Source organism: Micromonospora solifontis, from assembly GCF_003725545.1.
GTDB lineage: Bacteria > Actinomycetota > Actinomycetes > Mycobacteriales > Micromonosporaceae > Micromonospora > Micromonospora solifontis.
Map to the genome: position 1 here is coordinate 1 of NZ_RJLN01000012.1, position 54,175 is coordinate 54,175.

The following is a 54,175-nucleotide window of genomic DNA, read 5'->3' on the forward strand; positions in this document are numbered from 1 at the left end:
CCGGTCGACCGCGCCGACCAGGTCGGCCAGCGGCGCCAGCCAGGCCGGCGCGGCCAGCACCAGCTCCCGGCCCGGGAAGGCGGCCCGCAGCCCGCGCAGCGCCGGCACCGCCGTCGCGAGGTCGCCGACCCCGAGTGCCCGCAGCACCAGGATCACGGGTACGAGGACTCCCGCTCGGCGCAGACCACCATCTCCCGTACCGCGCAGCCGGGCGGCTGGGAGAGGGCGAACATGATCGCGGCGGCGGTGTCGGCGGGCTCGTTGAGGGCCGCGTCCGGCCCGGGGCGGTACTGGGCGTCCCGCTCGTCGAAGAAGGCGGTCCGCATCCCGCCCGGGATGAGCAGGGTGACGCCGACCGCGCCGGCCAGCTCGGCGGCGAGCGCGCGGGTGAAGCCGACCACCCCGAACTTCGCCGCGCAGTACGCGGTGGCGTCGCTGACCGCCTTGACCCCGAGCGTGGAGGCGACGGTGACGATGCTGCCCCGGGACGCCTCCAGGTAGGGCAGCGCGGCCCGGATCACCGCCGCGGTGGCGAGCAGGTCCACCGCCACGATCCGCTCCCAGGTCTCGGCCGGTACGTCGGCCAGCTTTCCCGGCACGTCCATGCCGGCGGCGGTCACCACGGCGTCCAGGCCGCCGGAGCGTTCCGCCAGCTCGCGGGTGGCCGCCTCGGCGGCCCGGGTGTCGGCCAGGTCGCACTCGACCCAGGGCACCCCGTCGGCCGGCCGGTGCCGGTCCAGCACGAGGGGGCGGCCGCCGGCCCGGGCCACCGCGGTGACCACCGCGGCCCCGAGCCCGCTGGACCCGCCGGTGACCAGGACGGTGGGGCCGGCCCCGGGTGGTGGACTGGTGGTCATCGGGTTCCCTCCGCCGTCGGCCGGGGGACCGGTTCCCGGTGCGCCCCGGCCGCCCGGACCGCCACCGGCCAGGTGGCGGAGCCGCGACCGGACCGGGCCGCCGCGATCATGTCGGTGGTGGACCGCCCGTCCAGGTACGGCACGACCACCGTGCTCCCGCCCCAGCGGGCCAGGATCTCCGCCTCGGGCAGGGTCTCCTCGCCACCGCCGGTGGCGTAGTCGCCGCCCTTGACCCAGATGTCCGGACGCAACCAGGACAGCGCCGCGTGCGGGGTCGGCTCGTCGAAGATCAGCACCGCGTCGACGCAGCTCAGCGCGGCGAGCAGCCGGCTGCGGTCGCCCTGCGGCACGACCGGCCGTTCCGGGCCCTTGAGCCCGGCGACGCTGGCGTCGGAGTTGAGGCAGACGACCAGGCAGTCGCCGAGCTGGCGGGCCGCCTGCAGGGTCGCCACGTGCCCGGCGTGCAGCAGGTCGAAGCAGCCGCCGGTGGCGACCACCGTGCCGCCCGCCGCGCGTACCTCGGCCACCACCGCACCGGCCGCGGCCGCGCCGATCCGGTCCCCGCCCCCGCTCACCAGCACGGGCGAGGCGGCCCGCACCGGCGCGGGCAGCGCGGTGGCCACTCCCCCGCCGGCCACGTACGCGGACGCCTCGGCGACCGCCTCCTGCACCGCCTCGGAGACCAGCGCGCCCCGGGCCAGCGCGAGGGTGGCGGTGGCCGCGAAGCGGTCCCCGGCCCCGCAGGTGTCCCCCTCGGCGGCCGGCGCGGGCACCACCAGCGGGGTCGAGCCGGCGTGGCAGAGCAGCGCACCGTCGCCGCCCAGGGTCACCGCCACCGCGCCGGCCTGCCAGCGCTGCCGCAGCGCCTGGGCGCCCCGCGCGGCGGTGACCAGCCGGGACGCCCCGGGCGGCGCCTTCGCCAGCTCCCGCGCCTCGGACTCGTTGGGGGTGGCCAGCTGCACCCCGGGCACCGCCGCCGGGCCGCGCGGGTGCGGGTCCCAGACCACCGGGGCGCGGGTGGCGGCGAGCGCGGCCCGCAGCGCCGGCTGCCCGGCGACACCCCGGCCGTAGTCGCTGACCAGCACCGCGGCGGCGTCGGCGAGCAGGCGCAGCACCGCCTCGCTCGGCTCGCCCGGCTCGCCGGCCCGACCGCCCCGGTCGTGGCGCAGCAGCACCCGGCCCCGGGCCCGCAGCCGGACCTTCTCCGGCGTGGCCCCGGCCAGCGGCAGCGCGTACAACTGCACCCCGGCGGCGGCGAGCAGCGCGCCGATCCGGGCCCCGCCGGCGTCGTCGGCGAGGGCGGTGACCAGCGCGACCTCCACGCCCGCGGCGGCCGCGGCGAAGACCGCGGCCAGGCCGGCGCCGCCGGGCCGGTCGACGTACGTGGTCTCGTCGAGCACCGGCACCGGGGAGTCCGGGCAGAGCCGGTTCACCGTCCCCTCGACGTCCCGGTCCAGCAGGGTGTCACCGACCACCACCACGGGTCCCGTCATGCTCGACCTCCTCATCGGGCCTGCACCTCCCGGTCGGGGGCGTCCCCGAGCAGCACCTCGACCCCGGCACGTACCGGGGCGGCCCCGGTCCGCGCGGCCAGCGCCGCCGGCAGCGCCCGGTCGACGTACTCGCAGAGCACGTGCGTGGCGACCAGGTGCAGCTCCTGCACCACCTGGCTCTCCGGCGAGTCGATGGCGAGCACGTCGTCGCAGAGTTCGGCCAGCGGGTTGGGGGCGGGGCCGGTGAAGGCCCAGCAGCGCAGGCCGGTGTCCCGGCCGGCGCGGGCGGCGGTGAGCAGGTTGGTGCTGGTGCCGCTGGTGGACATGAGCAGGAGGATGTCGTCGGGGCGGCCGTGGGCGCGCACGCCGCGGGCGTAGACCTCGTCGTAGCCGTAGTCGTTGCCGATGGCGGTCAGCGCGGAGGTTTCGGCGTGCAGGGCGATCGCGGACAGTGGTTCGCGGTCGTCGCGGAGCTTGCCGACCAGTTCGGCGGTGAGGTGCTGGGCCTCGGCGGCGCTGCCGCCGTTGCCGGCCACCAGCAACCGGCCGCCACCGGCCAGCCGCTGCGCCACCTCCCCGCCCCAGCGGGCCAGTAGCTGCTCGGACTGCCGGAACGGCAGCAGCGCGGCGGCCAGGTGGGTGAGGTGGTCCTCGAGCACCGTGCCGCCGACGGCGGGACCCGGCGCCGCCATCAGGCGACCACCCGGGTGGGCCGACGCACGGTGGACACCTCGGCGTACAGCTCCGCCAGCCGTTCCGCCGTGGTGGTCCAGGAGTAGCGGTTGCGGGCCCGCTCCAGTGCCGCGGTGGCGTACGCGAAGCGGCGGATCCGGTCGCCCAGCAGCCCGCGGATCGCCGCCCCGAGCGCCGCCGGGTCGCGGGCCGGCACCAGATCGCCGGTGCGACCCGCGACCACCGTGTCGATCAGGCCGCCGACCGCGGTGCCGATCACCGGCACCCCGCACGCCATCGCCTCCAGCGGGGTGAGGCCGAAGGGCTCGTACCAGGGGGCGGCGACCAGCACGTCCGCCGACCGGTACCAGCGGCCCATCTCCTCGCGGGGCACCGCGCCGATCAGCCTCACCCGGTCGGCGACGCCGCACGACTCGGCGAGGGCCCGCAGCCGCAGCGCGTACGGGTCGGTCTCCAGCAGCCCGGCCGGCGGGCCGCCGACCACCACGCACTCCGCGTCGGGCACCAGCGCGGTGGCCCGGATGACGTCCTGGAAGCCCTTGCGCTCGACCAGCCGGCCCACGGTGAGGATGCGCGGACGGTCCCCGTCCCGCTCGGCGACCGGGCCGAGCGGGGCGAAGGTGGACAGGTTCACCCCGGACGGGACGACCGTCATCCGGGACCGGGGCACGCCCATCCGGACCAGCTCGGCGACCTCGTCCTGGCACTGGGCCACCACCCGGTCGACCGAGCGGCCCAGTTCCCGCTCGTGGGTCAGCCGGCCCGGCGGGCTGGTGTCCTGCGCGCCCTGGTGGCGTCGCTTCACCGTGCCGAGGGCGTGGTACGTCTGCACCACCGGCACCCCGGTGCGCCGGCCGGCGGCGAGGCCGGCGAGACCGCTCATCCAGAAGTGCGCGTGCACCACCTCGGGTTGCCAGTCGCCGGTGCGCCACCGCTCGGCCAGCCACTCCCCGAACGCCGGCATGTACGGCAGCAGGTCGTCCTTGGCCACCGGCTCGGCCGGCCCGGCGGGGACGTGCACCACGTCGTACCCGTCGGGGGTGCGGACCGTCACGGGCAGGTCCACGGCGTCGAGCCGGGTGTAGACCCGCACCTCGTGGCCGGCGGCGGAGAGCGCGGCGGAGAGCTCCGCGACATGCGTGTTCTGGCCACCGGCGTCCTCCCCGCCGAGGACGGCGAGCGGACTGGCGTGCTCCGAGATCATCGCGATGCGCATACTTCCTCCTCCAGCAGCCGGTCCCAATCGGCGAGAAAACGCTCCAGGCCGTAGCGGTTCCGTGCGGCGGCCCGGGCCTCGGCACCCGCCCGGCGGGCGGCGGACGGGTCGTCGACGAAGCCCCGGGCCGCCGCCAGCAGCACGTCGACCCGGGTGGAGAGGGCGCCGGCGGACGGGGGCACCGCCTCCACGGCCTCGGTGGTGGCCAGCGCCACCACGGGCATGCCCATGGTCATCGCCTCGATCAGGCTCAGCCCGAGGGAGGTCCACCGGCACAGGTGCAGGTACGCCCGCCGCCGGGCCAACTCGGCGTGCATGGCGTGCTGCGGCACGTCGTCGTGGCTGGTCAGCCGCTCCAGGGGCAGGCCGAGGTGGTCGGCGAGCCCGGCCACCTTCATGCCGTAGACGTCCAGCGGGGCGATCTCGGCGAACCGGGCCAGCAGGTCGGTGCCGGTGACCCGCCAGCGGCGGACCGGCTCGTTGATGACCACCGCGAGCCGGTCCAGCTCGCCGGTCCACTCGACGGCCGGGGCGACCACCCCGTGCTCGACCACCGCCGTGCGGGTGCCGCCGTTGTCCCAGAACAGCTCGTTGAAGTGGGTGACGTGGGTGAGCAGCAGGTCGTCCCGGTCGGCCATCGGGTGCCGGGTGTTCGGCACGTCGCCCTTCGGCGTGTTGTGCTCCACATAGATCGCCGGCACGTCGCGGCCCACCCGCCGGCCCAGCCAGTCGCAGGCCAGGTCGAACTCCTCGGGACGTTGCAGGATCACCAGGTCGACCTCCGCCCGGCGCAGCTCCTGCGGGGTCACCTCGACGGCCGTGTCCGGCCACGGGTACGTGCGCGCCCGGCCCAGCCCGTACGGGCCCCGGTCCGGGGTGACCGGCACCAGGTAGCGGTGCTTGCCGTGCACGAACGATGTCGTCCACGACCCGTGCACGTGCCAGACCAGGACGTTCATCGCGTCACCCCACCGGTGGCCGGCACCGTCCCGACCGGCTCCGGTGGCCCGGCGGGTACGCCGAGCAGCCGCAGCGCCTCCAGCACCCGGCCCGGTTCCACGTCGGTGAGGCAGGGGTGGCCGGGTACCGGGCAGCGGGTGGCCCGGGTGTCCCGGCAGGCGGCCCCGGCGTCGCCGAGCCGCACGGTCGGCACCCGGTAGGGCCCCCACTGTCCGAACGGGACGGTCGGGGCGAAGAGGCTGACCACCGGTACGCCGAGCGCGGCCGCCAGGTGCGCCGGGCCGGTGTTGCCGACGACCAGCGCGCCGGCCCGGGCGACGACCGCGGCCAGCTCGGCGAGTCCGGTGCGGCCACCCAGGTCGGCGCCCCCGGCGGCGGCGACCCGGGCGGTCAGCTCCCGCTCGTCGGGGCCGCCGGTGACCACCACCCGGTAGCCGGCGGCCGCGAGCACCCGGACGATCCGGGTGGCCAGCTCGGACGGGCAGGCCCGGGTCTCCGCCGAGGAGCCGGGGTGCAGCACGACGTACCCCGGGGTGCCGAGCGCGGCCGGGGCCGGCGGCAGCCGGTCCATCCGCAACCGCAGTTCCGGCTCGTCGTCGGCGGGCAGCGCGAAGCCGGCCGCCGCGGCGAGGGAGAGTGCCCGTTCCGGTTCGGGCACCCCGACGGGTACGCGGTGCCGCACGTCCAGCAGGGAGCCGGGGTAGTCGTCGCTGATCGCGCTGATCCGGGGCACCCCGGCCAGCCGGAGCAGCAGGGCCAGGGGCAGTGCGGACTGGTGGAACGAGGTGAAGATCACGGCTTCGTCCGCGCCGACGGCGGCCAGCCGGTCGGTGAGGCCGCGCAGCCCGGCCGGGTCGACCGGCGGCGCCGGGGCGTCGATCCAGGGCAGCGGCCATTCGATGATCTCGTCGACGCCGGGCAGCAGCTCCGCTGCGGCCCGGCCGCGTGGCCCGCAGAGCAGCACCACCCGCTCCGCGCCGGCTGCCACGGCCCGGATGCCCGGGCCGGTGACCAGCACGTCCCCGGCCGCGTCGCTGCGCACCACCAGGACGGTGCCCCGGCGGGACGGCGGGTCGGGCGCGGCCACCAGCCGCATCCGGCGGAGGATCTCGGCGACCGCGTCGGGCAGGTCCACCGCCACGGTCGGCGCGGCGGCCACCTCCGCCGATCGGGTGGCCGGGGTGGGTACCAGGATCCCGGCGGCACCGGCCGCGGCGGCGGCGGTCATGTCCGCGCCGATGTCCCCGACCATCACGCAGCGGGCCGGGGTGGTGCCGAGCGCCCGGGCGGCGGCGTGCACCAGGCCCGGGGCGGGTTTGCGGCAGCCGCAGCCGTCCGGCTCCCCGTGCGGGCAGATCTGCCAGGTGTGGAACGGCCCGAGCAGCTCCTCCACCCGGGCGTTGACCCGACGCAGGTCCTCGCCGGAGAAGCAGCCCCGGGCCAGGCCGGACTGGTTGCTCACCACCGCCAGGCGCAGGCCCGCCGCGCGCAGCCGGTCCACGGCCTCCCGCGCGCCGGGCATCGGGCGGACCTTCTCCGGGTCGCCGTTGTAGGGCACGTCCTCGATCAGCGTGCCGTCCCGGTCCAGCAGGACCGCGTCGTACAGGCCGGACGGGAGCCGGCCAGCACCCGGGTCAACCCGGGCTGACCTGCACTGATCCCGCTCGTGGTCCCGTCGCACGGGCGGCGGGTTCCCGACCCCCCGAGGAGTAAACATCAACTTCGGCGGAGCCGCCTCCGCCGCCCGGTCCGGCGATACCCGCCGCCGCCGAGAAGCTAACCCGGGTGGCCCGTTAACCGGGGACCCACCGGGGGTACGGGACACCGGTGGCGATTGTGGAGAAAGTGATCGACGCGCCCCCGCAGCAGGTCTTCGACGTGCTCGCCGACGGGTGGACGTACAGCGACTGGGTGGTGGGCACGGCGCACGTGCGCGACGTGGACGACACCTGGCCCCGGGTGGGCAGCCGGCTGCACCACCGGGCCGGGCCCTGGCCGTTGTCGTTGCAGGACGCCTCGACCGTGCTGGCCTGCGAGGCGCCGCACCGGCTGGTGCTCCGGGCCGGGCTCTGGCCGGCGGGCGAGGCGACCGTGTCCTTCGCGCTGGAGCCGCTGCCGGACGGCCGGACCCGGGTCACCATCGACGAGGACTTCGCGGCGGGGCCGCTGCGCTGGATCCGGACGAAACTCAACGACCTGGTGCTGCACCTGCGCAACAAGGAGACGTTGAACCGGCTCTCCGACATCGCCACCCGGCAGAAGGCGGACCGCTGAGCGCCACGACGCTCCGGACGGGCGTCTGTGCGGAGCGCACCGGACCGACTGGCTACCCTCTCAGGTGAACCTGTCGGCCGACCGAGGAAGTCCGTGATGATCGAACCCGTGCAGTTGCCCTCCCCGTGGCGCGACGCACGTCTGACCGTCGTCGTTCCCACCTACAACGAGGCGGGCAACCTCCCGGCGCTGATCGAGCGGCTTCTCGCCCTGCCGCTGCCGGGTCTGAAGGTGCTCGTGGCGGACGACAACTCCCCGGACGGGACCGGTGAGGTCGCCGACAAGCTGGCCGCCGAGCACCCGGAGCAGGTGACGGTGGTGCACCGTCCCGGCAAGGAGGGCCTGGGCCGGGCGTACGTGGACGGGATCGGTCGGGCGCTGGCGGACGGCGCGGACTTCGTCGCGCAGATGGACGCCGACCTGTCGCACCCGCCGGAGGCGCTGCCCGGCATGCTCGGCGCGCTGCTCTCCACCCAGGCCGGCGTGGTCATCGGCTCCCGGTACGTGCCGGGCGGCGAGCTCGACGAGAACTGGCCGCTGTACCGGCGCGCGCTCAGCGGCTGGGCCAACCTCTACGTGCACACCCTGCTCCAGGTGCGGATCCGGGACCTGACCGCCGGCTTCAAGATCTGGCGCGCGGACGCGCTGCGCGACATCGGCCTGGACCGGGTGCAGTCCAACGGCTACAGCTTCCAGGTGGAGATGCACTACCTGGCCACCAAGCTGGGCCACACCATCCTGGAGGTGCCGATCCGCTTCGAGGAGCGGCGCGAGGGCCTGTCGAAGATGACCACCGCCACCAAGATCGAGAGTGCGCTGATGCCGTTCCGGCTGCGCGCCAAGCACCGCAAGCTGGAGCGCTGACTCCCGCTCGAACGGCCCGCCCGGTTCTTCACCAACAGTGACGGAGCCGGGCGGGCTGTTGCCATCGCCTGCTGCCTTTGCTCTGCTTCAGCGGACGCAACACCGCGCCGGCCTGGCGATTCCCGCCCACGCACGGCGCGTCGACCGATCACCTATCATCGCCATCTGTAACTGTTGCGCGGGTTGAAGCAGAGCAAAGGCGCGCACGAGGTCTCTGTTGGGGTCCGCCGACAGGGTCGGCACGACGTCGATGCCGCCCGCCAGGTGGTGCCCCGGCCGGCAGGGGTCCGCTCCGCCGGCGGGCGATCGACGCGCCGGCCGTCGCTCGGCGCCGCCGGCGCTCAGCGGTAGACCGCCCGGTGCGCCACCTCGATGACGCCCGCGTACAGGTCGCCGGTCAGGGCGCGGTCCCGGGCCAGGGCGGCCCGCGCGGCGTTCGCGCCGGGCGCGCCGTGCACCCCGCCGCCGGGATGCGCCGACGAACTGGCCAGGAAGAGCCGGTCCACCGGGGTGTCCGCCCGCCCGAGCCCGGGGATCGGCCGCAGGAAGATCTGCTGGTACGCGGCCGCGGTGCCGCCGCCGAGCGCCCCGCCGACCAGGCTCGGGTCGCCGGCCTCGAGGTCGGCCGGGCCGGCCACGTGCCGCCCGACGATCAGCGAGCGGAACCCCGGGGCGGCCTCCTCCAGCACGTCCTCCATCCGCGCCACGTGCGCGCCGACCTCCTCCGCCCGCCAGTGGCGCCGGAACGGCAGGTGGGTGTAGGACCAGAGCGACTCGGTGCCCGGCGGGGAGTGGCTCGGGTCGGCCACCGACATCTGCCCCACCAGCAGGAACGGATCCCGCGGCAGTTCGCCCCGGGCCAGCTCCGCCGAGTACGTGGTCAGCCCGTTCAGGTCCGCCCCCAGGTGCACGGTGCCCGCGCCGGCCACCGCCCGGTTCCGCCACGGCACCGGCGCCGACAGCGCCCAGTCCACCTTCAGCGTGGAGCCGTCCCACTTGAAATGGGCCAGGTCCTCGACCAGCCGGGGCGGCAGCGCCGCCGCGCCGACCAGATCCAGGTAGAGCGCGGGGGCCGGGACGTCCGCGACGACCGCCCGGCGGGCGTGCCAGCTGGCGCCGCCGACGGTGCGGACGCCCATCGCCCGACCCCGGGCGGTGAGCACGCGGTCCACCCGGGCGCCGTAGTCGATCCGGCCGCCCCGCTCGACCAGCCGGGCCACCAGGGCATCGGTGATCTGCTGGGCGCCACCGACCGGTACCGGCCAGCCGACCTGCTGGCCGAGCATGGCGAGCAGCCAGCCGTACACCCCGGAGCCGGCCTCCTCCGGGGACAGGTCGGTGTGCAGCGCGCAACCGGCGAGCAGCACCGGCCCGCCCTCGCCCCGGAAGAGTTCCGCGCCGAGCTTGCGGACCGGCACCACGAGCCGGCGGGCCAGCCGCAGCGCGCCGGACACCCGGAGCCGGCGCAGCAGCCCCAACCCGCCCCGGACCGGCGGGAAGGGCGTGGTGATGGTCTGCAGCATCGGCTCGGCCACCTCGCGCCAGTCGGCGTACGCCCGACGCCAGCGGTCCCCGTCGCCGGGGGCGAACGCCTCCAGCGACGCGGCGGTCGCGCCGAGGTCCCGGTTGAGCACGGCGGCCCGGCCGTCGGGGAGCAGGTGGGCCAGCACGTCCGGGGCGTGCGTCCAGCGCAGCCCGTACCGGTCGAGGTCCAGCCCTCGCAGCACCGGCGAGGCGTACCCGAGGGGGTAGAAGGAGCTGTAGAGGTCGCTCAGGTAGCCGGGGGCGGTGACCTCGGCCGACCGGACCGCCCCGCCGGGGGCCTGGGTCGCCTCCAGCACCAGGACGTCCCAGCCCGCGTCGGCCAGCAGATTGGCGGCGACGAGGCCGTTGTGGCCGGCCCCGATGACGACGGCGTCCGCGCTCGACGTGCCGGTCGAAATCATCCGACCCGCCTACCCGGCCCGTTACCGGGCGAAACGCGTTTGCCTCGGGCCGGTCGGGGCACTCCCCGACGCATGTACACGGTTGCACAGCTCATAGGTGGAGTGTGGGGCGCGGGTGGCGAGGGAGGCGAACTGGTCGTACACGATCCGGCCGACGGCTCCCCGGTGAGCACCGTGCCGGTGGCGACGGCGGACGAGGTGGGCAAGGCGGTCGAGGCCGCCCGGGGCGTCGCGACGGAGTGGGCGGCGACCGACCCGGCGGAGCGGGCGGCGGCGCTGCACCGGGCGGCGGACGCGGTGGCGGAGGCCGCGGAGGAACTGGCCCAGGCCACCACGGCGGAGATGGGCAAACCACTCGACGACGCCCGCGGCGGCGTCGCGGCCGGCATCGGCACGCTGCGGCAGTACGCGGAGCTGGGCCCGCTGCGCGGCGGCCGGACCCTGCACGGCGGCCGGTCCTCGATGGACTTCATGGCCCCCGAGCCGCGCGGGGTGGTCGCCGCGATCACCCCGTGGAACGATCCGGTGGCGGTCTCCTGCGGGCTGCTCGGCGCCGCCCTGGTCACCGGCAACGTGGTGCTCTACAAGCCGAGCGAGCGCACCCCGGCCACCGGCTGGCTGTTGGCCAAGGCGCTGGACCGGGCCCTGCCCGCCGGGGTGCTCTCCCTGCTCACCGGCGGGGCGGAGGTGGGCGCGGCGCTGGCCGGCCAGGACGTGGACGTGGTGGCCCACGTCGGTTCGACCGCCACCGGCCGGGCGATCGCCGCGGCCGGCGCCCGCACCGGCGCGAAGGTCCTGCTGGAGAACGGCGGCAGTGACCCGTTGGTCGTCGACGCGAGCGTCGACCCGGTCTGGGCCGCGGAGCAGGCCGCGCTCGGCTGCTTCGCCAACGCCGGGCAGATCTGCGTCGCGGTGGAGCGGATCTACGTGCACCGGGACATCGCCGAGGATTTCGTCGACACGCTGGTCGAGCGCGCCGAGGCGCTCACCACGGGACCCGGCCGGGACCCGAAGACCCAGCTCGGGCCGCTGGTCGACCGGCGGCATCGGGACCACGTGCACGGGCAGGTCACCGCGGCGGTGGCCGAGGGGGCGCGGCTGCGCGCCGGCGGGACGGTCCCGGACGGGCCGGGGGCCTTCTACCCGGCCACCGTGGTCAGTGACTGCCGGCACGACATGACCCTGGTCCGGGAGGAGACGTTCGGGCCGGTCGCCCCGGTCGTCGTGGTCGATTCGTTCAGCGAGGCGTTGCGCTGCGCCGCCGACTCGCCGTACGGGCTGGCGGCCACCGTGCTGACCGGGTCGATGAGCCACGCCCAGCGCGCCTGGCGGGAGCTGCCGGTGGGCACCGTGAAGATCAACGCCGTGTTCGGGGGCGCGCCGGGCGGCGCCGCGCAGCCACGCCGCGGCAGCGGCCAGGGCTTCGGGTACGGCCCGGAACTGCTGGACGAGTTCAGCACGGTGAAGGCGGTGCACATCGAGGCGCCCGGCGGCGGCCACTGGTGACGCGTACGACGGGAGCCCGGGACCTGCGCGGTCCCGGGCTCCCATCGCGGTCGTCGCTGTCGTCGGCCGTCACCGGCCGCCCCGCGCCTCGCGGGTGGCCTTGTTGTTCGCCTTCTGGATCGCCTTGACCAGTTCCGGCTTGGTCATTCGGGACCGGCCCGGCACGTCCAACTTCTTGGCGACCTCCATCAGGTGTTCCTTCGGCGCGTTGGCGTCCACCCCGGTGGCCGTGGGGGCTCGCCGTTCGGGGCCGCCGCCAGCCGCCTGCCGGTCGCTCGGGCCCTTGCGGCCCTTCGGCTCCCAGTGGTCACCGACCTTCTCGAACTCGTGCTTGACCGCGGCGAACGCGGTACGGTGCGCCCGCTCGCCCTCGCCGTACGTCTCGACCGCCGAGTCGTGCGTCTTCTCCCAGGTCCGCTGCGCCTTCGCCGGGGAGCGCCGCAGCGTGCTGGGCAGTACCTCGCGCCCGGGCATCTCGTCCTCCTCCGTCTCGCTGGTGTTCCTATGACCGTTCCCCCGCGCCCGGACGGCAAACCGGCACCCGGTTTGTCGATTTTCGCCACGGGGTACCGCCGGGCCACGCGCGGGAGGTGCGCCCGGGCGGCGGAGGGAGCGGATCATGGCGGCGACGACGGAGCCGGTGGCCACCGGCCGGCAACGGGCCCGCCTTCCCCGGCGGATGCGCCAGCTGAGCTGGGCGACCTGGCGCGGGGCGCTGGTCCGCAGCGGGCGGAACTTCGTCAAGGACAACTGCGCGGACTGGGCCGCCGCGCTCACCTACTACGGGGTGCTCGCGCTCTTTCCCGCCACCATCGTGGTGGTCGCCCTGGTCGGGCTGGTCTCCGACGGCGAGCGGACCGTGGACACGGTGATCGGCCTGGCCCGCGAGATCGGGGCCGGCTCGGTGGTCGGCAACGACGCCTTCGTCGGCGTGGTACGCGGCGTGGTGACCCAGCGGGGACCGGTGAAGGTGCTGCTCAGCTTCGGTCTGCTCGGCGCGCTCTGGTCGGCGTCCGGGTTCATCGGCGCGTTCACCCGGGCCTCCAACGCCATCTACGGCGTCGCCGAGGGCCGGCCCTTCTACCGGCTGCGCCCGCTGCAGATCGGGCTGGCCGCGGTGTCGCTGCTGCTGCTCGCGGTGGTGGCCACCGGCCTGATCGTCAGCGGCCCGGTCACCGACGCGGTGGGCGACCGGCTGCACGCCGGCGGGTTGGCCCGCCAGGTGTGGACGGTGGCGAAGTGGCCGGTGCTGGCGGTGGTGGCGATGACGCTGCTGTCGCTGCTGTTCTGGATCGCCCCGAACGTCCGGCAGCCCCGGTTCCGCTGGCTCACCCCGGGCGGCGCGCTGGCCCTGGTGGCCTGGGTCCTCGCCTCCTTCGGCTTCGGCCTCTACGTCGCCAACTTCGGCTCGTACGACGTCACGTACGGCAGCCTCGGCGCGGTGATCGCGTTCCTGGTGTGGCTCTACCTGTCCAACTGCGCGCTGATGCTGGGCGTGCAGCTCAACGCCGAACTCCAGCGGGGCCGGGTGCTGCAGGCCGGCGTCGGCGACCCGGCGGAGCCGGTCCTGCCGCCGCGCGCCTCGGCCGATTCGTGACCGGTTGCCCCTCGGTTTACCGGCGGCCCTCCCGGGCATGTCTGTCGGCATGGAACGTGGCAACAGCAAGCACTCGCCGAGGGTCGACGACAACATGCGCCAGGATGTCAGCGGCCTGATCCAGGGGCCGGGGGCCGGCGGTTCGCGCGTCGAGGAGTCCCGCCAGCCGGAGCCGGCGGGCGAGGACCAGCCGGAGCCGAAGACGCTGACGGCCGGCGCGAGTCGCGGTGGCAACCCGCAGGGCATGAGCATGGACGACGTCGAGGGGCGCAGCCGCCTCGGCCGGTTCATCACGATGACCGCCCTGCCCGGGGACCGCGAGACGCTGCTCGCCAACGCGCGGGAGAACCAGGCGCCAGCCGACATCGTCGCCGCCCTGGAGGGCCTGCCCGACGGCTCCCGTTACCAGACGATTTCCGAGGTGTGGGCCGCACTCGGGCACAAGAACGAGACGACGCGCTGGTGAGCGGACCGGCCCACGGTCCGCGAGACGACACCGGCGGAACAGGAGGATCCCCGACATGAGCGGCGTCATGGAGCATGTGGACGTGTCCGTCCCGATCCGCACCGCCTACGACCAGTGGACCCAGTTCGAGGAGTTCCCGCACTTCATGGAGGGCGTCCAGGAGGTCCGCCAGCTCTCCGAGACGATGACCCACTGGACCGTGGAGATCGCCGGCGTGAAGCGGGAGTTCGACGCCGAGATCACCGAGCAGTTGCCGGACGAGCGGGTGGCCTGGCGCTCCACCGGGGGCACCCAGCAGGCCGGCGTGGTGACCTTCCACCGCCTCGACGAGGGGCACACCCGGGTCACCCTGCAGATGGAGTTCGAACCGCACGGCGTGGTCGAGCAGGCCGGCGACAAGCTCGGCGTGGTGGACCGGCGGGCCAAGGGCGACCTGGAGCGGTTCAAGCAGTTCATCGAGCGACGCGGCCAGGAGACCGGGGCCTGGCGTGGCTCGGTCGACCGGCCGACCCCCTGATCCGATCCCCCGACAGAGTTCGCGATGGCCGCCGGAGCGCCGGCGGCCATCGCCGTGCCCGGCGGCGGCCATGATTCGGCCCTCGCGCCGCTGGGCGGCGCTCCGGACCGATACGAAGGCCGGCCGTTTGCGGTCATCCGCCCCGGGTACCGCTGGGGAATGACCGACAACGACCGCCACGTGTGGCGCGACGAGGAACGCACTCCCCTGCACGAGCTGGACCGGGCGATCGCCCGGTCGACCCTCGACGGGCAGGCCGACGACGCCACCGGCAACGACGCCGGCGAGGAGTCCGCGTTCGGCCACGGACCCGAGGCGGTGGACCGGGGCGCCGGCGCGGAGGCCGAACGCCGGGAGATGACCGACGCGGACCGGGCGTACCGGCCGTCGACGACCGGACGGACCGGCCCGGACAGCATGTGAGCCGTCGCCCGGGCGTCACCCGGACGCGTGGGTCCGGCCCTGCGTCAGCCGGGAACTGGCGGAGTGCAGGGCGACCAGCGCCACGGTGAGCACCAGCAGGGTCGCCCCGAGCACCACCACCGTGGTGCGCGCGAGCAGTACCCCGACGGCGGCCGGCACCAGCGCGGCCCCCACCCCGGCCCCGCCCATCTGGAGGCCGATGGCCCGGTCCGCGTGGGCCGCGCCGACCCGTTCGGCCGTGGTGAGGGTGAGCAACGGGAACACCGGCGCCGCGGCGAAGCCGAGCACCAGCAGGCCCGCCACCGTCACCCAGGCCGGGGCGGGCAGGGCGATCAGCGCCGCCCCCGCGACCAGCCCGAGCAGGCTGCCCCGCAGCACCCGGGGGGTGCCCAGCCGTTCCGCGACCAGCCCCTGCACCACCCGCCCCACGAACAGGCTGCCCCAGTAGCCGGAGACGCACAGCCCGGCGACCGGCCGGTCGAGCCCTCGCCCCTCGGTGAGCAGCAGGAACGCCCAGAGGCCGGTGGTCACCTCGACCGCCACGTAGATCGCGAACGCGGCCCCGCCCAGCCAGACGGCCGGTAGCCGCAGCGTCTCGCCGATCCGGGGTGGCACCGGGCGGCCCCCCTCCCCCGCGGGCGCGGCCACCGGCTCGGCCGGATTCCCCGGCACCATGGCGGGCGCGACCGGGTCGGCGGGCACCGGGACCGGCGCGCGGTCCCGCCAGGCCCGTACGGTGAGCGCGAACGCGGCGGCCAGGGCGAGCTGGGCGGTGGCGACCAGCCCGTACCCCCAGCGCCAGCTCAGACCGGCGCCCAGCACCCCGGTCATGATCAGCGGGCCGATCGCCACCCCGAGGCCGAAGAACGCGTGCATCCAGTTCATGTGCCGGGGCCCGAACGCGCCGGCGGCGTACGCGTTGAGGCCGGCGTCGATCGCGCCGGAGCCGAGCCCGAGCAGCAGGGCGAAGCCCACCATGAGCGCGAGGGCGGGGGTCAGCGCGTACCCGGTGAGGGCGAGACTGGCCAGCAGCGTGCTGCCGGCCAGCAGCCAGCCCACGCCGAGCCGGGCGAGGGTGAACCCGGCCAGCACGCTGGAGGTCAGGTAGGCGATGGTGCCGGCGGTGAGCACCACGCCGACAGCCTCGGTGGGGACGCCCAGGTCGACCCGGATCGAGGGCCAGCCGACCCCGATCAGGCCATCGGGCAGGCCGAGGCTGACGAAGGCCAGGTAGGCGAGGAGGAGCAGGGACGGTCGGGGGGTGGGGGTGCGGGGCACAGTGCGACATCCTGCCCCACCGGCACACGGCGCGAATGCCGCCGGCCGGCCCGCGCTCGCGGCGGCCCGCCCGGAACGACAAGAAATGCGGTACGAACGGTCGGGATAACGGACAGCCCATCCAGAATCGGCCGAACGGAGGACGGCGATGGGCCGGTCCCGCGTAAGACTTTCGGGATGCAACAGGGCACCGGCTTCCTCACCCCTCGTCAGCGCCGCCTGGCTTGGCTCGGCTTCCTGCTCGCCGCCGTCCAGGCGCCCGTCGCCGCCAAGCTCGTCTCCGACAGCTCCTGGCTGTTCAGCCTGGTGGTGGCGCTGATGATCGCGACGGTCATCATCGCCGACGACACGATGCGGCGCCAGCCGGCGGACGTTCGCTCCTCCGACTAGCCGCCCGCGCCGGGGCGCGCCTCGTGCCCGGGATGCCCCGGGCTGCGCCGCCGTTCCTTCATCTCCGCCTCGTAGAGGTGCCGGCGGCCGCCGACCAGTTGGTCGCGGGCTTGCCGGTCCAGCTCGCGGAAGAGCGTGTAGTAGCCGTCGTCGAAGTCCTCGACGATCTGGAACGTCCAGCGTCCCGCGATGACGTTGCGGCCGAGCAGCTCGCGACCGACCCCGTCGGCGAGGTCGTGGTGGCCCGCGGCACGGAACAGCGCCACCGCGTCGTCCAGCATAAGGTCCGCGTGCCCGATCAACTGGTGCAGCGAGTAGAGGTGGCCCCGGGCCCGTTCCACCGTCTCCAGGGCCTCGCCGAGCTTGCCGAGCGCCTCGACCGTGGCGTCACTCACGCCGGCCGGCCGGCGGTGCGCCTCGTCCGGTCCGTCCACCTGCCCGCCCCCTTCCGTACCCGCCTGGGCCCGCTCGCGTCGAACGGGTGGTTTCCCTTTGCCCCGGCACGGGCGGGTCAATCCCCGTGACGGAGCCCGGACGTCAGCCGGACGACCGGGGCATCGGCCGGTCGGGCGAGGCCGGCCCCGAGGCGGCGGCGCTAGCCTCGGTCACCATGCGCGTGCCTGACAACCGGGTGCTGACCCGCTCCGCGGCGGTGTCCGCGCGGACCACCCTGACCACGCTCACCGCCTCCGTCGGCACCGCCGGGCTCGCCGCGGCCGCGGCCAACCCCGGCCTGCTCGCCGTGGTCGACCAGCACGCCGCCGCCGTACGGGACAGCCTGCACGGCGATCACCGGCCGCTGACCGTGGCCGCCCTCGCCGGGTACGCCGAGGGGGTGCGCGCCGCGGCCGTGGAGCACGGCTGGCAGCCGCCGGCCGCCCCGGTCGACTGGTCGGAGCCGGACTGGCTGCTCACCCGCCTGCTCGCGGTCTGCGCCCTGGCCCGCTCGCTGGACCCGCGCCACCTGGCCTGAGCACGGCGAAAGGGTGCCCGCGATCGCCCCGCGGACACCCTCCCTGGCCCTGCTCCGGCTCAGCCGTTCGGCCGCCGGAACTGCTGGGTCTCGTCGCCGGTGTTCCCGGACCGGTACTGCCCACCGGCGCCGGACATCGACGACTGCGGCATGGCCGGGCTGGGCTGCCCGCCCCGGTCGGCCATCTGCCGCTCGTAGTCGCTGCGGCCGGCACCCTGGGCCTGCCGCTGCTCGCGGATCGCGCGGGACTCCTCGGCCATCCGGTCGAGCCACCCGCCCCAGCGGTCCTGCATCGGCTTCACCAGGCCACCGCCGACGCCGACGATCAGGATGCCGGCCACCGTGGCGAGCACCGCGATCAGCACCGGCGTGGTGACGGTCGTGGCGATGCCCACCTGGTTCAGCGCGGCGATGATGCCCAGCGCCAGGATGAAGACGGCCGTCAGGTCGGCCAGCACCCGGCCGTACGACAGGCCGCCCAGGAACCCGGTGATCAGGTCCCGCACCGCGTTGGCGATGGCGGCGGCGATGACCACGATGACGATCGCCACGAACGCCCGCGGCAGCCAGGCGACGACTCCCCGGATCAGGTCACTGATCGCGTTGGGTCCCCAGACGCCGAAGGCGAACTGCAGGGTGAACAGCAGGACGGCGTAATAGGCCAACTTGGCCAGGATGTCGCTCGCGTCGTACTTCGTTCTCTCGAGGGCCCGTTTGACGCCGCCGCGTTCGACGGCCTTGTCGAAGCCCACCCGTTCCAGTGCCGCGTCCACGATCTTGAGGACGGCTCGGGCGATGAGCCAACCCACCACGAGGATCACGATGAATGCGATGGCCCTCGGGATGAAGAGCAGCACCGACCTCCAGAAGTCGGTCAGCGCGGAACTAATGTCCACCTGCCCGACCGCGAGGGTTTTCTGCATGATGTCCCTCCTGTCGCGTGAACTGCGTCGCCCGCATACCCGGTGCTTCCGGCAGCACGCCGCGCCGACCCGGGCAATTTCCCGACATGTCCCGTCGAACCGGCTCTGACCTGCCCGGATGGCGGTGCCCACCCGACCCGGTACGGCACCCGGACACATGATCGGAACGTCTTCGCCACGCTCCGGATAGGCTGCGGTCATGCCAGGCACCGTCGGGCGGATCCCCACGCCGTCAGCCCCCACCCCGGGAGCTGCTCCGCAGCGTGGCCCTGCCACGCCCGGGGCGGCCGTGCTGGCCCATCCGTGGGCGGCCACTCCCCTCGGCGCCCCCGAGGGCTGGGACCCGGCCGTCCGGGCGGTGATCGACCTGGTGCTCGCCTCGCCCGTGCCGATGGCCCTGCTCTACGGCGAGGACCTGGTCCTGCTCTACAACGACGGGTACGCCGAGCTGATCGGCTCCCGGCACCCGGACGCGCTCGGCCGGCCGGCGGCGGAGGTGTACGCCGACGTCTGGCACGAGACGGGCGGCGGGGAGGTGCTGGAGCGGGCGTACCGGCGGGGCGAGCCCTTCCTGGAGCGGGAGGCCGTGCTGCCGGTCGACCGGCACCGGGGCGGCGCCGAGCCGGCCGTGTTCACCCGGGGCTACTCGCCGGTGCGGGACAGCTCCGGCCGGATCGTCGGGGTGCTCACCGTCGCCGCGCAGACCACCCAGGTCACCCAGCAGCTGCAGAGCCTGAGCGACTTCGCCGCCGCGCTCTCCGGCACGCTCACCCTCGACGACGTGGCCCGGGTGACGCTGCGCTTCTGCCTGCAGGCCTTCGACGCCGACCGGGTCGCCTTCCTGGTCGACGAGGGGCCGGCCTGGCGGATGGTCCGCCGGGTCCGGGGCGAGCTGCTGGACGAGGCCGACGAGCGGCTCCCGCCGCTGTGGCGCCGGCTGCCGGCCGACTCGGCCGTCCCGACCGTGGTGCCGGCCCGCAGCGGGGTGCCCTCGTTCGTCACCGACGGCTATCCGTTGCGGGAGACCGCGGCGGACCGGCACGACCAGAAGATCCGGGCGCTGGCCTCGCTGCCGCTGCGCTCGACCGTGGTGCGGGGCGCGCTGAGCGTCGGCTACCAGGCGAAGCATCCCTGGTCCCCGGCGGAGCGGGCGCTGCTGGCCGCGTCCGGGGAGCTGGTCGGCCAGGCCGCCGAGCGGGCCCGCCGGTTCGAGACCCAGCACGGCACCGCCCAGCTGCTGCAGCGCAGCATGCTGCCGGAACGGCTGCCCGACCTGCCCCGGCTGCGGATCGCCGCCCGGTACGACCCGGGCGTGGACGGCAACGCCGCCGGCGGCGACTTCTACGACGCGTTCGTGCTGCCCACCGGCGCGCTCGGCGTGGTCCTCGGCGACGTGGCCGGCCACGACGTGCAGGCCGCGGCCCGGATGGGCCAGGTACGCGCGGCGCTGCGCGCGCTGGCGCTCGCCGACCCGCGGCCGGACGCGGTGCTGGCCGGTCTGGACCGGCTGGTCGCCAGCCTGGGCGTCGAGGGTGGGACGCAGGAGCTGTTCGTCACTGTGGTGTTCGGGGTGATCGAGGCCGACCGGGAGCGCGTCACGCTGGCCAGCGCCGGCCATCCCGCGCCGCTGATCCGGCGCTGTCCCCCCGGCACCGAGCCCGCCGCCGAGTACGTCGAGCTGCTGCCCGGCCCGCCGCTGGGTCTGGACTGCCGGCCCCGGACCACCACCGTGCCGTTCCGCCCGGGCGACACCCTGCTGCTGTACAGCGACGGCGTGGTGGAGCGGCGCTGGCAGGACCTGGCCGCCGGCCTGGCCGGGCTGGCCACCGCGGTGACCGCCGCGGGCAGCGGCGACCCGCGGGCCCTCTGCGCGGTGGCCAGCGCCGCCGTGCCCGGCGCCACCGAGGACGACGTCGCGGTGCTGGCGGTGGAGCACGCGGTGAAGCCGAGCCGTTCGGCGAGCATGGAGGTGCCGGCCGAACCGACCGCGCCGAGCCGGGTCCGGCACTGGTTGACCGCGCAGCTCACCGATTGGCAGGTGCCGGAGGGGGTGGTCGGCGCGGCCGTGCTGTGCACCAGCGAGCTGACCACCAACGCGCTGCTGCACGCGGGCACCGCCGCCCGGGTGGAGATCGACCTGAGCGCGGAGCGGCTGCTGGTCTCGGTGGCCGACTCCGGCACCCGGGGTCAGGTGACCCGGGCCCGGACCGACACCCTGAGCAGCCGGGGGCGCGGCCTGGGCCTGATCGAGGAGCTCAGCGACGCCTGGGGGACGGACCCGACGGTGCGCGGTTCGACGGTCTGGTTCGAGATCCTCGTTCCACCCGCCGAGCGGCGCGTCGGCGACGACCGGGCGGGGTAGGAGGAGCGGCATGCCTGACGACAACCGCTGCGGCGTCCTCTTCGACGTGGACGGCACCCTGATCGACACCACCTACCTGCACACGGTCAGCTGGTGGGAGGCGCTGCGCCAGGCGGACCACCAGGTGCCGATGGCGAGCATCCACCGGGCCATCGGGATGGGCTCCGACAAGCTCCTCGACCACCTGCTCGGGCCGGAGCGCGACCGCGACGGCGACGGCCGGCTGCGCGATTCGCACGACGCCCTCTACGCCGAGTACTGGGAGCGGTTGACGCCGCTGCCCCGCGCGGTGGACCTGCTGCGCGCGTGCGCCGCGCGGGGGCTGCGGGTGGTGCTCGCCACCTCGGCGGCCGAGCACGAGGTGGCCGCCCTGCGCGCCGCGCTCGCCGCCGACGACGTGATCGACACCGTCACCTCCTCGGCGGACGCCCGGGAGAGCAAGCCGGCGCCGGACATCCTGGTCGCCGCGCTGGACCAGTCCGGGCTGACCGCCGAGCGGGTGGTGTTCGTCGGCGACTCGGTCTGGGACGTGGCGGCGGCCGGCAAGCTCGACATCCCCTGCGTCGGCCTCGCCTGCGGCGGCACCAGCCGGGCGGAGCTGGCCGGGGCCGGCGCGGTGGCCGTCTACGACGACCCGGCCGCGCTGCTCGACGGGCTGGGCGACAGCGCCATCGCCACTCTCGGCTGACCCCCCCCGTGACCGGGCCCACCCGGTCGAACCCGGACACCGAGGCATGGCGAGCGGCGGTACGGGGCACAGGTGACCACCTGCCCGGGTGCGCGGGCGGGTGAAGGGGTGGTGCCGTGGAACCGGTCGATGTCACGTTCGCGCTGCTGGGCGTCGGTGCGCTGCTGGCGGGGATCCTGCCGCGCGTGCTGGAACGCCGGCCGCTGTCCATGCCGATCGCGTTCCTCGGGCTCGGGATGCTGGTCTTCCTGCTCCCCACCGGGCTGCCCTCGCCGGACCCGCTGCGCTGGCCGGAGCTCACCACCCATCTCACCGAGGTCGGCGTGATCGTCGCGCTGATGAGCGCCGGACTCAAGATCGACCGGCCGCTGAGCTGGGCCCGCTGGTCGTCGACCTGGCGGCTGCTGGCCGTCGCCATGCCGCTGTGCATCGCGGCGGTGGCGCTGCTCGGCTGGTGGTGGGCCGGGCTGGTGCCGGCGGCCGCACTGCTGCTGGGCGCGGCGCTCGCCCCGACCGACCCGGTGCTCGCCTCCGACGTGCAGGTGGGCGAGCCGACGGACGTCGAGGACTCCGAGGACGAGGTGCGCTTCGCCCTCACCTCGGAGGCCGGGCTGAACGACGGCCTGGCGTTCCCCTTCGTGTACGCGGCCATCGCGATCGCCACCACCAGCCTCGCCCCGGCGGACTGGCTGGCCCGCTGGGTCACCGTCGACGTGCTCTACAAACTCGCCGTGGGGGTGGGCGGCGGCCTGCTCATCGGCTGGCTGCTCGGCAAGCTGTTCTTCCGGGCGCCGAGCGAACTGCGGCTGGCCCGGCACGCCGAGGGCTTCCTCGCCCTCGCCGCGACCTTCCTGGCGTACGGGCTGGTGGAGGTGGTCGGCGGGTACGGCTTCCTGGCCGTCTTCGTGGCCGCCCGGGCGATCCGATCCGCGGAACGGACCCACGAGTTCCACTCCGTGCTGCACGACTTCGCCGAGCAGGTGGAGCGGCTGCTCACCGTGTTGTTGCTGCTGCTGCTCGGGGGCGCGGTGATCGGCGGCCTGCTCGCGCCGCTGACCTGGCCGGCGGCGCTGGTGGGGCTGGCCCTGATCTTCGTGATCCGCCCGCTGGCCGGCTGGCTGTCGCTGCGCGGCGCCCCGGGCCGGCCGGCGGAGCACTGGGTGATCTCGCTGTTCGGCATCCGCGGCGTCGGCTCGTTCTACTACCTGGCGTACGCCACCAGCAGCACGGACTTCCCGCAGGCCGAGCTGCTCTGGGCCACGGTCGGCCTGGTGGTGGTCGTCTCGGTGGTGGTGCACGGGATCGCGGCGACCCCGGTGATGCAGCTGCTCGACCGGGCGGGCGAACGGACCGGCGAGGCCCCGGAGACGAACCGGACGGACGAGCCCGCCCTGGGCGGCGTCCGCAGCTGACCGGGGCGATCGGGCCGCCCGGACCGGCGGGCGGCCGGCGGGGCACCGGTCAGCGGCCGCCCAGCCGGGCGGCCAGGGCCCGACCGAGGTCCCGGCCCGACCGCCACGCGCTCTGCACCCGGGGCCGCCCGAACGCGTCGCCGGCCAGCCCGATCCCGTCGTCGTCCAGGTGGTACGTCCCGTCGCCGCCAGCGACCGGCTTGGCGTACGTCCAGCGGTGCACGTGGGTCAGCTCGGCCGGCTCGGGCAGGCCGAGCAGGTCGCGGACCGCCTCCTCGATGACCGGGGCAGCGGCGGTGGGCTGGAGCAGGTGACCGGCGGCGAACTCCGGGGTGGTGTGCGCGACCAGCACGGGTGCCCGGTCGCCGCGCCGGTCGCCGTCGTCGCAGACCAGGCCGAGCACCGGGTGACCGTTGACGAACGCGCCCGCGAAGTCGGGCCAGCGGCGGGCCGGGAAGCGCAGCACCCCGGCCAGCGCCGACGACCAGCGCTGCCCCGCCACCGCCCGGGTCGCCGCCGCGAGCGCCGGGTCGAGCAGCAACGCCGCCTGCGGGCCCGGCATGGCGAGCACCACCGCCTCGGCGGTCCGGCCGTCGACCCGGGGTCCCGGCTCGACCGTCATGACCAGCCGGTTGTGTGCCACGGTGAGATCCCGGGCCAGCTGCTCGACCAGTGAGCGCAGACCGCGCGGCGCCGCCCACCGGCACGGGCCGGGCACCGTCCGCCGCCCGTCCGGCCCGTACGCCACGAGGGTGTCGGTCCACTCCCGCACCAGCCCGGCGGCCTGCCACTCGGCGACCACCTGGGCGAAGTCGGGGTCGTCGACGGTGAGGTAGGCCGCGCCGAGGTCGGCGGGGCGGCCGTCGAAGCGTTTGCTGGCCATCCGTCCGCCGGTCACCCGGGCCCGTTCCCGCACCTCGACGGGGATGCCGGCCCGGGCCAGCTCGTTGGCGCACGCCACCCCGGCGATGCCCGCGCCGACCACCACCACACCCGTCCGGTCCGCCGTCACCCGATGATCGTATTCGGCCGCCGGCATGAAGAGCGGGAGACCCGGGTAGTGGTACACCTGTTCGAGGAAGAGGTGATCGTCATGGCCGACCGCGGCAACGGCGGCGCCGACCGGGTCAACCCGGAGGCCGCCATCAAGGATCCGGACGAGTGGGTCACCGGCGACGAGCCGCCGACCGCCGCCCAGGAGTCGTACCTGCACACCCTGGCCCGGGAGGCGGGCGAGGAGGTGCCCGACGGGCTGACCAAGGCGGAGGCGTCCCGCCGGATCGACGAGCTGCAGGCGGAGACCGGCCGGGGCCGGTGAGTCAGCGCGGGGGCAGGCGGTGCAGCTCGACCCGGTCGAGCCGGCCCGCCGCCACCCGCGCGGTGAGGTAGGTGGCGAACGGCTGGGCGCGCCGGTCGGTGGGCGAGCCGGGGTTGAGCAGCCGTAGGCCGCCCGGGGCCACGCTGTCCCACGGGATGTGCGAGTGACCGAAGACCAGCAGGTCGCGGTCCGGGAAGCGGGCCGCGCAGCGCTGCTCGCGCCCGGTCTTCGGCCCGGTCTCGTGCACCACCGCCACCCGCAGCCCGGCCAGCTCGACCTCGGCCACCTCGGGCAGCCGGGCGCGCAGCTCCGGCCCGTCGTTGTTGCCGTGGACGCCGACCAGCCGGCGGGCCCGCCGTTCCAGCGCGTCGAGCAGCGACACGTCCACCCAGTCGCCCGCGTGCAGCACCACGTCGGCGGCGTCGATCGCCGCCCAGACCGGGGCGGGGAGCTCCCGGGCGCGCTTCGGCAGGTGCGTGTCGGCGATGATGACCAGCTCCACCCGCCGATTCTCCCCCGGCGCGCCCCGGCCGGCCGGCTCAGGCGCCCTGGCCCTGGTTCTGCATCAGGCCACCGTCCATGAAGTACGTGGACCCGGTCACGTAGTCGGCGTCGTCGCTGGCCAGGAAGACCGCCACCTTGGCGATCTCCTCGGGCTTCGCGGCCCGCTTCCAGGGGATGCTCTGCACCTGCTCCTCCAGGTACTTCGGGTCGTCGATGGCCCGCTGGTTGAACGGGGTGAGCACCATGCCCGGTCCGATGTTGTTGACGTTCATGTGCATCGGCGCGACCTCCAGCGCGAGGCTCTTGGCGAACTCGAGCATCGCGCCCTTGCTGGTGTCGTAGTCGGCGCCGCCGGCCCGGGCCACCTCCTGGTGGATGGAGGTGATGTTGATGATCTTCCCGCCGCCGCCCTGGTCGCGCCGGTGGCGGACGAAGCGGCGGGAGCAGAAGAACGTGCCGTAGACGTTGGTGCGGATGCACCGGTCCCAGGTCTCGGTGTCCAGGTCGGCCACGGGGATGCCGGAGGCGTCCACCCCGGCGTCGTTCATCAGGATGTCCAACCGGTCGAACTCCGCCAGGGCCTCGTCGAACATCGCCTCGACCTGGTGTTCCACGCTGATGTCGCCCTGCACCACCACGGCCCGCCGGCCGGCCTTCTCGATCTCGGCCCGGGTGTGGTTCGCCCCGGCGTGGTCGTGCAGGTAGTGCACCACCACGTCGGCGCCCTCGCGGCCGAACTCGATGGCGGTGGCCTGGCCGATGCCCGAGTCGGATCCGGTGATCAGGGCGGTCCTGCCCGCCAGTCGTCCGGTCATCCGGGTGCTCCCTCCGTGATCGCCGTACCGGCCGGCACGGTCTGCCGGGCGGCGCCGCCGAGCCGTTCGGCGGCCTCGGTGAGGTGCCCGGCGGCGTTGATCAGGCCGATGTGCGAGAAGGCCTGCGGGAAGTTGCCGAGCTGCTCGCCGGTGGCCTGGTCGATCTGCTCGGCGTAGAGGCCGAGGTCGTTGGCCCGGGCGGCGAGCCGGGTGAAGAGCCGCTGGGCCCGATCCAGCTCGCCCGCCCGGGCCAGGCAGCCCACCAGCCAGAACGAGCAGATCACGAAGCCCGCCGGGTCGCCGTCCCAGCGCCGCAGCAGACCGTCGCGGGAGAGCCGGCGCTCCACCACGTCGACCGTCGCGCGCATCCGGGGGTCGTCGGCCGGCAGGAAACCGACCAGCGGCATGATCAGCACCGAGGCGTCCAGGTCGTCGGAGCCCAGGGCCCCGGTGTACGCCCCGACCCGCTCGTTCCAGCCCTGGGTCAGCACCAGCTCGCGCACCTCGTCCCGGGCCGCGGCCCAGCGAGCCACGTCCCCCGCGTCGCCGATCCGCGGTCCGAACCGGACGGCCCGGTCCAGCGCGGTCCAGCACTGCACCTTGGACGAGAGGTAGTGCCGCTCGGCGTCCCGGGCCTCCCACATGCCGGCGTCCGGCCGGCGCCAGTCGCGCACCGCCTGGTCGGCCAGGGCGTGCAGCAGGTGCCGGACGTCCGGCGACATCGGGTCGAGGTAGTGCCGCATCAGCCAGGCGGCGTCCAGGATCTCGCCGAGAACGTCGGTCTGCCGCTGCCGCCAGGCGTCGTTGCCGACGAGGACCGGCCGGCTGCCGGCGTACCCGGCGAGGTGGTCGAGGCGGTGCTCGGTGAGGTCCCGCTCGCCCTCGACGCCGTACATGATCGGTACTGGTTCGTCCTCGATCCGGCCCATCGCCCGGGAGACCCAGGCGAACTGCCGGTTCGCCTCGTCGGGGCAGGCGGCCAGCCAGAGCGCCTGCAGGGTCAGGCTGAAGTCGCGTACCCACACGTAGCGGTAGTCGTAGTTGCGGTCCCCGCCCGGCTCCTCGGGCAGCGAGGTGGTGGCGGCCGCGACGACCGCCCCGCTCGGCCCGTACGTCATGCCCTGCACCACCAGGGCGCTGCGGCGCACCTGGTCGCGGTAGAGCCCGTGGTATTCGTGCAGCCCGGCCCAGGACCGCCAGCCGGCCGCCGTCTCCGCCACCACCTGGTCGGCGTCGGGCAGCGCGGGCGGGCGTTCGTCGTAGGTCGGCGCGTATCCGAGGGTGAAGTGGTGGGCGCTGCCGGCACGGGCGGTGAACCGACCGGCGGCCATGCCGTCGCCGCAGGTCATCGGCACGTTCGCGCGCAGCTCCAGGTGGCAGGCGCCGGCGGTCGCCTCGATCACCCCGTCGGTCTGGGTCAGGTAGGCGCAGACCCGGCCGTACTCGAAGCGGGGCCGGTACTCCACCCGCATCGGCACCTCGCCGGAGAGCCCCTCGACGACCCGGGCGAGGACGCGCGGCGACCGTAGACCGATGTCGTGGCCGCGCGCGCCGGGCTCCAGGGCCAGCGCGTCGGTGACGGCCACGGCGCCGGTCGCGGTGGTGAAGACGGTACGCAGCACCAGCGAGTCGTCCAGGTAGGACCGTTCGCTGGTGTACCGCCCCTCGGGCCGGATGCTCCAGTGTCCGGCGCCGTCGTCGAGCAGCCGCCCGAAGACCGAGGGGCCGTCGAAGCGGGCCGGGCACCACCAGTTCACCGCGCCGTCGCGGTCGACCAGCGCCGCGCTGCGCCCGTCCGCGAGGAACCCGTGGTCGTTGATCCGTGGCACGGCGGTGTCTACCCGGCCCGCACCGCCCGCATGCGCCACGCGCGGCCCGTGATCGGTGGTGCGGGGGGCGTTACCGCTCGACGGCGGCGGGAACGCGACGGGCTGACGAAGGAGGATGCTCATGACCAGACCCTCGACTCCGACCGCGGCCTGGCGACCCGGCATGCCGGGCGGCGACAACCTCCCGTCCGGCCCGGGCGGTCGTCCGGCCGCGCCGAGCGGGGACGGACACGGGCCGCAGGCGGGTCCGCCGACCGTCACGATCGGCTCGTACCCGGACTATCCGTCCGCGCAGCGCGTGGTGGACTACCTGGCCGACAACCGGTTCCCGGTGGAACGGACGGCGATCGTCGGCACGAACCTGACCCTGGTCGAGACGGTGATGGGCCGGATGACCACGGGCCGGGCCGCCCTGGTGGGCGCGGGTACCGGCGCGTGGTTCGGCCTGTTCATCGGGTTGCTCTTCGGCATCTTCACCGTCGGCAACTGGGTCGCCGTGATCGTGGCCGGCCTGGTGATCGGCGCCATCTGGGGTGCCGTGTTCGGGGCGGTGGCGCACGCGATGAGCGGTGGCCAGCGCGACTTCACCTCGGCCAGTTCGCTGCGGGCCAGCCAGTACGCGGTCACCGTGGAGGCGGACGTGGCGGAGCAGGCCCGCCAGTTGCTGGGCCGGATGCACCTGACCCCGACCGGCGCGACGGCCCGCTGACCGGTCCCTGCTCGACGCCCCGGCGCCCGTCGCGCCGGGGCGTCGCCGCTTCAGTGGTACGCCAGCTCGCCGGCCCGGATCGGCACGTCCACCCGGTTCTCCGGCGGGGCCAGCGGGCAGGCCCAGCGGTCGTCGTACGCGCAGCTGGGGTTGTAGAGGTAGTTGGCGTCGAGCCGGACCCGGCGGCCGGGCAGCACGGTCAGCCCTCGCCCGAACGTGCCCTTCACGGTGTCGGTGAGGTAGCGCCCCCCGCCGTAGCTGCCGGCGCCGCAGGTGGCGTCGCGCACCGGCAGGAAGAGCCCGCCGCCGTACGCCTCGATCCACCAGAGCGCGAGCGGGCCCCAGGGAGTCTCCGCCACCGCCACCCGGCGGTACCCGACGACCCCGTCGGGGCCGCCGGTGTCGATGCTCTCGGTGCCGGAGGCGGGGCGCAGCGGCGCCTCGACCACGGCCGCCGGGTCCGGCGGGTACCAGCGCAGCCCGGTGAACCCGGGCCGGTCGGCGGCCGGCAGCGGGCTGGCGGGGTGGGTGCGGAACAGGTCGTCCCGCGCCGCCCGGAACCCGGCCAGGTCGAGATCCGACAGGTACAGCCGGGCGACCTGTTCCCGCCAGTCGAGGACGTCGAGATCATCCATTCCCCGACCCTAGCCACCGCCGTCCCCGGGCCGCGCCCCGGCAGCCGGCCCGGCCGGCAATTGGCGGCTCGCCGACGAACGGAGCAGGGGCCCGACCGGCAACAGTCCCTCGCTCCCTTTGCTCTGCTTCAACCCGCGCAACAGTCAGCGGCCATTGGTGTTGCGTGCGTTGAAGCAGAGCAAAGGCGACTGGGACAGGTCCGGCTCCCGACGAGAGGGGGTGCAACCGGGCCCGACGACAAACGGCGCCGGGCCGGCGCGGCGCGGGGCCGGCGCGGCGCGGCAGCCTGCCGCGGCGAAGCTGGCACGAGAGGCGAAAGCGGGACGGGAGCGGTGCGGGCCGGCTGTCAGGGGTCGGTGGCGAGCCGGGCGTGCAGGTGCTCGTCGTGTCGGCGCCCGTCGCCGTAGCGGTGGGATTCCCGCAGGACACCCTCCAGCCGGTACCCGGAGCGCTCGGCGACGCGGCAGGACGCCTCGTTGTCCACCGCGTGCCACAGCTGGACCCGGTGCAGGCCCAGCTCGCCGAAGCCCCAGGCGGTGAGCGCGGTGACCGCCCGGGATGCGACGCCCCGCCCCCGGGCTGCGGCGGCCGTCCAGTAGCCGATCGCGGCGTCGCCGTCCTGGATCTGGTGCAGCGACGCACCGCCCAGCAGCCTGCCGTCGGCGGCGTCGGTGAGGGCGAGGGAGACGTGGGTGCCGGAGCTCCAGTCGGCGCGGCGGCGCACCCAGGCCCGGGCCTGCGGCAGGTCGGTCACCCCCTGCGCGTTCCAGCGGGCGATCTCGGGGTCGGCCAGCTCCACCAGCACGACCGCGGCATCCTCGTCCCGCCAGGGACGCAGCACCAGGCCAGGCGCCGTCAGCTCGAGGTTGTCCACGCGCCGCAGTCTGCCACGCTCACAGCTTCAGATTTCAAAATCCCCGCCAGCAACCACGGATGTCGCCCCGCTCACATGGGTGGAAGGAGGCTTGTTTAAATTTTAAGTAGTGCTAGTCTTCTGGGCATGACGGAGAGCCTGGACAGCGAGCGGATGGCCTGCTGGCGCGCGTACATCGAGTCCAGCCAGCGGCTCTTCACGCAGCTGGAGGACGACCTGCGCACGGACAGCGAGCTGAGCTTCGCCGACTACCACGTGCTGGTGCTGCTCTCCGAGGCACCGGGGCAGCGGCTGCGAATGGGCGAGCTGGCCGGGCGGCTGGTCTTCTCGCCGAGCCGGCTGACGTACCAGATCTCCTCGATGCAGAAGCGGGGTCTGGTCGCCCGCCAGTCCTGCCCGGACGACCGCCGCGGCAGCGAGGCCGTGCTGACCGCCGCCGGCCTGCTGGCGCTGCGCGAGGCCGCGCCGCACCACCTGCGCTCCGTGCGCACCCACCTGATGGACGACCTCGACGACGTCGAGGTCGCCTGCCTCACCCGGGTCTTCGAGCGGCTCGGCCGGCGCCTGCGCGCCGACCCCGACGCGTCGTCCACCCCGGCCGACAAGTAAGGAGCCCGAGATGCCCGCGATCACCGTTGACGACGTCCTCGTCCTGCCCCGCCTGCCGCGGCTGGACGAGTCCACCACCACGTTCCGGCCGGTCCGCCGGCTGACCACCGCGCCGAGCGGCTACGAGGGTGAGGGGTTCCCGGTCCGCCGGGCCTTCGCCGGCGTGCCGCTGACCGAGCTGGACCCGTTCATCCACCTCGACCAGATGGGCGAGGTCGACTACGCCCCGGGCGAGCCGAAGGGCACCCCGTGGCACCCGCACCGCGGCTTCGAGACGGTGACCTACATGATCGACGGGATCATGGACCACCAGGACTCGCAGGGCGGCGGCGGCACCATCACCGACGGCGACACGCAGTGGATGACGGCCGGCAGCGGCCTGCTGCACATCGAGGCGCCGCCGGAGCACCTGGTGATGAGCGGCGGCCTCTTCCACGGCCTCCAGCTCTGGGTCAACCTGCCGAAGGTGGCGAAGATGATCGCGCCGCGCTACCAGGACATCCGGGGCCGTGAGTCCGCGCTGCTCACCACGCCCGACGGCGGCGCGCTGGTCCGCGTGATCGCCGGGGAGATCGCCGGGCACCGTGGCCCGGGCTCGACCCACACCCCCATCACGATCGCGCACGTCACGCTGCAGCCGGGGGCGGAGCTGAGCCTGCCCTGGCGGCCGGACTTCAACGCGCTGGTCTACGTGCTGGCCGGACGGGGCACCGTGGGCACCGACCGCCGGCCGATCAAGCTCGGCCAGCTCGCCGTGCACGGCCCCGGCGACGCGCTGCGGGTGACCGCCGACCCGAAGCAGGACGGCAACACCCCGGCGCTGGAGCTGTACCTGATGGGCGGGCAGCCGATCCGGGAGCCGGTGGCGCACTACGGCCCGTTCGTGATGAACACCCGGGCCGAGCTGATCCAGGCGGTCGAGGACTACCAGGCCGGCCGGCTGGGCGTGATCCCGGCCGAGCGCCTGCCGCACACCGGCGGCGAGGGCGCGCACCCCTGAGCACGCGGAGCGCGGGCGTCCCGGCACCGGCCGGGGCGCCCGCCGGCGGTTCAGGAGACGGCGAAGATGCCGGCCACGCCGAGAATCACCATCACCAAGACCGCGACCAGCGCCCCCCGCTCGCTCTCGACCGCCTGCTCGCGGTACTCGGTCATGGTGTCTGTCGTCTCGGCGGGCATGGTGCGGCCTCCTCGGCTCTCGTACTCCAGGGGTGCGGTGGGGCCCTCGTCCGAGCTGCGCCGGCCTGGGGCGGTCGGCGTGCGGCTGCGTGCAGGGGGTCCTACCGTGAGGACGGTGTCGACCTCGGGAGGCTGGAACGTGACGATGCGGGACTGGTTCCTCACCGCACAGGAACGTGCCAACCCGGGCTCTGAATTACCCGTCTGGACGACGGGAAACCTCGCCGAGCCGTTGATTCACGGCGCCGCGTACTTCGACCGGCTGGTCGAGGAGGTGGCGGCGCTCAAGGCCGGCGACCATCTCTTCTTCACCGACTGGCGGGGCGACCCCGACCAGCGGATGCGCCCCGACGGCCCGACCGTGGTGCAGCTGTTCGCCCAGGCCGCCCAGCGCGGGGTGATCGTCAAGGGCCTGATCTGGCGCTCCCACCTCGACGCGCTCTCCTACAGCGAGGCGGAGAACCGCAGCCTCAGCGAGGCGCTCTGCGCGGCCGGCGCGGAGGTGCTGCTGGACCAGCGGGTCCGGCGCGGCGGCTCGCACCACCAGAAGCTGGTGGTGCTGCGCCACCCGGACGACCCGTCCCGCGACGTGGCGTTCGCCGGCGGGATCGACCTCTGCCACAGCCGCCGGGACGATGCCAGCCACCGCGGCGACCGGCAGGCGGTGGCCATGTCGCCGAAGTACGGACCGCACCCGCCGTGGCACGACGTCCAGCTCGCCCTGCGCGGCCCGGTGGTCGGCGCGCTGGACACCACGTTCCGGGAACGGTGGACCGACCCGATGCCGCTGGACTCGGAGAACCCGCTGGCCTACCTGCGGGACCGGCTGCGCGGCGCGGACCTGCACCCGGACCCGCTGCCGGACCAGCCGGCCGATCCCCCACCGTGCGGCCCGCACCAGGTCCAGGTGCTGCGCACCTACCCCGCGGTCCGGCCGCGCTACTCGTTCGCCCCGGACGGGGAACGGACGGTCGCCCGCGGCTACACCAAGGCGGTCCGCCGGGCCCGCCGGCTGATCTACCTGGAGGACCAGTACCTCTGGTCGACGGAGGTGGCCGACCTCTTCGCCCGGGCGCTGCGCGAGCATCCGGAGCTGCACCTCGTCGCGGTGGTGCCGCGCCACCCGGACGTGGACGGCCGGCTCGCGCTGCCGCCGAACCTGGTGGGCCGGGAGCAGGCCATCTCGCTGTGCCACCGGGCCGCCCCGGACCGGGTGCACGTCTTCGACGTGGAGAACCACGAGGGCACCCCGGTGTACGTGCATGCCAAGGTCTGCGTGGTCGACGACGTCTGGGCCAGCGTGGGCAGCGACAACTTCAACCGCCGCTCCTGGACGCACGACAGCGAGCTGTCCTGCGCGGTGCTGGACGAGACGCGGGACGAACGGGCGCCCGGTGACCCGGCCGGGCTCGGCGACGGCGCCCGGCGGTTCGCCCGGGAGCTGCGGCTACGGCTGTGGCGGGAGCACCTGGACCGCGATCCGGACGGCGGGGAGGACCACGACCTGCTCGACCCGACGGACGCGGTCGCGGCGGTCACCGGGGCGGCCGAGGCGCTGGAGCGCTGGCACGCGTCGGGGCGTACCGGGCCCCGGCCGCCGGGACGGTTGCGGCCGCACCGGCCGGAGCGGCTGCCCTGGCTGACCCGGCTCTGGGCGCTGCCGGCGTACCGGCTGGTCTACGACCCGGACGGCAGGCCGCTGCGGGCGCGGCGGGCGGGCACCTGGTGAACCGGCGCGGGCAGGTCGTCGACCGGCACCGGCTCGTCCAGCCGGTTCGGTCGGGCCGGATACGCGAACGACACCCGGGGCGAGTAGAAGCCCCAGCAGACGTGCAGCGGGTTGGCCGGGCGTAGCGCGTAGACCGGGTGGTCCGGGGCGAGGAACTCCACCGACTCGATCTCGAACGGCGACACCGGCTCGGCGACGTACGGATAGTCGGTGATCACGAGTTCGCCGTCGCGGGCGGTCAGGTAGCGGTGGTGCCCGTTGTGCGCCTCGGTGCCGGTGTGCCCGACCCGGCCCAGGACCCGGATGAGCGCGCGGCCGTCCGCCCGGGTCTCCGTGCTGAGCCGCCCGCCCCGCACCGCCACGACGGTCTCCCCCGGGGTCGCCGGGGCGCCGCGGGCGGCGGCGTACTGCCGGACGCGCAGGCTGGAGGCGAGGTAGTGGGTCCACCAGCCGCCCGGGGTCTCCCCGTCGGGCGCGTCCATGTCCTGCAGCGAGACCCCGAGGAAGGTGAGCGAGTACGGGCCGAAGCCGGAGGTCTGGCTCTCGTCGTCCACCACGTACTGGCAGAGGAAGACCTGACGGTCCGGGCGGGCGCGGAGGCCGGCCGGGACGAGCGCCGCGACCGCGTCGGGATCCGCCGGCAGCCAACTGAGCAGCAACGTCGGGGCGTTGACGACGAGTTGCGGGGCGGCGGGATCCAGCACGGTGCCTCCGTAGACGTTTACCCCAGGGACGCTACGGGCGGTCCTGTCAGCGGGACAACGACGGAAAGCCGACACTGCGCGCCGATTGTCGGGTTTCTCGTTGACCGGTCGGCCGCCCGTGGGGGCCGACCGGACGGCCGGGATGGACCCATCGGTGCGCCAACCCGGCATGACTTTTATGGCAGGTTGGCGGGCTTGATGCCTGAACGCGGCTTAAGTACATCGTACTTTCGGCTAGATTTCCCAGAGCCGATCGGGTTAAGGTGACTTCCGAACGGACCACGCGAAGCTACACCGAAGCGTCACGTCTTTTTCCGCGGACGAGGTGCAGGGAGGACCACCCATGACCGCGAAGACCTTGATCGAGCAGGCGGCCGACGCGCCGTCCACCTCCGCGAAGCTCGACCCGCGGGCGCTCACCGACAGCGCCGCCGACCTGCTCCACGCGATGGCCGCCCTGCCCGCCAACCACCCGTCGCGCGCCGCGCTGCGGGACAAGGCGATCGAGGCCTGGCTGCCGCTCGCCAACCACCTCGCCCACCGCTACAGCGGCCGGGGCGAGCCCACCGACGACCTGGCCCAGACGGCCGCGGTCGGCCTCATCAAGGCGATCGACAAGTTCGACCCCTCCCGGGGGGTGGACTTCGCCGGGTACGCCATCCCGACCATCATCGGCGAGCTCAAGCGGCACTTCCGCGACCGCACCTGGGACATCCGGGTGCCGCGTCGCCTCCAGGAGCTGCGGCTGGCGATCTCCGACGCCAACAGCACCCTGCTGCAGACCCTCGGCCGGTCGCCGACGGTCGCCGACATCGCCGCCCACCTGAACCTCACCGAGGAAGAGGTCCTGGAAGGGCTGGAGGGCGCCCGCGCCTACAACGCGGTGTCGCTGTCCACGCCGACCGGGGACGGCGAGCGGGCGACCGAGCTGGGCGACATGCTCGGCGGCGAGGACGCCGAGTTCGAGCTGGCCGAGCTGCGGGTGGCGCTGGGCCCCGCGCTCGCCACGCTGGACGAGCGCGAGCAGCGGATCCTCACGCTGCGCTTCTACGGCAACCTGACCCAGTCGCAGATCGCCGAGCAGATCGGCGTCTCGCAGATGCACGTGTCCCGGCTGCTGGCCCGGGCCCTGACGAAGCTGCGCGGGCAGCTCGACGGAACGTACTAGGGGGTGGAGGCGGTGGCCGGGTCGGCGGGCCCGGCCACCGTCGTGTCCACGCGGGCCCGGCCGGTGGTTCACCGGCCGGGCCGTTCCGGCTCAGCGCGGCACCTTCGGGTTCAGCGCAGCACCAGCAGATCCAGCACGTCGACCACCGGGACGCCGGGCGTCCGCCGCGCCGCGGCCCGCAGCCGGCGTACGCCCCGGTCGTAGTCGGCGTCGTCGAGCAGCGTGAGCGGGGTGTGCGCCGCCCGGCGCAGCCCGTCCGCCGCGTCCCGCAGCGACCGGGCGCTGACCTGCGGCACCGGCGTCAGCGCCACGGGGGCGAAACCGGCCGGCTCAAACGCCGCGCAGACCTCGGCCACCGAGGGGTAGCCGTCGAGCACCCGCACCGCCTCGGGGAACCAGCGGAACAGCGTGACGCCGGCGCTCCGCCCGGCGAAGACCGACCGGATCAGCACCGGCGCGCCGGGCCGCAGCACGCGCCGCAGCTCGGCGGCGACCGACGGCAGGTCCGGCAGGTGGTGCACCACCGTGGAGAGCCAGGCGCCGTCCACCGTGGCCGCCGCGAGGGGCAGGGCCTCCGCCCGGCCGGCCACCATCCCCGGGTACGCCGAGCGGGCCCGCATGGCCGCCGCCGGCTCCACCGCCACCACCCGCACGTCGTACCAGGACCGGAAGGCGGCCGCCCAGGCGCCCGTGCCGGCCCCGAGGTCGAGCACCCGGGCACCGGGCCGGACCGGCAGGTGCCGGGCCACGGCGGCCCGCCAGCTCGCCAGCCCCTCGGCGGGCAGGTGCCGGGTCGCCACGAAGGCGGCGGCGGCCGGGTCGTCGTACGCCATCATCGCCATTGCGTCACTCTCCGCCACCCAATGGTCACGGTCAATGTGAGAAGCGGAACAGGGGCTCGCCGGCCGCGCCGGGGCGCGGGTGCGAGAGTGGGTCCGTGCTCTCCGACGTACCCCTCGACCTGCCGGTCCGGCCGGTGCTGCCGGCGCTGGTCGGGGCGCTGCGCACCGCCGGCACGGCGGTCCTGGTGGCGCCGCCCGGCACCGGCAAGACCACCCTCGCCCCGCTCGCGGTGGCCGACGAGGTGGGCGGCCGGGTGGTGATCGCGCAGCCCCGGCGGGTGGCCGCCCGGGCCGCCGCCCGCCGGATGGCCACCCTGCTCGGCGAGCGGGTCGGGGGCCGGGTGGGTTACGCCGTGCGCGGCGAGCGGCGGATCGGCCCGGACACCCGGGTCGAGGTGGTCACCACCGGGCTGCTGGTCCGGCGGCTGCACCACGACCCGGAGCTGCCCGGGGTGGGCGCGGTGCTGCTGGACGAGTGCCACGAGCGGCAGCTCGACGCCGACCTGGCGCTCGCCTTCGCCGTGGAGGCCCGCGGCGCGCTGCGGCCGGACCTCTGGCTGCTGGCCATGTCGGCCACCCCGCAGGCGGACCGGTTCGCCGCGCTGCTCGGCGGGGCGGCCGGACCCGCGCCGGTGGTCCGCGCGGAGGCGGCCCTGCACCCGGTGACCCGGATCTGGACGCCACCGCCCCGGCCGGTCGCCGCGCCCGGTCCCGGCCGGGTCGACCCGGCGCTGCTCGACCACGTGGCGGCCACCGTCCGGCGGGCGCTGCGCGAGCGGGACGGGGACGTGCTGGTCTTCCTGCCCGGGGCCGGCGAGATCGGCGCGGTCGCCGGCCGGCTGGCCGACCTGTCCGGCGCCGTCGCCGTGCTGCCGCTGCACGGCCGGCTGCCCGGCGCGGCCCAGGACGCCGCCCTGCGCCCGCAGGCCGACCGCCGGCGGGTGGTGCTGGCGACCTCGGTGGCGGAGAGCAGCCTGACCGTGCCCGGGGTCCGGGTGGTGGTCGACGCCGGGCTGAGCCGGGTGGCCCGGACCGACCTGGCCCGAGGGCTCGGCGCGCTGGTCACCGTGCCGGTGTCCCGGGCGGCGGCCACCCAGCGCGCGGGCCGGGCCGGCCGGGAGGCCCCCGGCGCGGTCTACCGGTGCTGGTCGGAGGCGACCCACGCCCGGCTCGCCCCGCAGCCGGAGCCGGAGATCGCCACCGCCGACCTGACCGGGTTCGCCCTGGAGCTGGCCGCCTGGGGCGACCCGGACGGCAGCGGGCTGGCGCTGCCCGATCCACCGCCGCCGGCCGCCCTCGCGGTCGCCCGGGAGACCCTCACCACGCTCGGCGCGGTGGACCGGGACGGGCGGATCACCACACGCGGTCGGGCCGTCGCGGCCGCCGGCACCCACCCCCGGCTGGCCCGGGCGCTGCTGGACGGCGCGCGGCGGGTCGGCGCCGACCGGGCCGCCGAGGTGGTCGCCCTGCTCGCCGAGGAGACGCTCGGCGGGGCCGGCGACGACCTCACCGCCCTCTGGCGCCGCCTCCGCACCGCCACCGACCCGGCCGCCACGGCCCGCTGGCGCGCCGAGGTCCGCCGCCTCCGCGCCGCCCTCCCCACCACCCGCCCCGGTGCCCGCGATCTTGCCGTTGCTGCCCCCGCACAAGGGACGGATGCCGCAGAACGTGGACCCGAAGCGCGAGATCGCGGGACGGACCTGCCGGACGATCTCGCCGCGGGGTTGCTGGTGGGGTTGGCGTACCCGGAAAGGCTGGCGCGGGCGCGGCGGGCGGGTGGGTCCGCGTACCTGATGGCTGGTGGAACCGCGGCGGAGGTGGCGGCGGGGTCGGGGCTGGCCGGGTCGGCGTGGCTGGCGGTCGCGGTGGCCGACCGGTCTCCCGGCGCGCCGGCCGCCCGGGTGCGGCTGGCCACGCCGGTGGACGAGGCGACCGCGCGGGAGGCCGGCGGGCCGCTGCTGCGCACCGACCGCGAGGTCGGCTGGTCCGGCGACGACGTGGTGGCCCGGGAGGTGGTCCGGCTCGGCGCGATCGTGCTGGTCGACCGGCCGCTCGCCGCACCGGACCCGGCCCGGCTCGCCGAGGCCGTGCTGGCCGGCTTGCGCCGGGGTGGGCTGGAGCTGCTGACCTGGACGCCGGCGGCGATCGCAGTGCGCCAGCGGCTGGCCTTCTGCCGGCAGGCGCTCGGCGACGACTGGCCGGACGTCGCCGATCCCGCGCTGCTCGACGCCGCGCCCACCTGGCTGGGCCCGGAGCTGGGCCGCGCCCGCCGGCGCGCCGACCTGGCCCGGATCGACGTGGCGGCGGCGCTGCGCCGGCTGCTCGACTGGCGGCAGGCGGCCCGGCTGGACGAGCTGGCGCCGGAGCGGCTGCCGGTGCCCAGCGGCTCCCGGGTCCGGGTGGACTACGCCGACCCGGCCGCCCCGGTGCTGGCGGTCAAACTCCAGGAGACCTTCGGCTGGCGGGACGCCCCGCGGATCGCCGACGGCCGGGTGCCGGTGCTGCTGCACCTGCTCTCCCCCGCCGGCCGGCCGGTGGCGGTCACCGCCGACCTGGCCTCGTTCTGGCGTACGGGCTATCCGCAGGTGCGGGCCGAGCTGCGGGGACGCTATCCCCGGCATCCCTGGCCGGAGGACCCGACCACCGCCGAGCCCACCCGGCACGCCACCCCGCGCCGGCGCTGACTCACCCTTCGTCCACCACGTCGGCGATCAGCACGGTCACGTTGTCCGGGCCGCCGGCCCGCAGCGCCAGGTCGATGAGCTTGGCCGCGCACGCCTCCCGGTCGGGGTACTCGCCGAGCACCTCGGCCAGGGTGTCCGCGCGGACCACGTTGGAGAGGCCGTCGCTGCACAGCAGCCAGCGGTCGCCCGCCCGGGGCACCATCGTCGCGTACGCCGGGGAGACCTCGTCGCCCTGCAACGCCTGGGTGACCACCGCGCGGCGGGGGTGGCTGCTCGCCTGCTCGGCGGTGATCACACCCTGGTCGACCAGCATCTGCACGAACGTGTCGTCGCGGGTGACCTGCTTCAGCACGCCCTCCCGGAACAGGTAGGCCCGGGAGTCGCCGACGTGGGCCAGGGCCAGGCAGCTGCCGGTGCGGGCGAACAGCAGCCCGGTCAGGGTGGTGCCCATGCCCTGGCGTTCCGGGTCCTCCTCGACGGCCCGCCGGATCCGCGCGGTGGCCAGCTCGATGCCGCTCTGCAGGGCGGCCACCAGCGCGTCCTCGGGGGTCTCCACGTCGAGTGGGGCCACCGCGTCGATGGCGATCCGGCTGGCCAGATCACCGGCCGCCATGCCGCCCATGCCGTCGGCGACGGCGACGAGCCAGCTGCCGGCGTGGAGCGCGTCCTGGTTCCCGCTGCGGATCAGCCCTCGGTCGCTCGCCCCCACGGAACGAAGCTTCAGGGTCATGGGAGGCAGCCTGCCAGGCGAAGGCATCAGTTGTCTCTAGGAGATCAGGACGATGCCGCGTGGCGCGGCGAATCTCACTGTCGAGCCGGGGCGCGGCGGATCGGACCGGATCGATTGACAGCCGGGGAACGCGCTGGAAACATCTGGCTGGAATTGGGAGCGCTCCCAGCCCCCGAGCACGCCGCCACCACACCCCCACACGGAAGGACCCTCCGTGACCCCATCCCGACGCCGCCTCACGGCGCTCGCCGCGGCCACCACCCTGGTGCTGACCGGCGCCAGCACCGGCGTGGCGCACGCCGAGGTGCCCCCGGACGCCCCGGAGCAGCTGCGCAACGGCGACTTCAGCGACGGCACCGCCCCCTGGTTCTCCTACGGCACCGGGGCGCTCGGCGTCACCGACGGCCAACTCTGCACCACCGTCCCCGGCGGCCTGGCCAACCCGTGGGACGCCGGCATCGGCCAGGACGCGGTGCCGCTGATCGCCGGCGCCGAGTACGAACTGGCCTTCGACGTCTCCGCCACCCCCGGGGCGGCCGTCAAGGCGGTGCTCCAGCTCGGCAGCGCCCCCTACACCACGTACGCCAGCGTCGACGCCACCGCCACCGGCACCGCCGCGCACGTCACGAAGACGTTCACCGCCCCGGCCGACAACCCGGGCGCGCAGCTGATCTTCCAGGTCGGCGGCAGCCCCGAGGCGCAGACCTTCTGCCTGGACAACGTCTCGCTGCGCGGCGGCGAGGCGGCCCCGCCGTACGAGCCGGACACCGGGCCCCGGGTGCGGGTCAACCAGGTCGGCTACCTGCCCGGCGGCCCGAAGAACGGCACCGTGGTCACCGCGGCCACCGACCCGCTGCCCTGGCAGCTGAAGTCGGCCGCCGGCACGGTGGTGGCCGACGGCGAGACCACCCCGCGCGGGGTCGACCCCGCCTCGGGGCAAAACGTGCAGACCGTGGACTTCTCCGCCTGGCGCACCCCGGGCACCGGCTACACCCTGACCGTCGACGGCGAGACCAGCCACCCGTTCGACATCTCCGGCACCCTCTACCAGCGGCTGCGCGCCGACTCGCTGCAGTTCTTCTACGCCCAGCGCAGCGGCACGGCGATCGACGGCGACCTGCTCGGCGCGGCGTACGCCCGCCCGGCCGGCCACCTCGGCGTGGCACCCAACCAGGGCGACACCGACGTGCCGTGCCAGCCGGACGTCTGCGACTACCGGCTGGACGTGCGCGGCGGCTGGTACGACGCCGGCGACCACGGCAAGTACGTGGTCAACGGCGGCATCGCCACCTACCAGCTGCTGAACGCGTTCGAGCGGACCAAGACCGCGGAGACCGCCGGTGGCGGGGCGGCGCTCGGCGACGCCACCCTGCGGGTGCCCGAGCGGGGCAACAAGGTCCCGGACATCCTCGACGAGGCCCGCTGGGAGCTGGAGTTCCTGCTGCGCATGCAGGTGCCGGCCGGCCAGCCCCTCGCCGGGATGGCCCACCACAAGATCCACGACAAGAACTGGACCGGCCTGCCGCTGGCCCCGCAGGACGACCCGCAGCCGCGCGAGCTGCACCCGCCGTCCACCGCCGCCACCCTCAACCTGGCCGCCGTCGCGGCCCAGTGCGCCCGCCTGTTCGCCCCCTACGACGCCGCTTTCGCGGCCCGCTGCGGAGCCGCCGCGAAGACCGCGTACGCGGCGGCCAAGGCGCACCCGGCGGTCTACGCCAGCGCGGCCGACGGCAACGGCGGTGGCGCGTACGAGGACTCGAACGTCACCGACGAGTTCTACTGGGCGGCGGTCGAGTTGTGGCTGACCACCGGGGACCAGGCGTACCTGACCGACCTGACCGCCTCGCCGCTGCACACCGCCGACGTCTTCGACGCGGGGGGCGCGTTCGGCTGGCAGAGCGTGGCCGCGCTGGGCCGGCTCGACCTGGCCACCGTGCCCAACGCCCTGCCGGCCGCCGAGCGGACCCGGATCCGGGCCTCGGTGACCGCCGCCGCCGACCGCTACCTGGCCACCCTGCGCGACCAGGCTTACGGGCTGCCGCTGCCCGGCATCGCCGGCGCGTACGTCTGGGGCAGCAACAGCAACATCGTCAACAACGCGGTCGTGCTGGCCACCGCGTTCGACCTCACCCGGGACGCGAAGTACCGGAACGGGGCGGTGCAGACCGCCGACTACCTGCTCGGCCGCAACGCGCTGAACATGTCGTACGTGACCGGCTGGGGCGAGCAGCACGCGCGCAACCAGCACAGCCGGATCTTCGCCCACCAGCTGAACCCGGACCTGCCGAACCCGCCGGCCGGCTCCCTGGCGGGCGGTGCGAACGCCGGCATCCAGGACCCGTTCGCGGCCAACCTGCTCGCCGGCTGCGCGCCGATGTTCTGCTACGTCGACGACATCAACTCGTACTCGACCAACGAGATCGCGATCAACTGGAACTCGGCGCTGGCCTGGCTGGCGTCCTTCCTCGCCGACCAGGGTGCGGCGGCGGCGGTGCCGGCCCCGACCTGCGCCGTCACGTACACCACCCACGGCAGCTGGTCGGGTGGCTTCACCACCCAGGTCACCGTGCGCAACACCGGTACGGCGGCGGTCAACGGCTGGAACGTGCGCTGGGCGTTCACCGGTGACCAGAAGGTGGACACCTACTGGCTGGCGAAGATCAGCCAGTCCGGGGCGACGGTCACCGCGAAGAACGAGTCGTACAACGCGACGATCGCGCCGGGCGCGTCGATCACCTTCGGCCTGAACGGGTTGACGGCCGGTGGCCCCAACCCCAACCCGACCCTCGTCACCCTCAACGGAACCCCCTGCACCGTCTCCTGACGCCTCCCGCGAGCGGCGCTGGGATCGGCGCAGTTTCCCGGAAATAGTGGCCTTCCGGTCTTGGAAGGCCACTATTTCCGTGGAAGAGGCCCCTCGAGTACGTCAGCGGGCGCGGCGCACCCCGGTACGGTCCCGGGGTGGCGTACCTCTTCCTGCTGGGGGCGATCACCGCCGAGGTGATCGGGACCAGCCTGCTCAAGGCGACCGACGGCTTCACCCGGCTCTGGCCCACGCTCGGCGTGGCGGTCGCCTACCTGTCGTCGTTCGGGCTGCTCTCCCTGACCGTCAAGGACATCCCGGTCGGGGTGGCGTACGCGATCTGGTCCGGGCTGGGCACCGCCGCGATCATGGCGATCGGCGCGGCCTTCCTCGGCGAACCGATCAGCGTCGCCAAGGTGGTCGGCGCCGGCCTGGTGATCGCCGGGGTGGTGGTGCTCAACCTCGGCGGCGCCCACTGATCCCGACGAAACCCGGTGGACGCACGCCGGGCGCGTGGGCGATGGTGGCGGCCATGGACGGCGGCGGACTGTCCGGCGCGGAGCGCCGGGTGTGGGCGGCCTTACCGGCGGGCACCCGCGCCGCGCTGGCCGGCCTGCCTGCGGCGGACCTGCGCACGCTGCTGCTGACGGTGGCCCGGGACCGCGCCGCGACCGTCCAGCCGGCGGACGTGCTGCGGCGCTGGCGCGAGGACCGTTTCGTCCGTCCGTCCGACGTCGACCCCCGCGCGCTGGCCCGGGTGGAGGCGCGGCTGTGGGAGCTGCTGCCCGCCGACGTGGCGGGCGTGGAGCTGTCCCCCGTCGCCCCGCTCGGCACGTGTACCGCGGTCGCGCCGGTCAGCCAGCACCGGATCGTCACCACGATGCGCGGCACCGAGGTGGTGAGCGACCCGACGAACACCCTGGCCGTCGAGGCGGCGGTGCGCCGGCGGCGCGGCGACGAGGTGCACCTGGCCGCCGTGCACCGGGTGCTGCGGGCGCAGGACTTCGGGCCGGGCACGTCGGCGCACTTCCGCCTCTTCACGCTGGTCTCCAGCGCCCGGGACGCCGGGTCGGGACGGACCGAGGCACGCCTGCTCGTCCGGCACCTGGCCTGGTGGCACCGGGTGCTCGCCGACCTGGCGGCGTCGGCCTGGCCCCGGCTGCACGTCACGGTCCTCGACCGGGTCGTGGGTGAACGGCTCGCGGACACGGTCCGGCCGGCCCTCACCGCCGAGGGGATCACGGTGCACGACGAGCCGGAGCGGCAACGCGGGCGCGGCTACTACACGGGGGCGGCAGTGCGCCTCACCCTTCACGCCGGCAGCCTGGAGATCGGCGACGGCGGCGGCACCGACTGGACGGCCCGGCTGCTGGGTGACGCGAAGGAACGCTGCCTGGTCTCCTGTCTGGCGACCGAACGCCTGGTCACCGGGGTGAACGGATGAGCCTCCACGCCGCCGCGCGACGGGGTGCTCGATCCGGGAAGTAGTGGCCTCCTCATCCGGCGGAGGCCACTACCGCCACGATCGAGCGTGATCTTCGCCGCCGACCGGGTCCGCTGCGCCACGGGTGCCGAGCGGCGTTCCGGGCGTACCCTGCACCGGTGGTCCTCACCCTGCCGCCCGGCGACTTCCGCGCGTACCTGTTCGACTGCGACGGCACCATCGTCGACTCGATGCCCCTGCACCACCGCGCCTGGTGCGCGGTGCTGGACGAGTGGGGCTGCGAGTTCCCCGAGGAGCTGTTCTACGCCTGGGGCGGGCGGCCCGTCGCCGACATCGTCGCCGACCTCAACGAACGCCAGGGGCTGGCCATGCCCGTGGAACTGGTGATGCGCCGCCAGGAGGAGCACTACCAGCGCGGGCTGCCCGAGGTGACCGCCGTGCCGGAGGTGCTCGCGCACATCGAGGACGCCCACGGTCGGCTGCCGTTCGCGGTCGTCTCCGGCGGCAGCCGCGAATCGGTCACCGTCTCGCTCAGCGCGCTCGGCCTGCTCGACCGGTTCGAGACGCTGGTCTGCGCCGGGGACTACACCCGGCCCAAGCCCGACCCGGAGGGCTACCTGCTCGCCGCCCGGCGCCTCGGCGTCGCCCCGGCCGACTGCCTCGTCTTCGAGGACACCGACCTCGGCGTGCAGGCGGCGACGGCGGCGGGCATGGCGGCGGTACGCGTACCGCAACCCTGGCAGCGGGCCGAAGTGTGACGGGGGTCGCCGCCATCGGGTGACCCGCCCGGCCCGCGCCTGCCTAGGGTCGGTGGCATGGCCGTCGACGGGGACGCCGCGACCCGGCGCGGGTGGCGCCGGCTGCTCGACGCGTCGCCGATCCCGCCGCCCGGCCGGCTGCGCACCCTGTCGCTGGCCACCCTGGCCAACACGGTCGGCTCCGGGCTCTGGCTGGCCGGCGCGGCGCTCTACCTGACCCGGGACGTCGGCCTCTCCCCCGCCTCGGTCGGCGCGGGGCTCACCGTCGCCGGGCTGGTCGGGCTCACCGCGAGCGTGCCGCTCGGCGCGCTGGCCGACCGGCGGGACCCGCGTACGCTGCGCGCCGCCCTTCAGGTGGGCCAGGCGGCCGTGGCGGCGGCGTACCTGCTGGTCGGCTCGTTCCCGGTGTTCCTCGCGGTGGCGGTGCTGGACGCGCTGCTCACCTCCGGCAACCTGGCGGTCCGCGCCGCGCTGGTCGCCGCCGTGGCGGGCCCGCGGGGCCGGGTGCACGCCTTCGCCACGCTGCGGGCGGTGGCCAACCTGGGCATCGCGGTCGGCGCGGCGCTGGCCGGGATCGCGCTGGCCGTGGACACCCACCTCGCGTACCAGGTGCTGGTGGTCGGGAACGCCGCCACCTACCTGCTCTCGGCGGCGCTGCTGCTGCGGCTGCCGGCCGGTCCGCCGGCGCGGCGCGACCCGGCCGCCCGGCCACGACGGGCGGGCGCGCTGCGCGACGGACGCTTCCTCGCGGTCAGCGGGGCGTCCGCGGTGCTGACCCTGCACCTGACGACCCTCACCCTCGTGGTGCCGCTGTGGACGGTGACCCGGGCCGGCGCGCCGCCGCCGGTGGTCTCGGCGGTGCTGCTGACCAACACGGTGCTCACCGTGCTGCTGGCGGTACGGCTCAGCCGGGGCGCGGACACCGCCGCCCCGGCCGCCCGGAAGCTGCGCCGGGCCGGTCTGGTGCTGGCGGCGGCGACCCCGCTCTACGCGGTCACCGCCGGCCTGCCCACCGTCGCGGCGGTCACGCTGCTGCTGCTCGCCACGGCGGTCTGGACACTCGGCGACCTGTGGCACGGCGCCGCCGCGGCGGGCCTCGCCTACGACCTGGCCCCACCGGCGGCGCTCGGCGCGTACCAGGGGGCGGACGGCCTGCTCGCCGGCCTGGCCCGCGCGGTCGGACCGGCGCTGCTCACCCTGCTGGTGCTGGACGGCGGGGTGCCCGGCTGGCTGGTGCTCGGCGCGCTGTTCGCGGTGGTCGGCCTGGCCGCCCCGGCGCTGACCCGGTGGGCGCTGGCCAACCGCTCGGTCGACGAGCCGGCGGTGGCCGGCGACCGGCCGGCCGCCGCCGTGTAGCAGCATGACGGCATGACCGACCAGCAGACCCTCACCATCCGCCGGGGCGGCCCGGACGACGCCGGCACCGTGTTGCGGCTGCTCGACAGCGCCACCGCCTGGCTGGTGGCGCGGGGCCGGAGCTGTACGTGAACCTGCTGGTCACCGACCGGGCGTACGCCGGCCGCGGGATCGGCGCGCGGCTGCTGGCGTACGCGGCGGAGCTGGCCCGGGAGCGCGGCGTGGGGCTGCTGCGGGTGGACTGCTACCGCGGCGACGACCGGGCGCTGGTCCGCTTCTACGAGGGCTGCGGCTTCACCGCCACCGACCCGTTCACCGTCGAGCGGCCCGGGCGGGAGCCGTGGCCCGGCCAGGTCCTCGCCCGGCGGCTCATCTGACCGGTCAGCCGATCTCCTCGTCGACGAAGCACCAGCGCCAGGACTCCCCCGGCTGGATCGACCGCATCACCGCGTGCCCGGTGTTCTCGAAGTGCTTGCTGGCGTGCTGGTACGGCGACGAGTCGCAGCAGCCGACGTGCCCGCAGGTCAGGCACGAGCGCAGGTGCACCCAGTCGTCGTTGCCGACGGCGACGCAGTCCGGGCACTCGGTCGTGGTCACCGGCGTGACGTCGCCGGCCTCGGCCAGGTGCTGGCAGCTCATCCCTTGTCCTCCTGTCGCAGCAACGACTCCTCCAGGTCCAGGTCACGATAGGCGCGGACCAGCACCTCCTCCGGGATCCGCCCGGAGTCGCGGGCGGCCCGGAAGACCTCCCGCTCGGCGTCGATCATCTCCCGCCGCAGCCGACCGTACGCCTGGGAGGGGGTTTCCCGCTCGGCGCCACCGAGCCGTTCCCAGGCCAGGTTGGTGCGGCTCTGCACCAGGCCGCGCAGCCGCTCGACGACCGCGTCCGGCGCCCCCTCGGCCAGCTCCTCCAGGCGTTCCCGGGCCGCCCGGCTGGCCTGCTGCTGCACGGCGGCGGCGGAGAGCGCGTCCTGCACCGGGTCGTCCGGGGGCAGCTTGAGCGCGCGGGCCACCGCCGGCAGGGTGGCGCCCTGCGCGACGAGGGTCACCACGATCACCGCGAACGCCAGCCAGATGAACAGTTGCCGCGGGTACGCCCGGCCGTCGGCGAGGGTGAGCGGCAGGGCGAGCGCGGCGGCCAGGGTGACCACGCCGCGCATCCCGGCCCAGCCGATGACGAGCGGCGCCCGCACCGACGGCGCCGGGTCCCGCTGGCGGACGCGCGGCACCAGCCGGGCCAGGTAGGTGGCCGGGAAGAGCCAGACGAACCGGGTCAGCACGACGGCGGCCAGCACCGCGACGGTGATCCCGACCAGCCGGCCGAGCGGCTCGTCCAGGTCGCGGAGGACCTCGCGCAGTTGCAACCCGACCAGCAGGAAGACCAGCCCTTCCAGGAGGAACTGGATCAGCTTCCAGAAGGCGCTGGTCTGGAGCCGGGAGGCGGCGGACATCAGCAGCGGCTGCTTGTGGCCGATGCCCAGCCCGGTCACCACCACCGCGACCACCCCGGAGGCGTGGATCTCCTCGGCGGCGAACACCACCGCGAACGGCACGATCAGCGACAGCGCGTTGTCCAGCACCGCGTCGGTGGTCCGCTTGTGCAGGTAGCCGAAGACGACCACGCCGAGCAGGCCGACGAGGATGCCGCCGCCGGCGGCGACCACCACCTCGCGGGCCACGTCGCCGAACCCGACGTGCCCGCCGGTCGCGGTGGCCGCGGCGATCGCCACCCGCAGCAGCACCAGCGCGGTGGCGTCGTTGACCAGGCTCTCGCCCTCCAGGATGGTCACGATCCGCCGGGGCAGGCCGACCTTGCGGGCCACCGCGGTGGCGGCGACCGCGTCGGGCGGCGCCACCACCGCGCCCAGGGCCAGGCAGATCGCGTACGGCACGCCGGGCAGGAGCAGGTACAGCACGGTGCCGACCACGAACGCGGTGAAGATCACCAGCCCGACGGCGAGCAGCAGGATCGGCCGCAGGTTCAGCCGGAACGCCGGCACCGACGTCTTCAGGGCCGCCACGTAGAGCAGCGGGGGCAGGATGCCCACCAGCACCAGGTTCGGGTCCAGCCGCACGTGCGGGACGAACGGCAGGAAGGACAGGCCGAGGCCGAGCACCACCAGCAGGATCGGGGCGAGCAGGCCGAGCCGGCGGGCCAGGGCCGCGCCGAACGTGGCGATCGCGAGAAAGACCACGACCTCGAACAGAGCTTCCATGGGGTACGAGCCTAAGCGGCTCGCGTTTCCGGCGTGATCACCCCGCGCTGCGCAGCTTCGGCAGCACCTCCGCGCCGAACGTGTCGATGAAGGCCCGCTGCTCCTGCCCGACGTGGTGCAGCGCGATCTGGTCGAAGCCCAGCCCGACGTACTCCTCCAGCCAGCCGACGTGCCGGCCCGGATCGGCGGAGATGTTCACCACGGAGGCCACCTTCGCCATCGGCACGTCCGCGCTGACCCCGTCGAAGTGGTCGGTCAGCTCCAGGTCCCAGCACACCGGCGGGGCGAAGACGTTGCTGCGCCACTGGTCGTACGCGATCGCCTCGGCCTCGGCCTGCTCGGGCGCCCAACTGACGTGCACCTGCAGGTGCAGCGGCCCGCGACCGCCGGCGTCCCGGTACGCGTCGATCATCCGGCGCAGGTGCTCGACCGGCGCGTTGACGGTGATCAGCCCGTCGGCCCACTCGGCGCACCAGCGCGCGGTGGCCTCGCTGACCGCCGCCCCGATGAGGGCGGGCGGCTGCTCGGGCCGGGTCCAGAGCTTCGCCCGGTCCACGGTGACCAGGCCGTCGTGGCTGACCTCCTCCCCGGCGAGGAGCGCCCGGATCACGTCGACGCACTCCCGCAGCCGGGCGGCGCGGACGTCCTTGCGGGGCCAGGGCTCCCCGGTGATGTGCTCGTTGCTGGCCTCGCCGGTGCCCAGGGCGGCCCAGAACCGGCCCGGGTACATGGCGGCGAGGGTGCCGATGGCCTGCGCGACGATCGCCGGGTGGTACCGCTGACCGGGCGCGTTGACCACGCCGAACGGCAGGTTGGTGGCCTGGAGCGCGGCACCCAGCCAGGACCAGGCGAACCCGGAGTGGCCCTGCCGGGCGCTCCACGGCGAGAAGTGGTCGGAGGACGTCGCGGCGCCGAAACCGGCGCGTTCGGCGTGCACGACCGCCTCCAGCAGCCGGGCCGGATGGATCTGCTCGTGGGAGGCGTGGAAGCCGAACACCGTCATGGGCGCACCTCCTACCCAAGCCGGTGGAAATGTAAGCAGGGGCCCCCTCTTAACGCCTCCGGTAGAGCAGGGGGCCCCTGTTAACGCCCGCTACTCGGCGTGCGCGCCGGCGCCGGCGCCGGCCTGACCCTCGCCGATCCAGACGGTCTTGGTGTTGCAGAACTCCCGCATGCCGACGGCGGACAGCTCGCGGCCGTAGCCGGAGTTCTTCACCCCGCCGAACGGCAGGTCCGGATAGGACGTGGTCATGCCGTTGATGAAGACGTTGCCGGCGTCCAGGTCGGTGGCGAAGCGCTCCTGCTCGGCCGGGTCGGTGGTCCAGGCGTTCGAGCCGAGGCCGAAGCTGGTGCCGTTGGCGACCTCGATCGCCTCCTCGTAGGAGGACACCCGGTAGAGGCCGGCGACCGGGCCGAAGACCTCCTCGGCCCACATCCGCATGCCGGGTCGCAGGTCGGTGACCACGGTCGGCGGGTAGTACCAGCCGTCGCCGGTGGGCTTCTCGCCGCCGCAGAGGATCGTGGCACCGTTGTCGACGGCGTCCTGCACCTGCTCGTGCACCTCGTCCCGGCCCCGATCGGTGGCCAGCGGGCCGACGTCGGTGTTCTCGTCCATCGGGTCGCCCACCCGCAGCGCCGACATCCGGGCGGCGAACTTCTCGGCGAAGGCGTCGAAGACGTCGGTGTGCACGATGAACCGCTTGGCGGCGATGCAGGACTGCCCATTGTTCTGGCAGCGGGCGGTGGTGGCCACTTCGGCGGCCTGGTCCAGGTCGGCCGAGGGCATCACCACGAACGGGTCGCTGCCGCCGAGTTCCAGCACGGTCTTCTTCAGTTCCCGCCCGGCGCTCTGCGCGATGGAACGGCCGGCGCCCTCGCTGCCGGTCAGGGTGGCGGCCCGGACCCGGGGGTCGGCGAGGATCCGGTCGACCGCGTCCGAGCCGACCAGCAGGGTGCTGAACGCGCCCTCGGGGAAGCCCGCGCGGCGGAACAGGTCCTCCAGGTAGAGGGCGGTCTGCGGCACGTTGGAGGCGTGCTTGAGCAGGCCGACGTTGCCGGCCATCAGGGCCGGCGCGGCGAACCGCATGACCTGCCAGAGGGGGAAGTTCCACGGCATCACCGCGAGCACCGGGCCGAGCGGCTGGTAGCGGACGAAGGCCCGCTTCGCGCTGACGGCGGCGGCGTCGGCGGGCTCGTCGGCGAGCATCCGTTCGGCGTTGGCGGCGTAGAAGCGGCAGGCGGTGGCGCACTTGGTCACCTCGGCCTTCGCCGCCGCGTACGTCTTGCCCATCTCGGTGGTCATCAGCCGGGCGGTCTCGTCCCGCTCGGCCTCCAGCAGGTCGGCGGCGGCGGTGAGCCACTGTCCGCGCTGGGCGACGGTGGTGCCGCGCAACTGCCCGAAGGCCAGGTCGGCCCGCTCGATGGCGGCGTCCACCTGCTCGTCCGACATCGGGTCGTACGTCTTGAGCACCTGTCCGGTGGCGGGATTGATGGTGGCGATGGGCATCTCGTACTCCTGTCACTCGAACAGTGAGTGCCGCACGCCCGGCTCCTCCCGATGGCGCGCGGCGCGGCGGCGCTGGATGACGACCAGGTCGACCACGGCCACCACGGCGAGGACCGCGCAGACGACACCGAGCCAGGCGATCCCGGCCCAGAAGGCCAGCACCGCGAAGACGGTCATGGTGACCAGGCCGAAGGTGGCGAGCACGAGCCGCAGGTTCAGCGCGCTGTACGCGGCGTTGACCCGGCGGCGGGGCTGTGATCGGGTCATTCCTTCCGGCTACCCCCGCTCGGGCGGGCCTAACCGGCTGCCGCCCGCCCGCACCGGGCCGCCGGTGATCCGGGACACGGACCGGGTACTCGCCGGATGCGGCCGGCGCACCGTTGCGTTGGATCCGGTCTGCCACGACCGGACCGATCCCGGCGACGGCGGAGAGGATGAGGCATGACCACGACGCAGGCGGCACCCGTCACCGTCGCCGTCGCGCGGCGCGCCGACCCGGCGCGGACCGACGAGATGGTGGCGTGGATGCGGGCCGGTACGGCGCTGGCCGAGTCGTTCCCGGGCTTCCTCGGTGCCGGGTTCGTGCAGAGCGCCCCCGGGTCGCCGGAGTGGCACGTGATGTACCGCTTCGCCGACGCCGAGACGCTGCGCCGCTGGGAGGAGTCGCCGCAGCGCACCTGGTGGCTGAGTTCGGCGCAGGGCATCGTCGAGCACACCCGGGTCGAGCGGCGGACCGGGATCGAGGGCTGGTTCGATCCCCCGGTGGACCACGTGGTCGAGACGTTCGTCGCGGACGACGCCGCGTCGGCCGGCCCGGTCGCCCCGCCCCGCTGGAAGCAGGCGGTGACGATCTGGCTGGCGTTCTTCCCGCTGAGCCTGACCGCGACCCTGCTCACCGCCCGGTTCATCGCCGGTGTGCCGCTGGCGGTGCGGACGCTGCTCATGACGCTCTGCCTGACCCCGCTGATGACCTACCTGGTGCTGCCGTGGATCACCCGGGCGCTGCAGTGGTGGCTGCACGGCCAGCCGGCGCCGTGGCGACGGTAGGCCTAACACCCGAATGTGAACGACGATTGTCGATGCCGGAAAGCCGACAGAAGTCCCGGCGTCACGGTCGGTGTGCGTAGGGTCGACGCGCTGCTGCACGCCGCCGGACGGGGGACGGGATGTCTCGACGTTGGGTCACCGCGCTGGCCTGCCTGGCGGCGCTGGTCGCGCTCGCCTGCGACGGCGCCGGTTCCGCGTCGCCCCGGCCGTCGGGCACCGCCCGCCCCGGCGGATCCGCCGTGCTGGCCGCGCTCGGCGACTCGATCACCACCGGGTTCGGCTCCTGCCTGGTGCTCGTGAGCTGCGAACGGAACTCCTGGTCCACCGGCACCAGCGTCCGGGTGGACAGCCACTACCGGCGGCTGCGCGAACGCGACCCGGCGCTGCGGGCGGTCGACCGGGCGGCGCCGGGAGCCCGGGCGCAGGCGCTGGCCGGACAGGCCGCCGCCGCGGTGCGGGACCGGGCCGACCGCGTGACGGTGCTGATCGGCGCGAACGACGCCTGTCACGGCGGCGTGGACGCGATGACCGCGGTGGCCACCTTCCGCAGCCAGGTCGACGCCGGGCTGCGCACGCTGCGCAAGGGCCGGCCGAAGGCCCGCGTCCTGGTGGTCAGCATCCCCGACCTGTACCGGCTCTGGCAGGTGGGCCACACCGACGAGCGGGCGGTCCGGGCCTGGGCGCACGGGGTCTGCCCGGCACTGCTGGCCGACGCGACCGTCACCACCCCGGCGGCGGCGGCCCGCCGGGCCCGCTTCCGGGAGCGGATCGACGACTACAACGACCAACTCCGGGCGGCCTGCCGGGCGTACGGGTCGCGGTGCCGGTGGGACGGCGGCGCGGCCCACCGGGCCCGGTTCGACCTGGACCAGGTGAACAGCCTGGACTGGTTCCACCCGAACGCCTCCGGGCAGGCCCGGCTCGCCGAGGTGACCTGGGGCGTCGCCCGCTGGGTGGACGACTGACCGGACGCGTTCAGGGCCGGCGCTGGTGGGGCAGGTTGGCCGGGCCGCCCCGGTAGAGGGCCCGGGCCCGCTCGGCGAGGTCCTTGGTGGCCGAGGAGTTGGCCCAGGTGCCGAGAATGATCGCGGCGCCGGGCACCACCTTGGCGAAGATCCGCTTCGCCGCGCGTACCCCGGCCATCTGGGCCAGCCGGATGCCGAGCTGCACCATGGCCCGGCCCAGCGGGCGCTCCCCGGCCATGCCGAAGAGCGCGCCGGCGCGCTCCCGCCCGGCGGCCACCCCGAGGGCGAGGCGCGCGCTCTCGGCGACCTTGTGCACCTTCTGCAGCACCAGCAGGTCGGTGGCCCGGTCGGGGTGGACGGGATCGACCCCGTACGCCGCGGCCACGTGCAGCACCAACCGGGCCTGGGTCCACGCCAGCACCCCGACGTCGAGCACCGCGCCGGGCAGCCCGGCCGCGCCGGAGACCGCCCCGGAGAGCCGGGCGTGGTTGACGAACTTGCGGACCGCCTGGTCGGCCAGTTCCTCGCCCGGGGCCTCGGGCCGCTGCCCCCGCTCCCGGGCGGCCCACTGCGCCGCCTCCGGTCCGAGCCGGCGCACCGCCTCCAACGCCAGGTGCTCCGGGGCGTACTGAGGGTCGTCCCGCATCCGGTCCCAGAGGGTGGCGGGTGGCGCCTCGGGAGCGTCCTGGGGCGCGGCCGGCTGCGGGGGGACGGCGTTGCCGCCGTCGACGGGGGCGGGGTCGGTCACGAGGGGCTCCCGGGGCTCGGACTGCGGGGGCGTACGGGTCAGCGCCGGCGGCTGGACAGCCGGGTGGCCAGCTGCTTGAGCCGTTGCTGGTTCTCCGGCTTGGCCAGCTCCCGCCGGCCGCGTTCGACCAGCTGCTGACCGCGCGGCGACCGCAGGAAGGTGCTGATCCGGTGCATCAGTGACATGTCGTCCTCCCGTTCGCGGTCCCCCTCATGTGTACCCGGGACCGGCAATCCCCCGGTACCCGGACCGGACCGCCGACAACCGTCCACACCGGCCGCCCCGGGGCCGCTCAGGCGAGGATCGCGCTCACGACCTCGGTGGCCCGCCACTCGTGCTGCGCGTACGCCCAGGGGAACGCGGAGACCTGCACGGCCTGGGCGGCGTCGGTGAGCGCCATGTCCTGCCAGCCGGGGATCTCCTCCAGGGCGCTGAGGAACGCCTTGGTCGCGTACTCCGGGTCCATCAGCTCTCCGACCGTGCCCCAGCCGCTGCTCGGCCGCTGCTGGAACAGCCCGACCGAGTCGTGGTCCCAGCCGATGGCCTGGTGCGGGTAGTTCTGCGACTCGGGCAGCACCCCGCTGGCGTAGTTGTAGAGGTTGCTCTCCTGCATCGCGGTGGCCACCGCGATCACCAGGCCGCGCCGCGGCACGCCCATCTCCCGGCCGGCCTGCACGATCTTCTTGGCGTTGTCCATCTGGTCCTGGTCCAGCCCGGCCACCGGGACGATCCGCTTCGGCCGGGGCTTCGCCTTCGGCTTCGGCTTCTTGGTCGCGGCCGGGGTGGCGGTGGGGGTGGGGCTGACGGTCGGGCTGGCCGGGGCGGGCGCCTGCCGCGCCATGCCGCGGGAGGCGGCGTCGAGGGCCGCCCGCTGGGCGACCTCCTGCTGCGACGGCGCCGGGCTCGTCGAGTCGCCGACCCCGCCGACGCCCACCTGGCTGAATCCGACCAGGCCGAGGCAGCAGACCGCGCCGGTGGCCACCGCCAGCTTCGTCCGGCCGGGCCGGGCCGCGAACGGGTTAGCGATGCCGCTCAGGCGGGTACGCAGGGAACGTCGAGGAGTGGAGGTCTCCACGGAGTCGGTCGACCGGACGGTGGAGGGGATATCGTCCGAACGGTCAATCGCGCCGTCGAGGCCGTACTGGTCGTCGAGGGTGCCGTCGT

At 75.0% G+C, this 54,175-nt stretch carries 56 protein-coding genes and 1 pseudogene (1 of these 57 cut by a window edge); 27 read left to right on the forward strand and 30 right to left on the reverse strand.

Going from position 1 to position 54,175, the window contains the following annotated elements; translation table 11 throughout:
- The 7 genes and pseudogenes from EFE23_RS06275 to EFE23_RS06305 all read right to left on the reverse strand — a co-directional run.
- A pseudogene (locus EFE23_RS06275) lies at positions 1 to 156 on the reverse strand (glycosyltransferase family 9 protein); the annotation flags it as partial.
- Positions 153 to 857: an SDR family oxidoreductase gene (locus EFE23_RS06280; RefSeq protein ID WP_123239940.1), complete on the reverse strand. Its 705-nt coding sequence runs from the start codon at positions 855 to 857 to the stop codon at positions 153 to 155. The gene EFE23_RS06280 and the pseudogene EFE23_RS06275, both read right to left, overlap by 4 nt.
- Positions 854 to 2,350 carry a PfkB family carbohydrate kinase gene (locus EFE23_RS06285; RefSeq protein WP_123239941.1) on the reverse strand — a complete coding sequence of 499 codons (1,497 nt, stop codon included), beginning with the start codon at positions 2,348 to 2,350 and terminating at the stop codon, positions 854 to 856. Before EFE23_RS06285 ends, EFE23_RS06280 begins: the two co-directional genes overlap by 4 nt.
- An 11-nt stretch (positions 2,351 to 2,361) precedes the next feature.
- Positions 2,362 to 3,042 (reverse strand): D-sedoheptulose-7-phosphate isomerase, encoded by a 681-nt coding sequence (locus tag EFE23_RS06290; protein WP_123239942.1) that lies wholly within the window; start codon positions 3,040 to 3,042, stop codon positions 2,362 to 2,364.
- Positions 3,042 to 4,259, reverse strand: a complete 1,218-nt coding sequence (locus tag EFE23_RS06295) for a glycosyltransferase (protein WP_123239943.1) — start codon at positions 4,257 to 4,259, stop codon at positions 3,042 to 3,044. Before EFE23_RS06295 ends, EFE23_RS06290 begins: the two co-directional genes overlap by 1 nt.
- Entirely contained in the window at positions 4,244 to 5,218 is a 975-nt protein-coding gene (locus EFE23_RS06300; RefSeq protein WP_123239944.1) for a glycosyltransferase, read from the reverse strand. Before EFE23_RS06300 ends, EFE23_RS06295 begins: the two co-directional genes overlap by 16 nt.
- Positions 5,215 to 6,900 carry an HAD-IIIA family hydrolase gene (locus tag EFE23_RS06305; RefSeq protein ID WP_123239945.1) on the reverse strand — a complete coding sequence of 562 codons (1,686 nt, stop codon included), beginning with the start codon at positions 6,898 to 6,900 and terminating at the stop codon, positions 5,215 to 5,217. The genes EFE23_RS06300 and EFE23_RS06305 overlap by 4 nt, the downstream gene beginning before the upstream one ends.
- Positions 6,901 to 7,046: 146 nt before the next feature.
- Here EFE23_RS06305 and EFE23_RS06310 point away from each other — a divergent pair, with 146 nt between their 5' ends.
- The gene (locus EFE23_RS06310; protein WP_123239946.1) at positions 7,047 to 7,493 is read left to right on the forward strand and encodes an SRPBCC family protein; all 447 of its coding nucleotides are present in this window, start codon (positions 7,047 to 7,049) and stop codon (positions 7,491 to 7,493) included.
- 96 nt (positions 7,494 to 7,589) lie between these two features.
- Positions 7,590 to 8,357, forward strand: a complete 768-nt coding sequence (locus EFE23_RS06315; protein ID WP_123239947.1) for a polyprenol monophosphomannose synthase — start codon at positions 7,590 to 7,592, stop codon at positions 8,355 to 8,357.
- A gap of 341 nt (positions 8,358 to 8,698) precedes the next feature.
- Here EFE23_RS06315 and EFE23_RS06320 read toward each other — a convergent pair whose 3' ends face one another.
- Complete coding sequence (locus EFE23_RS06320) at positions 8,699 to 10,303, reverse strand: phytoene desaturase family protein (RefSeq protein ID WP_123239948.1); 1,605 nt, start codon at positions 10,301 to 10,303, stop codon at positions 8,699 to 8,701.
- A 72-nt stretch (positions 10,304 to 10,375) separates the two neighbouring features.
- Between EFE23_RS06320 and EFE23_RS06325 the strand changes: the two genes are divergently transcribed.
- Complete coding sequence (locus tag EFE23_RS06325) at positions 10,376 to 11,809, forward strand: aldehyde dehydrogenase family protein (protein WP_123239949.1); 1,434 nt, start codon at positions 10,376 to 10,378, stop codon at positions 11,807 to 11,809.
- A gap of 69 nt (positions 11,810 to 11,878) precedes the next feature.
- Here EFE23_RS06325 and EFE23_RS06330 read toward each other — a convergent pair whose 3' ends face one another.
- Entirely contained in the window at positions 11,879 to 12,283 is a 405-nt protein-coding gene (locus EFE23_RS06330) for a ChaB family protein (protein ID WP_123239950.1), read from the reverse strand.
- A 145-nt stretch (positions 12,284 to 12,428) separates the two neighbouring features.
- Between EFE23_RS06330 and EFE23_RS06335 the strand changes: the two genes are divergently transcribed.
- The 4 genes from EFE23_RS06335 (at position 12,429) to EFE23_RS06350 (ending at position 14,812) form a co-directional block, all read left to right on the forward strand.
- Positions 12,429 to 13,406 carry a YihY/virulence factor BrkB family protein gene (locus tag EFE23_RS06335; protein WP_123239951.1) on the forward strand — a complete coding sequence of 326 codons (978 nt, stop codon included), beginning with the start codon at positions 12,429 to 12,431 and terminating at the stop codon, positions 13,404 to 13,406.
- Between the two features lie 49 nt (positions 13,407 to 13,455).
- Entirely contained in the window at positions 13,456 to 13,872 is a 417-nt protein-coding gene (locus EFE23_RS06340) for a DUF2795 domain-containing protein (RefSeq protein WP_123240018.1), read from the forward strand.
- Positions 13,873 to 13,927: 55 nt separating this feature from the next.
- Complete coding sequence (locus tag EFE23_RS06345; RefSeq protein WP_123239952.1) at positions 13,928 to 14,389, forward strand: SRPBCC family protein; 462 nt, start codon at positions 13,928 to 13,930, stop codon at positions 14,387 to 14,389.
- 159 nt (positions 14,390 to 14,548) lie between these two features.
- Positions 14,549 to 14,812, forward strand: a complete 264-nt coding sequence (locus EFE23_RS06350) for a hypothetical protein (RefSeq protein WP_123240019.1) — start codon at positions 14,549 to 14,551, stop codon at positions 14,810 to 14,812.
- A gap of 15 nt (positions 14,813 to 14,827) precedes the next feature.
- Here the strand turns inward: EFE23_RS06350 and EFE23_RS06355 are convergent, their stop codons facing one another.
- Positions 14,828 to 16,090 (reverse strand): MFS transporter, encoded by a 1,263-nt coding sequence (locus EFE23_RS06355; RefSeq protein WP_123239953.1) that lies wholly within the window; start codon positions 16,088 to 16,090, stop codon positions 14,828 to 14,830.
- 177 nt (positions 16,091 to 16,267) lie between these two features.
- Here EFE23_RS06355 and EFE23_RS06360 point away from each other — a divergent pair, with 177 nt between their 5' ends.
- Positions 16,268 to 16,480, forward strand: coding sequence for a hypothetical protein (locus tag EFE23_RS06360; protein WP_123239954.1), 213 nt, complete (start codon positions 16,268 to 16,270; stop codon positions 16,478 to 16,480).
- On the opposite strand, the gene EFE23_RS06365 is transcribed toward EFE23_RS06360, so the two are convergent.
- Positions 16,477 to 16,914, reverse strand: coding sequence for a hypothetical protein (locus EFE23_RS06365; RefSeq protein ID WP_123239955.1), 438 nt, complete (start codon positions 16,912 to 16,914; stop codon positions 16,477 to 16,479). The genes EFE23_RS06360 and EFE23_RS06365 overlap by 4 nt on opposite strands.
- 176 nt (positions 16,915 to 17,090) lie before the next feature.
- On the opposite strand from EFE23_RS06365, the gene EFE23_RS06370 reads away from it, so the two are divergent.
- Entirely contained in the window at positions 17,091 to 17,453 is a 363-nt protein-coding gene (locus EFE23_RS06370; protein WP_123240020.1) for a DUF6401 family natural product biosynthesis protein, read from the forward strand.
- A gap of 59 nt (positions 17,454 to 17,512) precedes the next feature.
- On the opposite strand, the gene EFE23_RS06375 is transcribed toward EFE23_RS06370, so the two are convergent.
- Complete coding sequence (locus tag EFE23_RS06375; RefSeq protein WP_123239956.1) at positions 17,513 to 18,376, reverse strand: mechanosensitive ion channel family protein; 864 nt, start codon at positions 18,374 to 18,376, stop codon at positions 17,513 to 17,515.
- 199 nt (positions 18,377 to 18,575) lie between these two features.
- Here EFE23_RS06375 and EFE23_RS06380 point away from each other — a divergent pair, with 199 nt between their 5' ends.
- From EFE23_RS06380 to EFE23_RS06390, 3 genes are all read left to right on the forward strand, one after another.
- Positions 18,576 to 20,738: a SpoIIE family protein phosphatase gene (locus EFE23_RS06380; protein ID WP_123239957.1), complete on the forward strand. Its 2,163-nt coding sequence runs from the start codon at positions 18,576 to 18,578 to the stop codon at positions 20,736 to 20,738.
- Between the two features lie 10 nt (positions 20,739 to 20,748).
- A complete protein-coding gene (locus EFE23_RS06385) occupies positions 20,749 to 21,426 on the forward strand; it encodes an HAD family hydrolase (protein WP_123239958.1) in 678 nt (225 codons plus the stop codon).
- A gap of 116 nt (positions 21,427 to 21,542) precedes the next feature.
- Positions 21,543 to 22,838 (forward strand): cation:proton antiporter, encoded by a 1,296-nt coding sequence (locus EFE23_RS06390; RefSeq protein ID WP_123239959.1) that lies wholly within the window; start codon positions 21,543 to 21,545, stop codon positions 22,836 to 22,838.
- A gap of 49 nt (positions 22,839 to 22,887) precedes the next feature.
- Here the strand turns inward: EFE23_RS06390 and EFE23_RS06395 are convergent, their stop codons facing one another.
- On the reverse strand, positions 22,888 to 23,829 hold the full coding sequence (locus EFE23_RS06395) for an NAD(P)/FAD-dependent oxidoreductase (protein ID WP_233600899.1): 942 nt from the start codon (positions 23,827 to 23,829) through the stop codon (positions 22,888 to 22,890).
- A gap of 24 nt (positions 23,830 to 23,853) precedes the next feature.
- Between EFE23_RS06395 and EFE23_RS06400 the strand changes: the two genes are divergently transcribed.
- Positions 23,854 to 24,156 (forward strand): DUF3072 domain-containing protein, encoded by a 303-nt coding sequence (locus tag EFE23_RS06400; protein ID WP_233600890.1) that lies wholly within the window; start codon positions 23,854 to 23,856, stop codon positions 24,154 to 24,156.
- Between the two features lies 1 nt (position 24,157).
- Here EFE23_RS06400 and EFE23_RS06405 read toward each other — a convergent pair whose 3' ends face one another.
- From EFE23_RS06405 to EFE23_RS06415, 3 genes are read right to left on the reverse strand one after another with little or no spacing between them, the layout of a single operon-like run.
- Positions 24,158 to 24,658 carry a metallophosphoesterase family protein gene (locus tag EFE23_RS06405; protein WP_123239961.1) on the reverse strand — a complete coding sequence of 167 codons (501 nt, stop codon included), beginning with the start codon at positions 24,656 to 24,658 and terminating at the stop codon, positions 24,158 to 24,160.
- Positions 24,659 to 24,695: 37 nt separating this feature from the next.
- Positions 24,696 to 25,475 (reverse strand): glucose 1-dehydrogenase, encoded by a 780-nt coding sequence (locus EFE23_RS06410; RefSeq protein WP_123239962.1) that lies wholly within the window; start codon positions 25,473 to 25,475, stop codon positions 24,696 to 24,698.
- Positions 25,472 to 27,304, reverse strand: a complete 1,833-nt coding sequence (locus EFE23_RS06415; RefSeq protein WP_233600891.1) for a glycoside hydrolase family 15 protein — start codon at positions 27,302 to 27,304, stop codon at positions 25,472 to 25,474. The genes EFE23_RS06410 and EFE23_RS06415 overlap by 4 nt, the downstream gene beginning before the upstream one ends.
- Before the next feature lie 121 nt (positions 27,305 to 27,425).
- Between EFE23_RS06415 and EFE23_RS06420 the strand changes: the two genes are divergently transcribed.
- Positions 27,426 to 28,013: a general stress protein gene (locus tag EFE23_RS06420; protein WP_123239963.1), complete on the forward strand. Its 588-nt coding sequence runs from the start codon at positions 27,426 to 27,428 to the stop codon at positions 28,011 to 28,013.
- A 50-nt stretch (positions 28,014 to 28,063) separates the two neighbouring features.
- Here EFE23_RS06420 and EFE23_RS06425 read toward each other — a convergent pair whose 3' ends face one another.
- Entirely contained in the window at positions 28,064 to 28,648 is a 585-nt protein-coding gene (locus tag EFE23_RS06425) for a DUF1684 domain-containing protein (protein ID WP_123239964.1), read from the reverse strand.
- A 347-nt stretch (positions 28,649 to 28,995) separates the two neighbouring features.
- Positions 28,996 to 29,523, reverse strand: coding sequence for a GNAT family N-acetyltransferase (locus EFE23_RS06430; protein ID WP_123239965.1), 528 nt, complete (start codon positions 29,521 to 29,523; stop codon positions 28,996 to 28,998).
- A 126-nt stretch (positions 29,524 to 29,649) separates the two neighbouring features.
- Between EFE23_RS06430 and EFE23_RS06435 the strand changes: the two genes are divergently transcribed.
- Together EFE23_RS06435 and EFE23_RS06440 are read left to right on the forward strand one after the other, a co-directional pair.
- A complete protein-coding gene (locus EFE23_RS06435) occupies positions 29,650 to 30,132 on the forward strand; it encodes a MarR family winged helix-turn-helix transcriptional regulator (RefSeq protein WP_123239966.1) in 483 nt (160 codons plus the stop codon).
- A 10-nt stretch (positions 30,133 to 30,142) separates the two neighbouring features.
- A complete protein-coding gene (locus tag EFE23_RS06440; protein WP_123239967.1) occupies positions 30,143 to 31,132 on the forward strand; it encodes a pirin family protein in 990 nt (329 codons plus the stop codon).
- Between the two features lie 50 nt (positions 31,133 to 31,182).
- Here the strand turns inward: EFE23_RS06440 and EFE23_RS29260 are convergent, their stop codons facing one another.
- Positions 31,183 to 31,311 (reverse strand): hypothetical protein, encoded by a 129-nt coding sequence (locus tag EFE23_RS29260; protein WP_255421123.1) that lies wholly within the window; start codon positions 31,309 to 31,311, stop codon positions 31,183 to 31,185.
- A 139-nt stretch (positions 31,312 to 31,450) separates the two neighbouring features.
- Here EFE23_RS29260 and EFE23_RS06445 point away from each other — a divergent pair, with 139 nt between their 5' ends.
- The gene (locus EFE23_RS06445; RefSeq protein WP_123239968.1) at positions 31,451 to 33,040 is read left to right on the forward strand and encodes a phospholipase D family protein; all 1,590 of its coding nucleotides are present in this window, start codon (positions 31,451 to 31,453) and stop codon (positions 33,038 to 33,040) included.
- Here the strand turns inward: EFE23_RS06445 and EFE23_RS06450 are convergent.
- Positions 32,989 to 33,744 (reverse strand): acetoacetate decarboxylase family protein, encoded by a 756-nt coding sequence (locus tag EFE23_RS06450; RefSeq protein WP_123239969.1) that lies wholly within the window; start codon positions 33,742 to 33,744, stop codon positions 32,989 to 32,991. The two genes, EFE23_RS06445 and EFE23_RS06450, sit on opposite strands and share 52 nt — an antisense overlap.
- 343 nt (positions 33,745 to 34,087) lie before the next feature.
- Between EFE23_RS06450 and EFE23_RS06455 the strand changes: the two genes are divergently transcribed.
- Positions 34,088 to 34,912, forward strand: a complete 825-nt coding sequence (locus tag EFE23_RS06455) for a SigB/SigF/SigG family RNA polymerase sigma factor (protein ID WP_123239970.1) — start codon at positions 34,088 to 34,090, stop codon at positions 34,910 to 34,912.
- A 110-nt stretch (positions 34,913 to 35,022) separates the two neighbouring features.
- On the opposite strand, the gene EFE23_RS06460 is transcribed toward EFE23_RS06455, so the two are convergent.
- A complete protein-coding gene (locus EFE23_RS06460) occupies positions 35,023 to 35,754 on the reverse strand; it encodes a class I SAM-dependent methyltransferase (protein WP_123239971.1) in 732 nt (243 codons plus the stop codon).
- Positions 35,755 to 35,849: 95 nt separating this feature from the next.
- Between EFE23_RS06460 and hrpB the strand changes: the two genes are divergently transcribed.
- Positions 35,850 to 38,438, forward strand: coding sequence for an ATP-dependent helicase HrpB (gene hrpB / locus EFE23_RS06465; RefSeq protein ID WP_123239972.1), 2,589 nt, complete (start codon positions 35,850 to 35,852; stop codon positions 38,436 to 38,438).
- A 1-nt stretch (position 38,439) separates the two neighbouring features.
- On the opposite strand, the gene EFE23_RS06470 is transcribed toward hrpB, so the two are convergent.
- Positions 38,440 to 39,168 carry a PP2C family protein-serine/threonine phosphatase gene (locus EFE23_RS06470; protein ID WP_123239973.1) on the reverse strand — a complete coding sequence of 243 codons (729 nt, stop codon included), beginning with the start codon at positions 39,166 to 39,168 and terminating at the stop codon, positions 38,440 to 38,442.
- A gap of 214 nt (positions 39,169 to 39,382) precedes the next feature.
- Here EFE23_RS06470 and EFE23_RS06475 point away from each other — a divergent pair, with 214 nt between their 5' ends.
- The 6 genes from EFE23_RS06475 to EFE23_RS06500 all read left to right on the forward strand — a co-directional run bounded on the left by EFE23_RS06475 (position 39,383) and on the right by EFE23_RS06500 (position 45,906).
- A complete protein-coding gene (locus EFE23_RS06475; RefSeq protein ID WP_123239974.1) occupies positions 39,383 to 41,992 on the forward strand; it encodes a glycoside hydrolase family 9 protein in 2,610 nt (869 codons plus the stop codon).
- A gap of 137 nt (positions 41,993 to 42,129) precedes the next feature.
- On the forward strand, positions 42,130 to 42,450 hold the full coding sequence (locus EFE23_RS06480; RefSeq protein WP_123239975.1) for a DMT family transporter: 321 nt from the start codon (positions 42,130 to 42,132) through the stop codon (positions 42,448 to 42,450).
- 53 nt (positions 42,451 to 42,503) lie between these two features.
- Positions 42,504 to 43,415, forward strand: coding sequence for a hypothetical protein (locus tag EFE23_RS06485; protein WP_123240023.1), 912 nt, complete (start codon positions 42,504 to 42,506; stop codon positions 43,413 to 43,415).
- A 158-nt stretch (positions 43,416 to 43,573) separates the two neighbouring features.
- Complete coding sequence (locus tag EFE23_RS06490; protein ID WP_123239976.1) at positions 43,574 to 44,173, forward strand: HAD family hydrolase; 600 nt, start codon at positions 43,574 to 43,576, stop codon at positions 44,171 to 44,173.
- A gap of 57 nt (positions 44,174 to 44,230) precedes the next feature.
- The gene (locus EFE23_RS06495; protein ID WP_123239977.1) at positions 44,231 to 45,529 is read left to right on the forward strand and encodes an MFS transporter; all 1,299 of its coding nucleotides are present in this window, start codon (positions 44,231 to 44,233) and stop codon (positions 45,527 to 45,529) included.
- 128 nt (positions 45,530 to 45,657) lie between these two features.
- Positions 45,658 to 45,906, forward strand: a complete 249-nt coding sequence (locus EFE23_RS06500; protein WP_233600892.1) for a GNAT family N-acetyltransferase — start codon at positions 45,658 to 45,660, stop codon at positions 45,904 to 45,906.
- A gap of 4 nt (positions 45,907 to 45,910) precedes the next feature.
- Here the strand turns inward: EFE23_RS06500 and EFE23_RS06505 are convergent, their stop codons facing one another.
- From EFE23_RS06505 to EFE23_RS06525, 5 genes are all read right to left on the reverse strand, one after another.
- Positions 45,911 to 46,168, reverse strand: a complete 258-nt coding sequence (locus EFE23_RS06505; protein ID WP_123239978.1) for a UBP-type zinc finger domain-containing protein — start codon at positions 46,166 to 46,168, stop codon at positions 45,911 to 45,913.
- Positions 46,165 to 47,745, reverse strand: a complete 1,581-nt coding sequence (locus tag EFE23_RS06510) for a Na+/H+ antiporter (protein WP_123239979.1) — start codon at positions 47,743 to 47,745, stop codon at positions 46,165 to 46,167. Before EFE23_RS06510 ends, EFE23_RS06505 begins: the two co-directional genes overlap by 4 nt.
- A gap of 37 nt (positions 47,746 to 47,782) precedes the next feature.
- Complete coding sequence (locus EFE23_RS06515; protein WP_123239980.1) at positions 47,783 to 48,748, reverse strand: TIGR03885 family FMN-dependent LLM class oxidoreductase; 966 nt, start codon at positions 48,746 to 48,748, stop codon at positions 47,783 to 47,785.
- A gap of 90 nt (positions 48,749 to 48,838) precedes the next feature.
- Entirely contained in the window at positions 48,839 to 50,251 is a 1,413-nt protein-coding gene (locus EFE23_RS06520) for an NADP-dependent succinic semialdehyde dehydrogenase (protein WP_123239981.1), read from the reverse strand.
- Between the two features lie 12 nt (positions 50,252 to 50,263).
- Positions 50,264 to 50,518 (reverse strand): DUF6343 family protein, encoded by a 255-nt coding sequence (locus EFE23_RS06525; RefSeq protein ID WP_123239982.1) that lies wholly within the window; start codon positions 50,516 to 50,518, stop codon positions 50,264 to 50,266.
- Between the two features lie 174 nt (positions 50,519 to 50,692).
- Here EFE23_RS06525 and EFE23_RS06530 point away from each other — a divergent pair, with 174 nt between their 5' ends.
- Positions 50,693 to 51,298 (forward strand): antibiotic biosynthesis monooxygenase, encoded by a 606-nt coding sequence (locus tag EFE23_RS06530; protein ID WP_123239983.1) that lies wholly within the window; start codon positions 50,693 to 50,695, stop codon positions 51,296 to 51,298.
- Between the two features lie 119 nt (positions 51,299 to 51,417).
- Positions 51,418 to 52,263: a GDSL-type esterase/lipase family protein gene (locus tag EFE23_RS06535; RefSeq protein ID WP_123239984.1), complete on the forward strand. Its 846-nt coding sequence runs from the start codon at positions 51,418 to 51,420 to the stop codon at positions 52,261 to 52,263.
- Between the two features lie 10 nt (positions 52,264 to 52,273).
- Here EFE23_RS06535 and EFE23_RS06540 read toward each other — a convergent pair whose 3' ends face one another.
- The 3 genes from EFE23_RS06540 to EFE23_RS06545 form a co-directional block, all read right to left on the reverse strand.
- Entirely contained in the window at positions 52,274 to 53,011 is a 738-nt protein-coding gene (locus EFE23_RS06540) for an EcsC family protein (protein ID WP_123239985.1), read from the reverse strand.
- A gap of 38 nt (positions 53,012 to 53,049) precedes the next feature.
- On the reverse strand, positions 53,050 to 53,196 hold the full coding sequence (locus EFE23_RS28420; RefSeq protein WP_199736947.1) for a hypothetical protein: 147 nt from the start codon (positions 53,194 to 53,196) through the stop codon (positions 53,050 to 53,052).
- 107 nt (positions 53,197 to 53,303) lie between these two features.
- On the reverse strand, positions 53,304 to 54,175 hold the 3' portion of the coding sequence (locus EFE23_RS06545; protein WP_123239986.1) for a peptidase M23. Its footprint extends 7 nt past the window's final position; the window shows 872 of its 879 coding nt (coding positions 8-879); the start codon falls outside the window, past its right edge; its stop codon occupies positions 53,304 to 53,306.

Coding starts and splice junctions, on each gene's coding strand:
- EFE23_RS06495 (WP_123239977.1), top strand. CDS start 44,231: ATGGCCGTCGACGGGGACGCCGCGACCCGGCGCGGGTGGCGCCGGCTG.
- EFE23_RS06440 (WP_123239967.1), top strand. CDS start 30,143: ATGCCCGCGATCACCGTTGACGACGTCCTCGTCCTGCCCCGCCTGCCG.
- EFE23_RS06435 (WP_123239966.1), top strand. CDS start 29,650: ATGACGGAGAGCCTGGACAGCGAGCGGATGGCCTGCTGGCGCGCGTAC.
- EFE23_RS06470 (WP_123239973.1), bottom strand. CDS start 39,168: ATGACCCTGAAGCTTCGTTCCGTGGGGGCGAGCGACCGAGGGCTGATC.
- EFE23_RS06380 (WP_123239957.1), top strand. CDS start 18,576: ATGCCAGGCACCGTCGGGCGGATCCCCACGCCGTCAGCCCCCACCCCG.
- EFE23_RS28420 (WP_199736947.1), bottom strand. CDS start 53,196: ATGTCACTGATGCACCGGATCAGCACCTTCCTGCGGTCGCCGCGCGGT.
- EFE23_RS06385 (WP_123239958.1), top strand. CDS start 20,749: ATGCCTGACGACAACCGCTGCGGCGTCCTCTTCGACGTGGACGGCACC.
- EFE23_RS06410 (WP_123239962.1), bottom strand. CDS start 25,475: ATGACCGGACGACTGGCGGGCAGGACCGCCCTGATCACCGGATCCGAC.
- EFE23_RS06325 (WP_123239949.1), top strand. CDS start 10,376: ATGTACACGGTTGCACAGCTCATAGGTGGAGTGTGGGGCGCGGGTGGC.
- EFE23_RS06290 (WP_123239942.1), bottom strand. CDS start 3,042: ATGGCGGCGCCGGGTCCCGCCGTCGGCGGCACGGTGCTCGAGGACCAC.
- EFE23_RS06285 (WP_123239941.1), bottom strand. CDS start 2,350: ATGACGGGACCCGTGGTGGTGGTCGGTGACACCCTGCTGGACCGGGAC.
- EFE23_RS06525 (WP_123239982.1), bottom strand. CDS start 50,518: ATGACCCGATCACAGCCCCGCCGCCGGGTCAACGCCGCGTACAGCGCG.
- EFE23_RS06485 (WP_123240023.1), top strand. CDS start 42,504: ATGGACGGCGGCGGACTGTCCGGCGCGGAGCGCCGGGTGTGGGCGGCC.
- EFE23_RS06505 (WP_123239978.1), bottom strand. CDS start 46,168: ATGAGCTGCCAGCACCTGGCCGAGGCCGGCGACGTCACGCCGGTGACC.
- EFE23_RS29260 (WP_255421123.1), bottom strand. CDS start 31,311: ATGCCCGCCGAGACGACAGACACCATGACCGAGTACCGCGAGCAGGCG.
- EFE23_RS06360 (WP_123239954.1), top strand. CDS start 16,268: ATGCAACAGGGCACCGGCTTCCTCACCCCTCGTCAGCGCCGCCTGGCT.
- EFE23_RS06510 (WP_123239979.1), bottom strand. CDS start 47,745: ATGGAAGCTCTGTTCGAGGTCGTGGTCTTTCTCGCGATCGCCACGTTC.
- EFE23_RS06320 (WP_123239948.1), bottom strand. CDS start 10,303: ATGATTTCGACCGGCACGTCGAGCGCGGACGCCGTCGTCATCGGGGCC.
- EFE23_RS06520 (WP_123239981.1), bottom strand. CDS start 50,251: ATGCCCATCGCCACCATCAATCCCGCCACCGGACAGGTGCTCAAGACG.
- EFE23_RS06340 (WP_123240018.1), top strand. CDS start 13,456: ATGGAACGTGGCAACAGCAAGCACTCGCCGAGGGTCGACGACAACATG.
- EFE23_RS06425 (WP_123239964.1), bottom strand. CDS start 28,648: ATGGATGATCTCGACGTCCTCGACTGGCGGGAACAGGTCGCCCGGCTG.
- EFE23_RS06535 (WP_123239984.1), top strand. CDS start 51,418: ATGTCTCGACGTTGGGTCACCGCGCTGGCCTGCCTGGCGGCGCTGGTC.
- EFE23_RS06420 (WP_123239963.1), top strand. CDS start 27,426: ATGACCAGACCCTCGACTCCGACCGCGGCCTGGCGACCCGGCATGCCG.
- EFE23_RS06280 (WP_123239940.1), bottom strand. CDS start 857: ATGACCACCAGTCCACCACCCGGGGCCGGCCCCACCGTCCTGGTCACC.
- EFE23_RS06370 (WP_123240020.1), top strand. CDS start 17,091: ATGCGCGTGCCTGACAACCGGGTGCTGACCCGCTCCGCGGCGGTGTCC.
- EFE23_RS06400 (WP_233600890.1), top strand. CDS start 23,854: ATGATCGTATTCGGCCGCCGGCATGAAGAGCGGGAGACCCGGGTAGTG.
- EFE23_RS06300 (WP_123239944.1), bottom strand. CDS start 5,218: ATGAACGTCCTGGTCTGGCACGTGCACGGGTCGTGGACGACATCGTTC.
- EFE23_RS06345 (WP_123239952.1), top strand. CDS start 13,928: ATGAGCGGCGTCATGGAGCATGTGGACGTGTCCGTCCCGATCCGCACC.
- EFE23_RS06530 (WP_123239983.1), top strand. CDS start 50,693: ATGACCACGACGCAGGCGGCACCCGTCACCGTCGCCGTCGCGCGGCGC.
- EFE23_RS06375 (WP_123239956.1), bottom strand. CDS start 18,376: ATGCAGAAAACCCTCGCGGTCGGGCAGGTGGACATTAGTTCCGCGCTG.
- EFE23_RS06330 (WP_123239950.1), bottom strand. CDS start 12,283: ATGCCCGGGCGCGAGGTACTGCCCAGCACGCTGCGGCGCTCCCCGGCG.
- EFE23_RS06460 (WP_123239971.1), bottom strand. CDS start 35,754: ATGGCGATGATGGCGTACGACGACCCGGCCGCCGCCGCCTTCGTGGCG.
- EFE23_RS06315 (WP_123239947.1), top strand. CDS start 7,590: ATGATCGAACCCGTGCAGTTGCCCTCCCCGTGGCGCGACGCACGTCTG.
- EFE23_RS06335 (WP_123239951.1), top strand. CDS start 12,429: ATGGCGGCGACGACGGAGCCGGTGGCCACCGGCCGGCAACGGGCCCGC.
- EFE23_RS06295 (WP_123239943.1), bottom strand. CDS start 4,259: ATGCGCATCGCGATGATCTCGGAGCACGCCAGTCCGCTCGCCGTCCTC.
- EFE23_RS06350 (WP_123240019.1), top strand. CDS start 14,549: ATGACCGACAACGACCGCCACGTGTGGCGCGACGAGGAACGCACTCCC.
- EFE23_RS06455 (WP_123239970.1), top strand. CDS start 34,088: ATGACCGCGAAGACCTTGATCGAGCAGGCGGCCGACGCGCCGTCCACC.
- EFE23_RS06515 (WP_123239980.1), bottom strand. CDS start 48,748: ATGACGGTGTTCGGCTTCCACGCCTCCCACGAGCAGATCCATCCGGCC.